The organism is Herpetosiphon sp., assembly GCF_003512625.1.
GTDB classification, from domain to species: domain Bacteria; phylum Chloroflexota; class Chloroflexia; order Chloroflexales; family Herpetosiphonaceae; genus Herpetosiphon; species Herpetosiphon aurantiacus.
The window spans coordinates 39443-97113 of the sequence record NZ_DOPT01000059.1 but is presented as its reverse complement, the minus strand read 5'-3'; the positions used below and the strand labels follow the sequence as shown (position 1 = coordinate 97113).

53 protein-coding genes and 3 tRNA genes (1 of these 56 cut by a window edge) are annotated in these 57671 nt (G+C 50.3%); 28 read left to right on the top strand and 28 right to left on the bottom strand.

Going from position 1 to position 57671, the window contains the following annotated elements:
- The 3 genes from DEF47_RS12905 to DEF47_RS12895 all read left to right on the top strand — a co-directional run.
- Positions 1-835, top strand: partial view of a hypothetical protein gene (locus DEF47_RS12905; RefSeq protein ID WP_012188023.1) — the 3' portion only. Its footprint begins 35 nt before the window's first position; the window shows 835 of its 870 coding nt (coding positions 36-870); its start codon lies beyond the left edge, outside the window; it ends in the stop codon at positions 833-835.
- Between the two features lie 42 nt (positions 836-877).
- Entirely contained in the window at positions 878-1777 is a 900-nt protein-coding gene (gene lgt / locus DEF47_RS12900) for a prolipoprotein diacylglyceryl transferase (RefSeq protein ID WP_012188024.1), read from the top strand.
- A gap of 136 nt (positions 1778-1913) precedes the next feature.
- Entirely contained in the window at positions 1914-3338 is a 1425-nt protein-coding gene (locus DEF47_RS12895) for a DUF5685 family protein (RefSeq protein ID WP_012188025.1), read from the top strand.
- Between the two features lie 62 nt (positions 3339-3400).
- Here the strand turns inward: DEF47_RS12895 and DEF47_RS12890 are convergent, their stop codons facing one another.
- The 3 genes from DEF47_RS12890 to DEF47_RS12880 form a co-directional block, all read right to left on the bottom strand.
- Positions 3401-3847, bottom strand: coding sequence for a DoxX family protein (locus DEF47_RS12890; protein WP_012188026.1), 447 nt, complete (start codon positions 3845-3847; stop codon positions 3401-3403).
- A 300-nt stretch (positions 3848-4147) separates the two neighbouring features.
- The gene (locus DEF47_RS12885; protein ID WP_041303882.1) at positions 4148-6478 is read right to left on the bottom strand and encodes an FTR1 family iron permease; all 2331 of its coding nucleotides are present in this window, start codon (positions 6476-6478) and stop codon (positions 4148-4150) included.
- Between the two features lie 270 nt (positions 6479-6748).
- Positions 6749-7825 (bottom strand): EfeM/EfeO family lipoprotein, encoded by a 1077-nt coding sequence (locus DEF47_RS12880; protein WP_012188028.1) that lies wholly within the window; start codon positions 7823-7825, stop codon positions 6749-6751.
- A 398-nt stretch (positions 7826-8223) separates the two neighbouring features.
- Between DEF47_RS12880 and DEF47_RS12875 the strand changes: the two genes are divergently transcribed.
- From DEF47_RS12875 to truB, 9 genes are all read left to right on the top strand, one after another.
- Positions 8224-9522 (top strand): hemolysin family protein, encoded by a 1299-nt coding sequence (locus tag DEF47_RS12875; protein WP_012188029.1) that lies wholly within the window; start codon positions 8224-8226, stop codon positions 9520-9522.
- Positions 9523-9603: 81 nt separating this feature from the next.
- A complete protein-coding gene (locus tag DEF47_RS12870) occupies positions 9604-10194 on the top strand; it encodes a GNAT family N-acetyltransferase (protein ID WP_012188030.1) in 591 nt (196 codons plus the stop codon).
- Between the two features lie 82 nt (positions 10195-10276).
- Complete coding sequence (locus DEF47_RS12865; RefSeq protein ID WP_012188031.1) at positions 10277-10507, top strand: hypothetical protein; 231 nt, start codon at positions 10277-10279, stop codon at positions 10505-10507.
- Between the two features lie 175 nt (positions 10508-10682).
- Positions 10683-12017, top strand: a complete 1335-nt coding sequence (gene nusA / locus DEF47_RS12860; RefSeq protein WP_012188032.1) for a transcription termination factor NusA — start codon at positions 10683-10685, stop codon at positions 12015-12017.
- Positions 12018-12020: 3 nt separating this feature from the next.
- The gene (gene rnpM / locus DEF47_RS12855; protein WP_012188033.1) at positions 12021-12344 is read left to right on the top strand and encodes an RNase P modulator RnpM; all 324 of its coding nucleotides are present in this window, start codon (positions 12021-12023) and stop codon (positions 12342-12344) included.
- Between the two features lie 81 nt (positions 12345-12425).
- On the top strand, positions 12426-14672 hold the full coding sequence (gene infB, locus DEF47_RS12850; protein ID WP_041303892.1) for a translation initiation factor IF-2: 2247 nt from the start codon (positions 12426-12428) through the stop codon (positions 14670-14672).
- 98 nt (positions 14673-14770) lie between these two features.
- Positions 14771-15151: a 30S ribosome-binding factor RbfA gene (gene rbfA / locus DEF47_RS12845; RefSeq protein WP_012188036.1), complete on the top strand. Its 381-nt coding sequence runs from the start codon at positions 14771-14773 to the stop codon at positions 15149-15151.
- A 10-nt stretch (positions 15152-15161) separates the two neighbouring features.
- Complete coding sequence (locus tag DEF47_RS12840) at positions 15162-16154, top strand: DHH family phosphoesterase (protein WP_012188037.1); 993 nt, start codon at positions 15162-15164, stop codon at positions 16152-16154.
- Positions 16155-16202: 48 nt separating this feature from the next.
- A complete protein-coding gene (gene truB / locus DEF47_RS12835) occupies positions 16203-17078 on the top strand; it encodes a tRNA pseudouridine(55) synthase TruB (protein WP_012188038.1) in 876 nt (291 codons plus the stop codon).
- Between the two features lie 124 nt (positions 17079-17202).
- Here the strand turns inward: truB and DEF47_RS12830 are convergent, their stop codons facing one another.
- Entirely contained in the window at positions 17203-17697 is a 495-nt protein-coding gene (locus tag DEF47_RS12830; RefSeq protein WP_012188039.1) for a hypothetical protein, read from the bottom strand.
- 311 nt (positions 17698-18008) lie between these two features.
- Here DEF47_RS12830 and DEF47_RS12825 point away from each other — a divergent pair, with 311 nt between their 5' ends.
- Genes DEF47_RS12825 through DEF47_RS12810 form a run of 4 tightly spaced genes read left to right on the top strand, consistent with a single transcriptional unit; the run spans position 18009 to position 22206 of the window.
- Positions 18009-18833 carry a hypothetical protein gene (locus tag DEF47_RS12825; RefSeq protein ID WP_287045171.1) on the top strand — a complete coding sequence of 275 codons (825 nt, stop codon included), beginning with the start codon at positions 18009-18011 and terminating at the stop codon, positions 18831-18833.
- Between the two features lie 10 nt (positions 18834-18843).
- The gene (locus DEF47_RS12820; RefSeq protein WP_012188041.1) at positions 18844-19512 is read left to right on the top strand and encodes a vWA domain-containing protein; all 669 of its coding nucleotides are present in this window, start codon (positions 18844-18846) and stop codon (positions 19510-19512) included.
- Between the two features lie 56 nt (positions 19513-19568).
- Positions 19569-20984 carry a PP2C family serine/threonine-protein phosphatase gene (locus tag DEF47_RS12815; RefSeq protein ID WP_012188042.1) on the top strand — a complete coding sequence of 472 codons (1416 nt, stop codon included), beginning with the start codon at positions 19569-19571 and terminating at the stop codon, positions 20982-20984.
- A gap of 19 nt (positions 20985-21003) precedes the next feature.
- Positions 21004-22206: a protein kinase domain-containing protein gene (locus DEF47_RS12810; RefSeq protein ID WP_012188043.1), complete on the top strand. Its 1203-nt coding sequence runs from the start codon at positions 21004-21006 to the stop codon at positions 22204-22206.
- Here the strand turns inward: DEF47_RS12810 and DEF47_RS12805 are convergent.
- Both DEF47_RS12805 and DEF47_RS12800 read right to left on the bottom strand, forming a co-directional pair.
- Positions 22203-23108, bottom strand: a complete 906-nt coding sequence (locus tag DEF47_RS12805; RefSeq protein ID WP_012188044.1) for a DUF58 domain-containing protein — start codon at positions 23106-23108, stop codon at positions 22203-22205. The genes DEF47_RS12810 and DEF47_RS12805 overlap by 4 nt on opposite strands.
- The gene (locus DEF47_RS12800; RefSeq protein WP_012188045.1) at positions 23080-24414 is read right to left on the bottom strand and encodes a hypothetical protein; all 1335 of its coding nucleotides are present in this window, start codon (positions 24412-24414) and stop codon (positions 23080-23082) included. The genes DEF47_RS12805 and DEF47_RS12800 overlap by 29 nt, the downstream gene beginning before the upstream one ends.
- A 160-nt stretch (positions 24415-24574) precedes the next feature.
- Between DEF47_RS12800 and tkt the strand changes: the two genes are divergently transcribed.
- Complete coding sequence (gene tkt, locus DEF47_RS12795; protein WP_012188046.1) at positions 24575-26578, top strand: transketolase; 2004 nt, start codon at positions 24575-24577, stop codon at positions 26576-26578.
- A 78-nt stretch (positions 26579-26656) separates the two neighbouring features.
- Complete coding sequence (gene rpiB, locus DEF47_RS12790) at positions 26657-27100, top strand: ribose 5-phosphate isomerase B (RefSeq protein ID WP_041305225.1); 444 nt, start codon at positions 26657-26659, stop codon at positions 27098-27100.
- Positions 27101-27165: 65 nt separating this feature from the next.
- Here the strand turns inward: rpiB and DEF47_RS12785 are convergent, their stop codons facing one another.
- The 3 genes from DEF47_RS12785 to DEF47_RS12775 all read right to left on the bottom strand — a co-directional run bounded on the left by DEF47_RS12785 (position 27166) and on the right by DEF47_RS12775 (position 32270).
- Complete coding sequence (locus DEF47_RS12785; protein WP_012188048.1) at positions 27166-29772, bottom strand: choice-of-anchor J domain-containing protein; 2607 nt, start codon at positions 29770-29772, stop codon at positions 27166-27168.
- A 292-nt stretch (positions 29773-30064) separates the two neighbouring features.
- Positions 30065-30934, bottom strand: a complete 870-nt coding sequence (locus DEF47_RS12780; RefSeq protein ID WP_012188049.1) for a fumarylacetoacetate hydrolase family protein — start codon at positions 30932-30934, stop codon at positions 30065-30067.
- A 94-nt stretch (positions 30935-31028) separates the two neighbouring features.
- Entirely contained in the window at positions 31029-32270 is a 1242-nt protein-coding gene (locus DEF47_RS12775) for a PP2C family protein-serine/threonine phosphatase (RefSeq protein WP_041303899.1), read from the bottom strand.
- 143 nt (positions 32271-32413) lie between these two features.
- Between DEF47_RS12775 and DEF47_RS12770 the strand changes: the two genes are divergently transcribed.
- Positions 32414-33544 (top strand): M20 family metallopeptidase, encoded by a 1131-nt coding sequence (locus DEF47_RS12770; RefSeq protein ID WP_012188051.1) that lies wholly within the window; start codon positions 32414-32416, stop codon positions 33542-33544.
- 360 nt (positions 33545-33904) lie between these two features.
- Here DEF47_RS12770 and DEF47_RS12765 read toward each other — a convergent pair whose 3' ends face one another.
- From DEF47_RS12765 to DEF47_RS12720, 10 genes are all read right to left on the bottom strand, one after another.
- Entirely contained in the window at positions 33905-35011 is a 1107-nt protein-coding gene (locus DEF47_RS12765) for an NADH-dependent flavin oxidoreductase (RefSeq protein WP_012188052.1), read from the bottom strand.
- A gap of 129 nt (positions 35012-35140) precedes the next feature.
- Positions 35141-35368 (bottom strand): hypothetical protein, encoded by a 228-nt coding sequence (locus tag DEF47_RS12760; protein WP_012188053.1) that lies wholly within the window; start codon positions 35366-35368, stop codon positions 35141-35143.
- A gap of 12 nt (positions 35369-35380) precedes the next feature.
- Entirely contained in the window at positions 35381-35608 is a 228-nt protein-coding gene (locus DEF47_RS12755) for a DUF6504 family protein (protein WP_041303903.1), read from the bottom strand.
- Between the two features lie 213 nt (positions 35609-35821).
- Positions 35822-36175, bottom strand: coding sequence for a DUF309 domain-containing protein (locus tag DEF47_RS12750; RefSeq protein ID WP_012188054.1), 354 nt, complete (start codon positions 36173-36175; stop codon positions 35822-35824).
- Positions 36168-36464: a hypothetical protein gene (locus tag DEF47_RS12745; protein ID WP_012188055.1), complete on the bottom strand. Its 297-nt coding sequence runs from the start codon at positions 36462-36464 to the stop codon at positions 36168-36170. Before DEF47_RS12745 ends, DEF47_RS12750 begins: the two co-directional genes overlap by 8 nt.
- On the bottom strand, positions 36442-36936 hold the full coding sequence (locus tag DEF47_RS12740) for a zinc ribbon domain-containing protein (protein WP_012188056.1): 495 nt from the start codon (positions 36934-36936) through the stop codon (positions 36442-36444). Before DEF47_RS12740 ends, DEF47_RS12745 begins: the two co-directional genes overlap by 23 nt.
- A gap of 165 nt (positions 36937-37101) precedes the next feature.
- The gene (gene tmk, locus DEF47_RS12735; protein ID WP_012188057.1) at positions 37102-37812 is read right to left on the bottom strand and encodes a dTMP kinase; all 711 of its coding nucleotides are present in this window, start codon (positions 37810-37812) and stop codon (positions 37102-37104) included.
- A gap of 42 nt (positions 37813-37854) precedes the next feature.
- A complete protein-coding gene (locus DEF47_RS12730) occupies positions 37855-39552 on the bottom strand; it encodes a R3H domain-containing nucleic acid-binding protein (protein ID WP_012188058.1) in 1698 nt (565 codons plus the stop codon).
- A gap of 34 nt (positions 39553-39586) precedes the next feature.
- On the bottom strand, positions 39587-40594 hold the full coding sequence (locus tag DEF47_RS12725) for a hypothetical protein (RefSeq protein ID WP_287045170.1): 1008 nt from the start codon (positions 40592-40594) through the stop codon (positions 39587-39589).
- Positions 40595-41046: 452 nt separating this feature from the next.
- The gene (locus DEF47_RS12720; protein WP_012188060.1) at positions 41047-41415 is read right to left on the bottom strand and encodes an Imm10 family immunity protein; all 369 of its coding nucleotides are present in this window, start codon (positions 41413-41415) and stop codon (positions 41047-41049) included.
- Positions 41416-41779: 364 nt separating this feature from the next.
- Between DEF47_RS12720 and rpsA the strand changes: the two genes are divergently transcribed.
- Both rpsA and DEF47_RS12710 read left to right on the top strand, forming a co-directional pair.
- Complete coding sequence (gene rpsA / locus DEF47_RS12715) at positions 41780-43027, top strand: 30S ribosomal protein S1 (protein ID WP_012188061.1); 1248 nt, start codon at positions 41780-41782, stop codon at positions 43025-43027.
- A gap of 321 nt (positions 43028-43348) precedes the next feature.
- Positions 43349-45862: an ATP-dependent Clp protease ATP-binding subunit gene (locus DEF47_RS12710; RefSeq protein ID WP_012188062.1), complete on the top strand. Its 2514-nt coding sequence runs from the start codon at positions 43349-43351 to the stop codon at positions 45860-45862.
- Positions 45863-45925: 63 nt separating this feature from the next.
- Here the strand turns inward: DEF47_RS12710 and DEF47_RS12705 are convergent, their stop codons facing one another.
- Positions 45926-46729: a YceI family protein gene (locus DEF47_RS12705; protein WP_012188063.1), complete on the bottom strand. Its 804-nt coding sequence runs from the start codon at positions 46727-46729 to the stop codon at positions 45926-45928.
- Between the two features lie 25 nt (positions 46730-46754).
- Here DEF47_RS12705 and DEF47_RS12700 point away from each other — a divergent pair, with 25 nt between their 5' ends.
- The 4 genes from DEF47_RS12700 to DEF47_RS12685 all read left to right on the top strand — a co-directional run bounded on the left by DEF47_RS12700 (position 46755) and on the right by DEF47_RS12685 (position 52084).
- A complete protein-coding gene (locus DEF47_RS12700) occupies positions 46755-47735 on the top strand; it encodes a phosphotransferase enzyme family protein (RefSeq protein WP_041303906.1) in 981 nt (326 codons plus the stop codon).
- Positions 47736-47933: 198 nt separating this feature from the next.
- The gene (locus tag DEF47_RS12695; RefSeq protein WP_012188065.1) at positions 47934-49067 is read left to right on the top strand and encodes a cystathionine gamma-synthase; all 1134 of its coding nucleotides are present in this window, start codon (positions 47934-47936) and stop codon (positions 49065-49067) included.
- 96 nt (positions 49068-49163) lie between these two features.
- Positions 49164-50210: a TPM domain-containing protein gene (locus DEF47_RS12690; protein WP_041303910.1), complete on the top strand. Its 1047-nt coding sequence runs from the start codon at positions 49164-49166 to the stop codon at positions 50208-50210.
- Entirely contained in the window at positions 50204-52084 is a 1881-nt protein-coding gene (locus tag DEF47_RS12685) for a coiled-coil domain-containing protein (protein ID WP_041303912.1), read from the top strand. Before DEF47_RS12690 ends, DEF47_RS12685 begins: the two co-directional genes overlap by 7 nt.
- A gap of 46 nt (positions 52085-52130) precedes the next feature.
- Here the strand turns inward: DEF47_RS12685 and DEF47_RS12680 are convergent, their stop codons facing one another.
- The 4 genes from DEF47_RS12680 to DEF47_RS12665 form a co-directional block, all read right to left on the bottom strand.
- Complete coding sequence (locus tag DEF47_RS12680) at positions 52131-52466, bottom strand: hypothetical protein (protein ID WP_012188066.1); 336 nt, start codon at positions 52464-52466, stop codon at positions 52131-52133.
- Between the two features lie 34 nt (positions 52467-52500).
- Complete coding sequence (locus DEF47_RS12675) at positions 52501-52815, bottom strand: hypothetical protein (RefSeq protein WP_012188067.1); 315 nt, start codon at positions 52813-52815, stop codon at positions 52501-52503.
- Positions 52816-52906: 91 nt separating this feature from the next.
- On the bottom strand, positions 52907-53401 hold the full coding sequence (locus DEF47_RS12670) for a hypothetical protein (protein WP_012188068.1): 495 nt from the start codon (positions 53399-53401) through the stop codon (positions 52907-52909).
- An 84-nt stretch (positions 53402-53485) separates the two neighbouring features.
- Complete coding sequence (locus tag DEF47_RS12665) at positions 53486-53959, bottom strand: hypothetical protein (RefSeq protein WP_012188069.1); 474 nt, start codon at positions 53957-53959, stop codon at positions 53486-53488.
- Positions 53960-54129: 170 nt separating this feature from the next.
- On the opposite strand from DEF47_RS12665, the gene DEF47_RS12660 reads away from it, so the two are divergent.
- The 3 genes from DEF47_RS12660 to DEF47_RS12650 all read left to right on the top strand — a co-directional run bounded on the left by DEF47_RS12660 (position 54130) and on the right by DEF47_RS12650 (position 54458).
- Positions 54130-54205, top strand: a tRNA-Arg gene (locus tag DEF47_RS12660).
- A gap of 25 nt (positions 54206-54230) precedes the next feature.
- Positions 54231-54322, top strand: a tRNA-Ser gene (locus DEF47_RS12655).
- 60 nt (positions 54323-54382) lie between these two features.
- A tRNA-Arg gene (locus DEF47_RS12650) sits at positions 54383-54458 on the top strand.
- A gap of 34 nt (positions 54459-54492) precedes the next feature.
- On the opposite strand, the gene pnuC is transcribed toward DEF47_RS12650, so the two are convergent.
- The 4 genes from pnuC to DEF47_RS12630 form a co-directional block, all read right to left on the bottom strand.
- Positions 54493-55125: a nicotinamide riboside transporter PnuC gene (gene pnuC, locus DEF47_RS12645; protein ID WP_012188070.1), complete on the bottom strand. Its 633-nt coding sequence runs from the start codon at positions 55123-55125 to the stop codon at positions 54493-54495.
- Between the two features lie 8 nt (positions 55126-55133).
- Positions 55134-56138 carry an AAA family ATPase gene (locus DEF47_RS12640; RefSeq protein WP_012188071.1) on the bottom strand — a complete coding sequence of 335 codons (1005 nt, stop codon included), beginning with the start codon at positions 56136-56138 and terminating at the stop codon, positions 55134-55136.
- Between the two features lie 8 nt (positions 56139-56146).
- On the bottom strand, positions 56147-56917 hold the full coding sequence (locus DEF47_RS12635; RefSeq protein WP_012188072.1) for a slipin family protein: 771 nt from the start codon (positions 56915-56917) through the stop codon (positions 56147-56149).
- Between the two features lie 292 nt (positions 56918-57209).
- A partial coding sequence (locus DEF47_RS12630; protein WP_287045168.1) for a choice-of-anchor J domain-containing protein occupies positions 57210-57671 on the bottom strand: 462 nt, incomplete at its 5' end.

The window sequence follows — 57671 nt, the reverse complement described above, 5'->3', positions numbered from 1 at the left end:
TGGGCCAATTGCGGTGCTGTTGGGCTTGTTATTGTTGATTGTGAATCAGCTTAATCAACCCAAAAATCAGTATGCTCCGTTGAGTGCCTATTTTAATGATGCTGCGGCGAGTGTGCCGCAAAGCCAACTTACCCCCTTGCCGCCCACAACGTTACAAGCGATTGAGCAAAGCAACGCCGCTGGCAGCTCCAACCAAATCGATTTGGTACTCGAAGCTGAGCTGTATCAAGACCAAAGTAACGAGTTAGCCAGCGAATTGCAAATTGCCCTCGATTATGTTCAAGAACGTACCAATATCCGTTTGGCCGAACGGGTTACGGTGGTGATCAGCCAAGATGCCCAATGTGGCTTCCATGGCGTAACCTACTCCGATGTGCGAGTGATTTATATCTATAGTTGTGCTGGGGTGGCACGCAGCCGTGTGGTGAATATTGCTGCTCATGAATTTGTCCATCAATTAGAGCAGGATCGCTATGGCGCTGCCCATTTGAGCACCGACTTGGTGCTTTCTGAGGGTTTTGCAACTTGGGGCGCTGGCCGTTATTGGCTGGGCAGTGCCAGCGATTTTACGAGCTTTGCCCGCGATTATCAGGCCAACGGGCAAGCCTTACCCTTGGCAACCCACTATGCTGGCGTTGGCATCGATGGTATGAACGTGCTCTATTATCAATGGGCGAGTTTTGTCGATTATTTGATTAATAACTATGGCCGTGAAGCCTTCGATCAATTGTATATTTCGGGTGGCGAACGTCAACCTGGCGCAGCCAATTACGCAGCAATCTACAATCGCTCGTTTGGTTTGCTTGAGGCTGAATGGCGGCAAACGCTGGATTAGGCCGTGCTACAATGGCCCAAGCAATTGTGCAAAGGAGAGTCTATGCATCCGCCGTTTGGTCCGAATTTGCTTGAGTTAGGCCCGATTGTAATTCGTATGTATGCGATTGCAATTTTGAGTGGCGCTATGCTGGGGGGCTGGCTCGGCGCTCATCGTGCCCGCGCCCGTGGCTATAATCCCAATATCGTTTGGGATTGGTTGATCGTTGGCTTGATTTTGGGCGTTGCCGGCGGGCGAATTTGGTATGTGGCTTCATCGTGGCCGCAATATCGTGATGGCCCATTTATCGATATGATCAACACTACAAAGGGCGGCTTGGCCATTCACGGAGCGATCGTTGGCGCAGTATTGACGGTGATCATCGCCGCCTGGCGCACCAAAACCAATGCTTTGACCTGGATGGATGTCTTGGCTCCATGTTTGAGTGTTGGTCAAGCGATTGGGCGCTGGGGCAACTTTTTCAATAACGAAGCCTACGGCGGCCCAGTTAGCAACGGTTTGCCCTGGAATTTGGATATTCCAGCTCAATATCGGATTCGTGGCACTGAACAATATGATGCCTCAACCCGTTTTCATCCCACCTTTTTATACGAATCGCTTTGGAATTTAGGCGTGTTGTTTTCGATTGTCTTTATCGAACGCCGCTTTCGTGGGCGCTTACGCAACGGCGATTCATTGCTGATTTATGGTGTGCTCTATTCGATTGGCCGCTTTTGGATCGAAGATCTGCGGGTTGATAAGCTCTGTACTGGCGGCGTTGGTGGCGCGATTTGTAACGATAGCCTCTCGACCGCCCGTTTGACCAGCATTGTGTTGATTGTTGGTTGTAGCGCCTTGTTTGTGTTGCGCCGAGTGTTGCAGCGCAATCCACCAGCCAGCAGCTACCAACAATGGGATGAACCATGGCAACCAGAGCCTGAAACCGCCAAAGCCGCCGCTTAATCACGATCAGGAGCTTGGGGAATTGACCTCAAGCTCTTTTTTCGCAACAATCCAGCTCTAACCCACGTATGTTTTGCAAGATTTTTAATCCCCATTGGCCGTTTCCTGCGATGTTCTTTTTGAGAAAGGGTCTGCTATGTTTGGAGTTCTGCGTGGGTGCTCGCCGCACCTCGATCAACCGACCCATGCCGCGTGGTGGAGCCACATTTGTGGTATGTGCCTAACCTTGCGCGACCAGCATGGCCAAGTTGCTCGCATTACCACCAATTACGATGCTGCTTTGCTTTCGGCGTTGTACGAAGCTCAACGCGCTGAGCAAGGCTCCCGCCGCACGAGTGTTTGCGCGTTACGTGGTTTTCGGGCGCTCGATGTGGTCGCTGCTGATAATCATGGTTCACGCTATGCTGCCGCCGTAAGTTTGCTGATGGCCGCAATTCGGCTGCGCGATAATGTGGCCGATCGCGATGGTTGGGCTGGTAAAGTGCCCTTGGTTGCTAACACGGTTGCTAAACGTTGGGATAAAAAAGCTGAGCAAACCGCCCGTGAGTTGGGCTTCGAGCCAGCTTTATTGCGCCAACAAGCCGTCGCTCAGGCTGAAGTCGAGGCCTTGGTCAATGCCGATTTTTGCACCTATTCGGCTCCGACTGAAGCTGCGGTGGGTGCGGCGTTTCGGCATACGGCGATTTTGGCCAACCAACCGAGCAATGCCGAGCCACTTGAGCAAATGGGCCGTATGTATGGCCGCATGATGTTGCTGCTCGATAGCTACAACGATGTGGCTGAAGATCAAGCCCGTGGCCATTTCAATGCCTTGTGTGCCACGCCCCAAGCCGAATTGCGCACGGTTGCCCATAAAATCTTCAACGATGCTTTTGCCAATTTGCGCCAACAATGGCAACGTTTGAGCTTGCTGCAAGCACATTTGGTTGAAGTGTTGTTGCTGAATATGTTGCCAGCAATTGGCTCGAAAGCCTTTGGCGCATGCAAACGCCATAGTTTGGCTTGTGCCACGGTCTTGCCAGTTGCGGCGGCTTTATTACCAGCCATGGCCAGCGATTACGATGACGATCCTTCACGGCGCGACCCCAACCGCGCTTATACTGGGCCAACCCGCGCCCTCAAGCCCCACGAAAACCCTGAATATCAAGGTCAATATCCACAACAGCCGCCCTATCAAGGCCAATATCCGCAACAACCATATCAAGGCTATCCACCACAATCCAATCCAAATGATCCCTCGATGTTGCCGCCTGGCTCGTTGCCGCCAGCTAGTTCACACCCGGTTCCGCCGCCAGGCCATTATCAAGATCGTAAGCGCGATGTAGCGATGGGCGCAGCCTTATGCTGTTGTCAGAGTCGTAGCCGTCGTCACCACCACTCGCATCGTTCACGTATCGTGTGTTGTGACGATGATTGCTGCGATTGTTGCCAATGCACCTGCTGCTGTTGCGATGCCACCGATGCCTGCGAAGGCGATGGTTGTAGTTGCTGCGAATGTGGGGGCTGTGGTGAATGTGGCAGTTGCTGCGAATGTGGCGATTGCTGTAGCTGTGATTGTTAACATAAGCAACCCCGCCAAGCAGCCTAGTCGCTTGGCGGGGTTGCATTGTTTATCTGTAGTTTTTAGGCGCGGGCAGTGATTTGGCGGCCAGTCAAGCGTGGGCTGAGCAAGTTGTCAAGCGCCAATGAGCCTGAGCCAAGCAGCACCAAAGCCACGCTAGCAGCGATCAACGCCAACACATATTCGTAGCCACCTTCGCGTGATGAGAAGCCAGCATCCAAGTGCACGGTAACCAAAGCCACAACCATAGCGATTGCTTCAGCCACTGCAACATAACGAGTAAACAAGCCGAGCATCAACATAATCCCGCCGATCAATTCCGTTGCAATCAACAAAATTGCCATAAAGGTTGGCGCTGGAATTCCAAGGCTAGTCAAGAAGCCAGCGGTTCCCTCAATCCCGCCATTGAATTTATCCAAACCGTGCATAAAGAAAATAAAACCAACGACAATCCGCAAAATGGCGATGCCAAAACCTGGCTTATCGAGTAATTTATTGATGCTTGCCATGACCGTTTGCTCCTTTCAAGCAGTGGTTGATTAGACTGCGCTCACTATAAAGCTAGATAGTCCGAAACAACGTCCTTGCTCACGTCCCAAAGGTCAATAAAAGATTAATAAACGATGAAGTAGCGATGAAGATTGGGCAAAATGGTTAATTTTTTGCAGGTTAAATGCTAGTTTGAGCAGCTAAAATTCGCACGGCTTTAAATCAAAGCCCCTCGCCTGCCGCAGCGGGAGAGGGGTTGGGGTGAGGGGGCGTTAAAACCTACTCTTGCGAGAGGGGTTGGGGTGAGGGCATTTCATTATTTATTTGGCGGTTGCACTTTGGCGTTTGACGGCAACCTCAGTTTTGCGATGCTGCAAGTGCTCGGCAATCACATAAGAGCCAATCACAAATGCGCCAGCTGCAACTTGGGCCGCAATGCCTTCCCACGTCGCATAGAAACCCAGCCACATATTGGCCCAGTAGGGGATTTCGAGGCTACGAATTGGGTGCAGCGGCATCCAGCCAACCAACTGCATAATGTGCATGGTGTTGCCAACCATAATCAACAAGACCGCGCCAATCATCACCCCAGTCACGATCAGCATCTTCTTATGGGGCAATTTGGCTTGCAGTCCAAAGACCAGCACACCAACCAAGGCTGTGCCACCAAGCCCCATAGCCACGCCGGCTAACACCACTTGGGTGCTGGCTTCAAGCACGAGCGCTTGCAAAAAGAGCACAGTTTCAACGCCTTCACGGTAGATGCTGGTAAAGCCCAAGGTGATCAAACCGAGCCAAAGCCCAGCCTTGCCACCAATAATTCGGCGCTTTTGGGCATGAAAATTGGCCATCCAGCCAGTCCAGTAGACTTTGTGGAAAAACCAGTTGGTGATTAACAACAGCACGGCGATGGCAATTAATGAAACAATCGCTTCGATCTTTTCTTGATCGCCACGCCGAATCAGTTCGGTGATCAAGCCCCGCGCCAGCACCCACGTCAATACCGTTGCTAACATGGCGAGGGTTGCACCGATCCAAATTGGTTTGCGATAGCCACGTTGTTCGCCAATTTTGAGGCTTGCCAACAACGAAGCCAAAATTAACACCGCCTCTAAGCCTTCGCGAAACACAATCACGGCGGCGCTAGTTGCTACCGCTTCGGGCGTGCTAGAGCCGCCAAGCGCATCTTGGGCTAAATCCAATTGTTTATCCAAGGCTTGGCGGCTAGCGCGAATATCGCTGAGCGAAGCTTTTTGGCGAATCAACTCAGCTAGGCCAGTAAATTCATCTTTGCCATACCAAAACAGGTTTTCAATTGGCGCTTTATATTCAGGAGCAAACACAATCAAACGCGCTTCTGGGCCAGATTCCAACACAGCGTAGGCTTCCAAACGGGCCGATTCGGCGAGATCATATTGGTCGCCAGCCACCGCATTTTCCATCTGATCAAGCATTGAAGCGATTACATCGAAATCGCCTTCGAGGCTGGATTTCTGCCACTCGGCGGGCATAATTTCGGCCAAGGTTGTGGTGATATGATCGACTTTGGCTTGAACCGCATCTGGCTCGGCCACACTCGTCCGTTGAGCTGCAGCGGTCAGCATCGTTTCCAGCTCGCGTAGATCGCTGGCGACTTGTTGAGTTTTGGTCGAATCAATTGCGATCAAAAGGCTTTCGAGGTCGCTAAAGGCAGCGGCTGCGCCATTGCGAAAGGTCGTTGCTTCTTGAATTTCGAGATCCAGCGTAACTTGGCCGTTGCGCACGCCTCGTTCATATTCTACTGGCACTAAGCTTAAGAAACGGCGCATCTGGCCAGCGCGGCGTACTTGCTCCGATGGGCTAAGGGGAGCCGCCCGAAAACCGCTCAGCGAGCCTTCAAAGCTGCCGATTGCCGCTTCAAGCTGGTTGTTGCTGAGTGCTGCTTGACGTAAGTTTTCAGCATTAACCAAAGCTGCATCGACCTTCTCAGGGTGCTGGCTACGATAGGCTGGCTCTAAAATAGCAAAATAGCCTTGAATCGCCGCACCAGCCTCAGCTTGTTGAATTAAATTGCCTTTTTGGGCAGCGCTGCGTAGAGTGCGCAAACTCTCGTTAAGCTTGGCCTGATAGGTATCCAACAAATCGGCATCAAGGGCAGTTCGCGCATCGGCGGCGCTGTAGGCTGCTTGTTTCCATTGCTCGATTGCCCGAGCAGCATCGCCGTTGGGGCGCGAAAAACGGGTGGCATTGCGAAATTCGCGAACGGGCAGCCATTGCAGTGCTTGCTCAGGTTTGCCAGTATCGATCGCTTGACCAACAATTCCATAACTGGCCTTGAGCAAATGCGTCCAGAGCAAAGCCCGTTGTTGGGCAAATCCGGCCACATCTTGTTTTTCCAAGGCTTGGGCTAAATCGGTCCAACGTGTGGCGATTTCCGCTGCTTGTTGGGGCGCTAAATTGGTCAAATCTTTAGCCAAGGCCTGATCGTACAAGGCTTGGGCTTGGTTAAGCAGGCTTTGGGCTTGAGCAGGATCATTGGTGAGAATTAATTGGGCTTGCACCAGCAGCGAACGCACCGATTCGCTGGCTTGGGCTGGTGATGGTTCGGCTGCCATGGCCGACCATGGCAATAAAGAGACGACCAACGCCAGCAAAAAACGACGCAACCACATACAAGCTCCTAAAAATGTGATTTGCTGCTGCTCACGTTGGGCAACAGCATAGTAAACCGACAAAGGACGTGACCTGCATGCCAACAGTTCACGCCCTTTGCTCCTTAAGTTGCTTGATGGAGGGACGCACACCCAGCTCCATCAACCTTGCTCTGTCGCAACTTCTTGCTCATTGATAGCATAGATATACCTGTGGTGTAGCCAGCATATCTATTGTACGAGGATTTGTTAATCCGTTCGCGAACCTATTTTATACTGAGAATAAGCAGCTTATTCGCTGATTTTAATATTCAAACGAGCAGCAATTTGGCTGACTTGACCTGTAATTGCATCAGCACGATTTTGGGCTTCAGCACCAAGCAAATCGGATTCTTCAGCCGTAAAGTGTTGGCCAGCTTGTTCTTTTTTATAGACATCGGCCACAAAATCGCGTAATGCTTGCAAATTGGTTTTGATTTGGCGATCTTGGTCGGCATCGAGCGCGGCAACTTTAGGGCTGAGGCTATCGTACACCACCTGCAAACTGCCCAAAATATCGCCAATATCGGCCAATCGTGAGATAGCCACAAAATCGCGTTGGGTGCTGCTATCGCCAGCCACAAAGCGTGAGTTCTTCCATGAATCGAAATATTCGTTCATGGTTGGCACCATCACGACCAAGGCGCTAAATGCATCGGTGTCGGTTGGTTCCCAAGCCTTGGCAGCGGTATCAAGCTCGGTTGCAGTGGCTTTGAGCTTTTGGGCAGCGGCCAACAGCACATTGGCTTCGGGCAACGATTCGCCAAATTCTACCGTGCCGTTGCCATTGATATCAGCTTCAACATCGGTAACGCGGAAGGCATCGTAAGTGCCCCAGAGCGTGCTTTCGGTTACGCCAAACAAATTACCAGGTTTGGCAATCGTGCGGCCATCAGCTAACGTCAAATCATAATTGACCACGCTATCGCCGCCTTCTTCTGCCGAAGCACCAGCATCAAGCGTCACATCGAAATCGGCCAAACTGCTTACGCCTGCAACGATCCCTTCCATTTGCTCGTAGGTAGGGCTGGATTTCAACCAAGCGGCTTTGGCATCGTTTAATGCAGTGCCAACCTCGGCTTGTTTGCTACTCCAGAGGGTCGCATAATCAAAATTGGCAGCTTTCGCCAAATCATAATAACGCTGACTTGCGGTCTCCAAAGCGGTGCTGCTATTGATCAAATCGCCAGTTTTGCCCAAAAGATAGGTCTTGATTGCCCCAAGTTCGCCAGCAGCAGGTGCTTGGGTCGGTTGAGTGGTAGGAGCAGTTTCAGCGCCACAGCCAGCGAGAACTGCCACAAGGGTTAATGCACAAAGCCAACGATACATGAGCCAGAAACCTCCAAATGCCAAAGCTTGTAGTTAAATCGGTTAATACTGAAAAAACAGTTTTTATTGCGATTGGCAGAGTATACGTCGCGCTAATACTTCTGTCAAACGAGAATGATTCTTAGATTTAGCTGATTAAATGGGGTTAAATACGCTTCAAGCTATCGGCTAGACAATGGTACAATTTGTGATAATACAGCGCTGTTAACAATAGTATAGATGCCCTCACCCCCTAGCCCCCTAGCCCGCCGAGCGAGCGAGGGGGAACCACTAAGTGAAACGCCCCTCGCCCGCCGCAGTGGGAGAGGGGTTGGGGTGAGGGCAGGCACTACATTGCAAACCGAATAAACTATTATCCATACGCTGTAGCTATTCTAGTTTGAGAAAGGAACAATTGAATGCTAAGTGACATAGCCAGCGAGCTAGGAATTGTCTTGGTATTGCTGGTTGCCAACGGGGTTTTTGCTGCATCGGAGCTAGCCATGGTTTCGGCGCGGCGTTCTCGCTTAGAACAACAAGCCGCCGATGGCGATCTTCGGGCAAAGAAAGCCCTGCAACTCGCCGACCAACCTGATCGTTTATTAGCCACGGTTCAAGTTGGCATCACATTAATTGGTACGTTTGCAGCAGCTTTTGGGGGTGCTAACATTAGCAAGCCCTTTGCCGAATACCTAAAAACGGTTCCTGCGCTCGCTCCCTATGCCGATTCAATTGCATTTACGGTGGTTGTATTGCTCATCACCTATCTTTCGTTGATTATTGGTGAGCTTGTGCCCAAACGCTTAGCATTGCTGCATGCCGATGCGATTGCCCGTAATTTAGCGCCGCTGCTGGCTTGGCTTTCGTGGCTAACCCGGCCAATTGTCTGGGTCTTGACCACCTCATCGACAGTGATTCTGACGTTAATTGGCCAAAACAAAAAACCCGATTCTAGCGTAACCGAAGATGATATTTTGTATATGACTCGCGAAGGTCGGGCTGGCGGCACGGTCGCCTTGCACGAAGAGGCCTTGATCTCACGGGTATTTGATTTTTCGGATCGTACAGCCCGCATGTTGATGACCCCACGGCCTGATGTTGTAGCGGTCAGTGCTAACACTCCCTTGGACGAAATTACGCGGATTGCGGTTGAACATGGCTATTCACGCATGCCAGTTTACGAAGGTGATTCGCTAGATCGAGCAATTGGGACGATCTATATTAAAGATGTGTTGCCTTCAATGTTGGGCAACGATCAACGCCAATTGCGTGAATTGGTGCGCCCGCCAACGTATGTATTGGAGCACGAACCAGTTTCCAAGATGTTGACCCTGTTTCGGCGCACTGGCTCACACATGGCCTTGGTTGTCGATGAATATGGCCAAATTGCTGGAATTTTAACCCTCGAAGATGTGCTTGAAGAATTGGTTGGCGATATTCGCGATGAATATGACTCCAACGAAGAACAAACCATGGTCAAACGTGATGATGGCTCATGGCTGATCGACGGCTCGGAATCATACGAAGTGATTGCAACCCGCTTGAGTATTCCAATTAATGATGATAACGACTTTGTGACGATTGCTGGCTATGTGTTGAACGAACTGCATCGGTTGCCCAACGTTGGCGATCATGTAACTTGGGATGAATACGATGTCGAAGTGATCGATATGGATGGTCGGCGGATTGATAAGGTGTTGATCAAAAAACGCGCCTAAACTGCTGAATCGACAATCGAGCAATGACGAAGCTCCTTGGAGTTTCGTCATTGTTGTTAATCGGCCTAGATTTGAGGTGTTATGCTTGATTTAGCCAGTGCTTTAGCCCAATTTCCCATATTAGAAACCGAGCGTTTAGTATTACGCCAGCCAGTGCAGGCTGATCGGGACGCAGTTTTTGCGATTATGGCTGATCCGCAGGTGTTGCGCTATTTTGGCCAATTGCCAATGGAATCACCAGAGCAAGCTGAACGGCGTTTGCACAACATCAGCCAATCATTTGAGCAAAAAATTGGCGTGCGCTGGGCGATAACCCTGCGTGAAACTGGTGAATGGCTTGGCTCGGGTGGTTTTTGGCGTTTTATGAACGAGCATGCCCGAGCCGAAATTGGCTACGAATTGGCCGCAGCGTGGTGGGGCAAAGGTATTATGGTCGAGGCGTTGCAAGCCATGCTGCAATTTGGCTTTACAACCCTCAAATTGCATAGCATCGAGGCGCAGATTCATCCACTTAATCATGGTTCGCGGCGGGTGCTCGAAAAACTTGGCTTTCACCAAGAAGGGCTGCTGCGCGAAAACTACTTCGATTTAGTTGAGCAACGCTTTACCGATACCGCAGTGTTTGGCTTGCTAGGGGCTGATTGGCGCTTACAGCATGGTTTAAAAGATTAAGCTCAGTTAAACCAAAGCTTTGACTTTTTATCTCCGCTACGGTAGCATAACCTGCGATTGAAACCCATGGAGGTTCTTACAGATGCGCAAACAAATTTTGGCTAGTCTCTTAGTTTTGGCAATCTTGGCTGGTTGTTCAACCACAGGTTCGGCTCCAACCACCGCTCCGGTGGTCAGCCAACCAACCAGTGCTGCTCCAGCGGCAACTCCAGCAACCTACCCAACCCCAGCCGAGGGCAATGTGGTCGTCGAACCAACCTTGGAGCCAGCCCAATACCCAGTGCCACAAGCCTATCCGGCTCCAACTCCCTAGGTTGCACGGGCTTGGTGGTAGTGATATACTGTAACCAGAATGAAGTACACAGACCGAAACGTGGGTGTCCCCCACGTTTCTTCTTGTCAGCAATGTTAACCAACGCAGGGTGGCTCGATCAAAGCAGGTATTATGCTGATGCCTGACCCACTGCACCCCCTAAGCGAGGCTAGATATGAAAAGTGATTTTTACGCAGCTATTTCACAGATTGCCGCTGAACGTGGCATTCCCCGCGAGTCGGTGCAGGATGTTGTCGAACAAGCCTTAATTTCTGCCTATCGGCGCTATTTGGGCAGTAATCCACCACCAGTTGACGTTAAGATTGAATTAGAGCCAAATACTGGGCGGATTCGGGTTTACGCTGAAAAGCAAGTCGTCGATGAAGTGATGGATGATCGCTTCGAAATCGATATTGAAGATGCCCGTAACGTTCGCGCCGATGTTGAAATTGGCGAAACGGTTTATGTGGAAAGCACGCCCGACGATTTTGGGCGGATTGCCGCCCAAACCGCCAAACAGGTGGTATTGCAACGGATCAAAGAAGTTGAACGCGACCATATCTATGGCGAATACTTTGATCGCGAAGGCGAAATTGTCACTGCCACCGTGCAGCGCACCGCCAAAGGCAACGTAATTTTAGAAGTTGGGCGAGCCGAAGCGATTTTGCCCCAAAAAGAGCAAATTAGCCACGACAACTATCGCCATGGCCAACGCCTCAAAGTCTATTTGATGGAAGCTCGCCGTGATGATCCGCGTGGCCCGCGCTTGGTCGCCTCGCGCACCCACAAAGATTTGATCAAACGCTTATTTGAAATGGAAGTGCCCGAAATCTACAACGGCACGGTTGAAATTAAATCGATCGCCCGTGAACCAGGTTTACGCTCGAAAGTCGCCGTCCATGCCCGTCAAGAAGGCATCGATCCGGTTGGCTCGTGCGTGGGGATGCGCGGGATTCGGATTCAAAATATTGTGAATGAACTGAACGGCGAGAAAATCGACGTGGTGCAATGGGGTGCTGATATGCGGGTATTTATTGCCAACGCCCTCAGCCCAGCCCAAGTCGTCGAAGTTCATCTTGATGAAGGCGAAAAAACGGCCACGGTGGTCGTGCCAGATAAACAATTGTCGTTGGCAATTGGCAAGGAGGGCCAAAACGTTCGTTTGGCAGCCAAACTGGTTGGCTGGCGCATCGACATCAAGAGCGCATCTTCACTCTTAGAGGAAGAACGGGCTGCTGCTGAAGCGCGTGAGGCTGCCGCGTCGGAACAAATGCTGCAAGAAGCAGCGCTCTCAACCGCCAAAGTTGAAACCCGCAAGGTGCGGGTCGATTCCTTGGTCACCTATCAAGGGCGACAATATGGCCCCTTGCCAGTTGAACTAATTGGCGAAGAAGTAGCGTTGCGAGCCGCCGCCCAAAAACTCAATATTTATTTCAATGACAAGCTGATTGCTAGCTATATCATCGATGATGAGGCTGGTGACAGCGACGAGACGGATACCGAGGCATAGCCTATGGCTGCTCAAAAGCAGTCGCCGCGCCCACGCCATGTGCCACAGCGCATGTGTGTTGCTTGTCGGCGTACCGAGAGTAAACGTCAGTTGGTACGTCTTGTGCGCTTGGCCGACCAAAGTGTTGTGGTCGATCCAAGCGGCAAGCAAGCGGGCCGTGGTGCATATCTCTGTGCTGAACGCCCATGTTGGACGAATGCGCTGAAACGCGGGGCTTTAGAACGAGCCTTGCGCGTTGAATTGAGCGCGATTGATCAGCAGGCACTCCAAACGATTGCTGATCAATTTCCCGATGCTGAACCAGCGGTGGAGGCTGCGATGAACTAAGCCGCATCACTGCCTTCGCCTCTGGCTTCGGCTTCCCAAACCTCAACACCCCCTTGGTGTTGGGTATTAGGAGGACCATAGATGCCAGTTTCTCAAAAAAATACTCGCGATGGCGTAAGTGATCGCGCAAACAATCGCAAATCTGGCCGTGAAGGCTTCTCCGCTAGTAGCGGCGGCAGCGGTGGTAACCGTGGCGGCGGCGGTGGTGGCGGTGGCAACCGTGGCGGTGGTGGCGGTAGCGGTGGTAACCGCAATCGGCCTCAATCGCCTGGTGGTGCTCGTCCTGCCCGTAGCGGCGAAGACGATCGTAACCGCTCTGGTGGCGGCGGCGGTGGCGGTGGTGGCAACCGCAATAATAACCAAAGCCGTGGTGGCGGCGGCCCAGGTGGCAATCGTGGTGGCGGCGGTGGCGGCGGTGGCGTTCCACCTCGTGGTAGCGGTGGCGTTCCACCCCGGGGCAGCGGTGGCCGTGGCCAAAACAACAATCAGCAAGGCGGTCGTGGCCGTGGTACGCCAATTATGGCTCGCCCAGTTGCTCCCGCCCGCCCACGTGGCCCAGTTGAGCTTGGGCCGGTCATGACGGTGCGTGAGTTATCCGAAGCACTCAGTGTTGGCGCAGCCGATATTATCAAAGAAATGCTCAAGCAAGGCATTTTGGCGAATATTAATCAGCAGCTTGATTATGAAACTGCCGCCGTGATTGCCGCCGAGTTTGATATCGAAACCTCTGAGCATGTGCCAGAACGGATGGCTGGCTTGGTTGATGATATTGGCGATGCGTTGCGGGCTGAAACAGCTGAAAATCTCAAAACCCGCCCACCAGTCGTCACGATCATGGGTCACGTTGACCACGGTAAGACCAAATTGCTCGATGCTGTGCGCTCAACCCGCGTGGCGGAAGGCGAAGCTGGCGGGATTACCCAGCACATTGGCGCGTATCAGGTTGAAATCCATGGCCGCAAAATTTCGTTCTTGGATACGCCTGGTCACGAAGCGTTTACCGCAATGCGGGCACGGGGAGCCACGGTTACCGATATTGTTATTTTGGTGGTAGCTGCCGACGACGGTGTGATGCCGCAAACGGCTGAGGCAATTGCCCACGTCAAAGCGGCTGGTGTGCCAATGATCGTGGCAATCAACAAAATCGATGTGCCTGGAGCCAATCCCGACCGCGTGCGCCAACAACTTGCTGGCGAAGGTGTAACTACCGAATCGTGGGGCGGCGATGTGCCCGATGTCGAAATTTCGGCCAAGCACAAGAAAAATATCGATGGCCTGTTGGATATGGTCTTGTTGGTCGCCGATTTGCAAGAATTGAAGGCCAACCCAGACAAACCAGCAATCGGTACAATCGTTGAAGCTGAGCTTGATAAAGGCCGTGGCCCAGTCGCAACCGTGCTGATTCAAAACGGCACGCTGCGCCAAGATGATATTGTGGTGGTCGGGGCAACCCACGGCAAGATTCGCGCAATGTTTACCGACATTGGCCGCCGGATTCGCATCGCTGAGCCAGCCACACCAGTCTCGATCATTGGGCTTTCAGAAGTGCCACAGGCTGGCGATATTTTGCAAGTGCTCGATGATCCACGGATTGCCCGCGAGGTCGCAACGGTACGCCAACGCCAACGCCAAATGGAGCATATGGCCAATCAGCTTGGCAAAGCTACCACGCTTGATGAAGTGTACAAACAAATTCAAGCAGGCAAAATCAAAGATCTCAATATTATTCTCAAGGCTGACGTGCAAGGCTCAATTGGGGCAATCGAACACTCATTGGCTCAGTTGAACGAGAAACAAAGCGAGATCCAAATCAAGATTTTGCACCGTGGTACTGGCACAATCAGCGAATCGGACGTGAGCTTGGCCGTGGCTTCGCACGCGATTATCATTGGCTTTAATGCTCGGCCCGATGCTGCTGCACGCCGCAGCGCTGAAGCCAACGGGATTGATATTCGCTTCTACAACATCATTTACCAATTGATCGAAGACCTCAACAAGGCCATGATCGGGATGCTCGATCCTGAGATCAAAGAAGTAACCGATGGCTTTGCTGAAGTGCGCAATACCTTCCGCTTGCCATCACGCGAAGTTGTGGCTGGCTTGATGATGATCGACGGTAAAGTTACCCGTAACTCATTGGTACGGGTCTTGCGCTCAGGGGTCGTGCTGCACGATGGCCGAATTGGCTCGCTGCGCCGTTTCAAAGACGATGTGCGCGAAGTGCTTTCAGGCTATGAATGTGGGATTCAGATCGATGGCTTCAACGACATCGAAACTGGCGATACCATGGAATTCTATCGCAAGGAAAAGATTATTCGTACCTCGTAAGCTGAATTAAATTCTAGCGTGGAGACAAATAGATCTGTTGGCGACAGCAGATATATTTGTCTCCATTCTGCATTATCACTACCGTGGGAGTGACTGTTATGGCAAAAAACAAACGAGTTGAACAAGTTGCTGAAGAAATCAAAACGATTTTGAGCAACGCGATTCAATTTGAAATTCAAGATCCGCGCTTGGGGTTTGTAACCCTCACCAGCGTCAATGTTAGCCCAGATTTGTATCATGCCAATATTAATGTGAGCGTGATGGGCGATGATACAGCCCGTAAAGATTCGCTAGCAACGCTTGATCGAGCCAAGGGCTTTTTACGGCGTGAGCTTGGTCAACAAATGAAACTGCGAGCCGTGCCTGAGCTACATTTCCATCTTGACGTGACGATTGATACCCGTCAATATATGGACACGCTGTTTAACCAAGTCGATGAGGAACGGCGGGTTAATCCACCCAAACTAGACGACGAATAAGGATACCACGATGCTGTATACCACTATTCAACAAGCGGCTCCAGCCTTGCGTGAAGCCATGACCGCCGCACGCCACATTTTGGTTACCTCGCATATCAATCCTGATGGCGATGCAGTTGGTTCGAGCATCGGGATCACCCGTATCCTACGGGCGATGGGCTGTCGGGTAACCATGGTTTTGCCAACCGATCTGCCAAGTTTGGCGGTGGTGTTGCCCGATGCTCCCGAAGTTGGGGTCTATAGCCAGGGCGCAAGCTTGCCCGACGATGTTGATTTAGTGGTGTTAGTCGATACTGGCAGCATCTCGCGAATTGAACCGATTTTCAGTGCTGAACGCGCTTATTTGGCCCAGCGCCCGTTATTGGTGATCGATCATCATGCTACGAACAGCGGCGAAGGTTTTTTAAATTTAGTCATGACCGAAGCAGCGGCAACCTGCGAAATTTTGGGGTTGCTGGCCCATGCTTGGAATCAAGCGATTGATGCTGAAACTGCCACCGCGCTGTTGATGGGCTTGGTGACTGATACCCAAAGTTTCCAGACAGCGCATACTAGCCCGCGCACGTTGCGGGTGGCTGCCGATTTGTTGGCAGTTGGTGGGCGCTTGAATGATGTGATGCGTTCGATGATGTATGGCAAGCCATTTGCCCATGCCAAAGCGTTGGGCTTAGCGATGGAGCGCATGCACGACGAAGGCGATATCATCTGGACTGAATTTACCCAAGCCATGCAACAAGGTACCGGGGCTGACGATGAGGCAGGCGATGAAATTACCGCTTATCTTAGCCGTGTGGCCACCGCCAAAGCCTATGTATTATTTAAAGAGCGGCGTGATGGCACGGTCAAAATCAGCTTGCGCTCCAAACCTGGCATCGATGTTGGCAGCGTGGCCCATGCCTTGGGTGGTGGTGGCCATCGCGAGGCAGCTGGCGCAACCTTGCAAATGGGCTTGGCCGAGGCTCGCGATTTGGTGTTAGGTGAATTACGGGCTGCCTTAGCCTAAATCAATAGAAAGGTTGTTGGCTCGTTAATCAACGGGGCATTGTTAGCTATGCTGCATGGATTTTTAAACATTGATAAACCTCAAGGCATAACCTCGACCGATGTGGTGCGGGTGGTCAAACGTAATGCGCGTCAAAAACGCGTTGGTCATGGCGGCACGCTTGATCCCATGGCAACGGGCGTGCTGCCGATTGCTTTGGGCAACGCCACGCGCTTGCTCGAATATCTGCTTGAGGAAGAGCGAAAAGCCTATACTGCAACCCTTCGACTGGGCATTACCACTGATAGCGATGATGTTGAGGGCGCAGTGATCGCCGAAGCACCGATTCCGCCACTTGATCCAGCCTTGATTGAAAGCGTGCTCAGCCAATTTCGCGGCGCGATCAACCAAGTTCCGCCGCAATATGCAGCAATTCGCGTCGATGGTAAGCGCATGTATGAATATGCCCGCGAAGGCAAGCATATCGAGTTGCCCGCCCGCCCAATCACCATTGAGCAACTTGATCTCTTGGCATGGGATGCCCAGCAATTAACGATTGCCGTTGATTGCAGCAAAGGCACCTATATTCGAGCGATTGCCCGTGATATTGGGGCATTGCTCGGTTGTGGTGCGCATTTAACTGCCTTACGCCGTACCCGCGCTGGAGCCTTTGATCTGAGCAACAGCATTGGCTTGGCCGAGCTTGATCAACAACCTGAGGTTTTTGCCGCAGCTTTATTGCCACCGCAGGCAGCAATTGCCAACTGGCCATTAATTAATTTGGCTGATGCGATTGTGGCGGATGTGCGCATGGGTCGAGTTGTGCAGGTTGATAGCCAAGCCGAACGGGTTGGGTTGCTCGATCAAGCAGGCCAATTGGTAGCGATTGCCGTATTGCGTGAAGCTGGCTATCAGCCAATCAAGGTCTTTGCCGCCGAGGAATAAAAGCTGAGGCTATGGGCTTTTGGCGCTAGGGATTTATGGTCTATCCCAAACAAACTTCCGCTTGCCCAGAGCCTTCAGCCTAGAGCCTTATGCTCTGCTTTGTTAATAACGAACCCTTGAACTTCTAATGCGTCGCGTATGGTAAATAAACGAAATTGGCAGGCACGACTTTGAATGTGCGGGTGACACTTTGGCCTTGAAACGAACCACAATCATACTCAACATGCCAATTCCAAGCTTCTAAGGCATCGGCGGGGAGTGCTTGGGTTTGGGTATAGCTATAGGTAAATGACGATGGTGGTGGGCCAGAACCCATAGTGCCATTGAAAATATAGTTGCGATCGCCTGGGCCATTGAGGTAGATTTTGTGACCACAACGTGGGCCTTGCCAATTAAACGTCCATGAATTTGGGGCAATAGGTTGTGCCAAAACGGCATTATCGGCTGGTGATTGTAAAACTGATTCTGGCGGCGGAGTTGCAGTTGGCCCACCGCTGGCTTGCACAAGCTTGGTTGATGTTGCTGAATTAGCATTACCAGGATCAACCACAATACCGACGACGAACAGTCCGATCAGCCCTATCAAAAGCATAGAACCTAAGCGTTTGATCCAATCCATACCATCCTCCTAAACCATAGCCTCAGCTGTATCAATAACAGCTAATATGCTATAGATTGATGGTAGTTTTTTCGGGTGCAATACACAATAGCCGATCATGGCTAGATTTACGCAGGATATGAGGATTATCAAGCTGAAATTTAAATCTGACCTCTGATTCACTAGAACCTGACCCCTCGTACCTCTGTGTCTTTGGCTTAAAATCCAAATCTTCGCCCCCAACCCTTGAATGATCTTCAAATAGTGAAAAAAAAAGTGTTGTGTGTATCTAAATCTAGTGAAGCATATTCATCCTAGATTTGGAGGCTTTTATGCCGGTTGTTGGAACTGCTCCCGTAAAGCCGTGCCCTCAATGTCAATTTCGTAATAAGTCTAGCGCAACATGTTGCCAAAAGTGTGGGCAAAATTTGGCTGCTGCACAAGCGCCTCAATCATATCAGCCAATCGCTCGCCCTACGGTTATCCCATCCGTTAATACAAGCATGGCAACTCCAACAACCAAGCCAATTGCCCCAACATCAATCCAGCTTTCGCCAAACTCGGCTAGGAGTATGCTTCAGCCAAATCGCCAGCAATTATTGGCACAGCTGCAAATGTTTGCTTATGGCCTGATTGGCTTAGGAGCAGTCATTCTGGTTGGGTTAATCTTTGGTCTCTTTGTTAAAGGAGGCCTGAGCGGCGATTTAGGGGGTATTTTAGGTGGTGGGGTTGAGATTGGAGGCAGTGCTATCCATCTTTTGCTGTTATTACTTGCAACTTTATTTGAGGCGGGATTATCCAATGGAGGGATTATCGCCTTCGTTGTAATTATTATCATCCTGCTATTGCCTGCATATGCAATTTTTGCTATTACAACTGGCTCAAAAATCGCTAAGGCAATTATATTAAATCAAATGCCCTATTCTATAAAAAATCTTCAAATATTTAGCGGAATAATGATCGGATTTTTTGGATTGATCTATGCATTAACTAATATTCAATTTAAGATGAATAGTAATGGGTTAGGAGGCTTTGGCGCGGAGGCTGGAATTGGTTTAGGATGGGGATTTACATTAAGTCTTTTCATAATGTTAGGAATATTTATTGGCTGTATTTGGTATAAAAATATAGCATTAAAACTTTTAGTTAACCCATAAAGGAGCAATTATGGAATACGGATTAGAAAGCCCAATCAACTACGAACAAAAATGTCTGTGCATTCTAGTTGTTGATACATCAGGATCGATGCAAGGCAGGCCTATTGATGAATTGAATCAAGGTTTACAAGTATTTCATCAAGATATTAGCAATAGTTTTTCAACTGCCCAACGACTAGAAATCTGCCTTGTTGAATTCAATAGTCAAGCTGATTGTATTGTTGAGCCTAGCTTAGTCGATCAATTTCATATGCCGATTTTGGCTGTTGCTGGCACAACCAAGTTGGTTGATGGGGTTAGGCTAGCGATTCATAAAGTCCAGGAACGCAAAAGCTGGTATCGTTCAACCGGACAACCCTATTATCGGCCTTGGATTATTTTAATGACTGATGGTGAGCCAGATAGCGATCAAGATGTGGCTGGCTTGGCGCGTGAGATTCAGCATGGGGTCAACAATAAACAATTTGTCTTTTTTCCAATTGGGGTACAAGGGGCTGATATGCGTATGTTGCAACAGATTAGCACCCCTGATCGTCCTCCGATGCTGTTGCAAGGTTTACGCTTTGAAGCATTTTTTGACTGGTTAAGTGCAAGCCTATCAATGGTTGCCAGTTCAACTGATGGTCAAGTTATTCAGTTACCATCAACAAGCGGTTGGGGAATTCTTCCCGTATCCTAAAATTGGTTGAGGTTAGTCGGCCAAAACTGACTAACCTCTTTTTTAAGGATGATCTGATGAAACAGAATCAACGACCGCTTATTTTTGGGTTATTTACGCTGCTCCTGCTGAGTAGTATGCTGATTGGCTTGCTCTTGATTCGGTTATCTACAACGAAGCAGCAAGCAACTGTGCCGAACCAGCAAGCAGCTACAACGAAACAGCAAGCAACCGCAACAAAGCAGCAACCAATTGCCAATTCACGTTCAATGACCATCACTCAATCAATCCTGCTTGCTACGCTTGAAGCGATCCCAGCCCCGATACCGACAATCGCGCCAATCTCTAATTCTGACCTAGCTAAGCTCGACCTTGCCAAACCAACACCTGTTCTTCGAGCCGCAAATAATACTAAGAATGACCTAATCACAGGCTTTTTATGGTTGAGTGTGCTCATACTTGGCGGATATTTTTTATGGTCACGGTGGTTGGGTTCGCTTCAACTCTTGCCACAAGATCATCCTCGGCCTACGCAGTCTAGGCCGAAATCATTGGCCACGCCGCCAATTAATCCTGTCCAGCCAAAGCCCAGCCCAGCTATTGTTCCTATGCCTGCCAGCAGCCCTAGACCAACAGCTGAGCCTAGGAGACGTAATGCTAACTATCAATTACATATATTTCAAGATTCGGTCATCGGGCTGAGCCATACTCAACACGGCTTGCCATGTCAAGATAGCTCAGCTCATAGAGCGCTGGATAATGGCTGGGGAGTTGCAGTAGTGGCTGATGGGTTGGGCAGTCGTAAATTATCAGATCGTGGCTCGCAATTTGTGGTTAAACACACCTGTGAAAAACTATTTGATCTATTGCACCACTATGCTTGGCATAAAACCAACCAATTACCCACAGAGCAGCAATGGCAGGGCTATGTGAAGGCTGCTTTTTATGATGTTTATAAGGAATTACTCCAGGAAGCTAAAGTAAACGATCAATCGATTCATGAGTATGCCTGCACATTAATCAGTGTTATTTATAGCCCAATTGGCATTTTGGTGGCTCATGTAGGTGATGGTCGGGCTGGTTATAGCGATCGGTATGGTCAATGGCATTCGATGATTACGCCCCATAAGGGTGAAGAAGCCAATGAGGTGATGCCGTTTACTGCCGATCAAGTCTGGAAAAATCCTCAAGAGCTGATCGAATGTCGGGTGATTCAAGAACCTATTTGTGGGTTTGTCTTGATGTCTGATGGATGCGAGAAACATACCTTCCAGTGTAGTCAATTTGATCAAGCGAATGAGCGTTGGCACGACCCAAATCAACCACATCAACAATTTTTTGATCGGTTACAACAACTATTTCGTGAACAAAAACAAAAAGGTTGTAAAGCTGAAGAATTAAAAAAGATGTTTAAAGATATTCTATTGCGAGGGACTACAGGTTTTGCAAATGAGTCAGATGATAAAACCATGATTCTTGGTTTGTGGATCTAGGCATGATATAAGGATTTTAATGATGACTTTTAGCTATCGAACCAAACAGCATATCCATGTTCAACTTGATCAGCTGAATCCGCTTGGTAAGGGTGGCGAAGGTAGTGTCTATTCTGTTATCAATACGCCGAACTACCCTAATCACTGTGCAAAAATTTTTCATCCTAACCGATTAACTGCTGATTTAGAGCGAAAAATTAACTTTATGGTCGATAATCAACCTTCAACTCTCATAAGTACAAATTATCGGATTGCTTGGCCGATTGCTTCGTTATATCACAATAAAAAATTCTATGGTTTTATTATGCCAAAAGCATTTGATAAAAGTATTGGCCTTGAGCGTGTAACTCAACCTCAGATTAGCCTCAAAGGTATTGATACTCAATGGATTAAATATCAGCGCAATGATAAACAAGGGATGATTAATTGTTTTAAAGTTTGTGTAAATATTGCCTTCATTGTTAACCTTATTCATCAAATGAAAAAATATACCTTTGTTGATCTAAAACCTCAAAATATTTTAGTTAACCTCAATGGTTTTGTATCGATTACCGATATTGATTCGATGCAAGTGTATGATCCTCAGAAAAATCTGTATTATAAATCTGTAGTTTCTACTGCTGAATACTCGCCACCTGAATATCAAAGCTACTTGAAAAAAGGAGGAAATATCACACAAGAATGGGATAATTTTTCGATGGCAGTAATTTTTTATCAATTAATGACCGGGGTTCACCCGTTTGCCGCAACATTTGGTGGTAAATTTAGTAATTCAACAACAATTGATGATCATATTAGCCAAAGCTTATTTGTATTTGGAGATAATCGGCAGACAATAACGAAATTGCCACCATTACATACATATTATCAGCAAATTCCATTGAATATTCAACAATTATTTTTACGAGCATTTGATAAACCAGTCAGCCAGCGCCCAACTGCCGAAGAGTGGGGGCAGAATCTATTTGAGTTAGTTTCTAAGGATTCGCATTTGATCGCATCGAACACAGCAGTTGCGGCGCTGGCATTACCAGTAAAATCAGCCTTGAAGCCGGCTGCTCAATCAACAACTGGCCATGTTCAGATGTTCCAATTAACGAAGGCTTCCACTCATAGTCAGGGGTCTCAATCAACGAAAGCTCCACATAAGAGTTATGCTTGGGTTGGTTGGCTGATTGTGCTCGTTTGTATTATTGTGGTGATTGCTGTTGCCAACGCCTAAAGGCCAATAATGCCGCGCCGACGCAAAAAGGGCAAGATACTTTGTTCAAGTGGGCGATCGGTGCGGATGCCAGCATAGGTTGCGCCATAGCGTTGACATACTTGTTCGTGCATGCGTACCCAACGAACTAATTTTTCGCGATAGGCTTTGTGCGTTTGTTGATCAAGCTCAAGCGCCAGTACTTGGCCAGTTTCGCTATCCTCGAATTCGACTGGGCCAGTCAGGGTCGGCTTAATTTCTTCGGGGTGCAGTAGATGCAAGACGACAACTTGCCAAACTGGTGGAGCGGCAGCCCGCAGCAATGGCTCTAAATCGCTTGTCCATAAATCTGAAATAATTAAAAGCATGCCGCCAGCACTGCGCCGAACTGCTTGAATAACTGGGGTGAATGAGGTTTGTTCAGCCCAGTTCAAATTGCTTAAATAACGCAGCATATCAGGGCCACGCGCCCGACTGACCATCGGCCCAAATGGCTTGATTAATTTGCTGGTGAAGGGCCAAATTGTGGTTTGATCGTTTGAGGTTAGGCCGAGGTAGCCCAGCATTGCCGCTAATCGCAAGGCATAACGGCCTTTGTGCAACTCACCATGGCCCCAATCCAACGAGGCTGAGCAATCCAAGGCGATGGTTACATTAATATCTTGCTCGGTTTCGCCCAGTTTGAGATGCAAATCTTCGTGACGGGCATAGGCAAACCAATCAACGTGGCGCAGATCATCGCCTGGGCTATAGGCGCGATGGTCGCTAAATGTTGGTGCGGGCAAGCGGCGGCGTGAGGCATGTTCGCCACTCAAACCACCACGCAAGTTACGGCGCGAACGCAAGGCCAAGCGCTCGATCCGCGCTAAAAATTCTGGGTTGAATAGATCGCCGCTAGCGCCCGAAGTAGTCTTGAATCGCATCGCGTAGCTCCGCTGGAATATTGGCTGGATCGTTAATATTGTCAGGAACGCTGCCACCACTGCTCTCAGGATTTCCGCCGCCAGTACCTTCACCACCTGGCAGAGTGATTGAGATATCGCCGCCAGTGCCAGCGGTGGTTTCGCCAGTTGGTGGGGCTTCAGGCAAATCGAGATCAGGGCCAAGTGGATCAGCGGGGGGCGATGAACGACTGCCAGTAGCTGAATTATTGCCAGCACCATTATTATTGGGCTGGCCAGTTTCAGGTTGTCCAGTCTGGCCTTGTTGCTGGTCGCTGCCTGCCTGAGGATCGTTGCTGGTTTGGCCTTGTTGCTGGTCTCCATTGCCAAAATCGGCTTGAGCATTATCAAGTTGATCAGTTAGTTGGGCCAAATCTTCGAGTGCATCGGCAGCATTTTGAGGATTCCCACGCAATTGGTCGGCATTGTTGCGCAAACGCTCGGCCACTTCAGGCTGATCTTGCAACTGCTCGGCAGCTTGCTCAAGCCCATCGGCTATTTCGTTGCGGGTTTGGGGCGATAACTGATCGGCTTGATCGGCTAGCTTGGCCAGCTCCTCGCTGGCTTGTTGCACATCGCCACGGCGTAGCGCATCGGCGGCAGCGCGGGTTGCGCCATTATCGCTCAAGCCATCGGCTAAAGCATCGGCTATTTCTTGGCCTTCGGGGCCAAGCTCGGGCTGTTGATCAGGTTGGCTGCCAACTGGCTGATTGGGATCGGCAGCTGGATCTTGCTCGGCGGCAGGCTGCTGGGGTGGCTCGGTGGTCGCCAAACTTGCCAATTCGCTCAATGGCTCGGTGGTGGCAGCGGGCAAACCGGCGTTGATTTGACCAAGCACAAACAGTCCAGTTGCCAACAGCGCGGCTAAGCCTAAACTTTGCCATTCAAGCGCAATTGGGGCAAGCACACGGCTGGTTGCATCGCGGGCGACACTGGGCAAACGTCGATTCGCCCGTTCAAGATTGACAGCATGAAAACCATCACGCTGATTTTGAAACTCGCTGGCAGTGCTCAGTTGGGCATTTAATTGATATTGTTGATCAAGTAATTGTGCTAAGTGAGCAGGTGAGAGAATCGACTTCCAAGCATAAACCACGCCCAACGCTGCAACGAGAATCACGATTAAACTTAGAATTGGCCATGAAAGCGGCCAAGCTAGCCAGTTTCGGCCAATTAAGCCAAGGCACAGCACGCCAAGCGTCATCCATGCGGCGCGAATCAGCAGGCGCTGGCGGTGATAGCGCTGGAGTTCTGTATGTAATTCAGTCAGTTGTTGATTAATATTCATTGTGTGCTCCTAGCCTTGGCACGCTGGTGAATAGCTGCATGCGCTGAAGCGTGGGAAGTGCAACCAATCAATTGCTTTTAGGAGTGTACCATAGAATGACAATGGATCGGCCTCTGCTATAATTGACAGTTGGAACTGATACACCACCGCAGGAGGATTTGTGACTCAAGCACATACACTCGATGAACGGGCCATCAATACAATCCGCATGTTGTCGGTTGATGGTGTGCAAGCGGCTAATTCGGGCCACCCAGGTTTACCAATGGGGGCAGCGGCCATGGCTTATGTGCTCTGGACGCGCCACCTCAAACATAATCCGGCTAATCCAGATTGGGCTGATCGCGACCGCTTTGTGCTGTCGGCGGGCCATGGCTCAATGCTGTTGTATAGTTTGTTGCATCTCACGGGCTATGATCTTTCGCTCGATGATTTGAAGAATTTCCGCCAATGGCATAGTAAAACCGCTGGTCACCCAGAATATGGTTATGCCGCCGGCATCGAAACCACAACTGGGCCACTTGGCCAAGGATTTGCCACGGGCGTGGGTATGGCGATTGCTGCCCGTCACTTAGCAGGCACGTTCAATCAGCCTGAACTCGAAATCGTCAAGCATCATATTTATGCGATTGTCTCCGATGGCGATTTGGAAGAGGGGATTAGCGCCGAAGCTGCTTCGTTGGCAGGTCACCTCAAATTGGGCGAACTTATCTATCTGTATGATGATAACGAAATTTCGATTGAAGGCGATACCTCAATTGCCTTTACCGAAGATGTGCCAGCCCGTTTCCGCGCCTATGGCTGGCATGTCCAAGAGATCGACGGGCTTGATCCTGAGCAAGTTGATGCAGCCTTGCATGCTGCCAAAGCGGTGACCGATCAGCCATCGTTGATTGTGGCTCACACCGTGATTGGCTTTGGCTCGCCCAATCGGGCTGGCACGGCCAAAGCTCACGGCTCGCCGCTCGGCCCCGATGAAGTTAAATTGACCAAGGAAGCGCTTGGTTGGCCGCTCGAACCAACCTTCTACATTCCTGAAGAAGTCTTGGCCCACTTCCGCCAAGCCTTGGATCATGGTGCGGCGGCAGAGCAAGCCTGGAACGAATTGCTCGAACGCTACACGGCGGCGCATCCTGAAAAAGCTGCTGATTTCAAGCAACGCATGTCGGGTGAATTGCCAGCAGGTTGGGATAGTACCTTGCCAGTTTGGCCAGCTGATGCCAAAGGCGTGGCAACCCGCAAATCATCAGAAACTGCCTTGAATGCCTTGGCCGAGCAAATTCCAGCGCTCATTGGCGGCTCAGCTGATTTGGCCGAATCGACCTTTACCTTGATCGAGCATGCTCAATCGTTCCAAGCCGATACGCCGCAAGGCCGCAATATGCACTGGGGGATTCGTGAGCATGCTATGGTTGCTGCCGTCAACGGGATGGCGTTGCATGGCGGCACGATTCCTTACGGCGCAACCTTCTTGGTTTTCAGCGATTATTGCCGTGCCTCGATTCGCTTGGCAGCCTTGATGGGCATTCGCACGATTCAAGTCTTTACTCACGATAGCATTGGGGTTGGCGAAGACGGCCCAACCCACCAACCAATCGAACACATTCCATCGTTGCGGATTATCCCCAATTTGAATGTGATGCGGCCTGGTGATGCCAACGAAACCAGCCAAGCTTGGCGCGTAGCAGTCAGCCATAAAGGCCCAACCTTGCTGGCCTTGACCCGCCAAAACTTACCAACGCTTGATCGCACCCGCTATGCCTCGGCTGAGGGTGTGGCTCAAGGTGGCTATGTCTTGGCTGATAGCGCTGGTCAACCAGAATTAATCATCATTGCAACTGGCTCGGAATTGCAACATGCCGTGGCGGCCTACGAGCAATTGAGTGGCGAAGGAGTCAAGGTACGGGTGGTCAGTATGCCATCAACCTTGCTGTTCGACGCTCAGTCAGTGGAATATCGCGAGAGCGTACTGCCCAAGGCTGTGACCAAACGGATTGCGATTGAAGCTGCGCATCCCGTGACCTGGTATAAATATGTTGGGACTGAGGGCGATATTATTGGGATTGATCACTTCGGTGCTTCAGCGCCAATTAATATTTTGATGAAGGAATTTGGCTTTACCGCCGAAAACCTGATTGCTCGTGCCAAGGCCTTGTTGGCCAAATAATTAATCGATCGATCAAACGGATAACGCGAAGGACGAGTTGCTCGTGCTTCGCGTTATGCTGTGGAAAGGCAAATGATTATGAAAATTGCGGTCGGAACCGATCATGGTGGTTTGATTTTGAAGCAAGCAGTAATTGAAGAAGTGCAACGGCTGGGCCATGAAGTGCTCGATTTTGGCACCGATTCGCCTGCTTCGGTCGATTATCCCGATTTTGCTGCGGCTGTGGGTAATGCTGTAGTAAGTGGCCAAGCTGAACGTGGCATTGCGATTTGCGGTAGTGGCGTTGGCGTGACGGTCGCCGCCAATAAAATTAAAGGGGTGCGAGCCTGTTTGTGCCACGACACCTATTCGGCGCATCAAGGGGTTGAGCACGACGATCTGAATGTATTGTGTTTGGGCGGGCGGGTGATTGGCCCAGCCTTGGCTGGCGAAATTGTCCAAGCATTTTTGAGCGCAACGTTTCACAATGAAGCTCGCTTTACTCGGCGCTTGGATAAAGTGATTGCCTTAGAAAACCAATAAATTACGGCTAAAACAAAGCCCCGTGCTTATTACAAGCACGGGGCTTTTGAATTTAGGTGATTAGTTTAGTTCTTGGTGATTGCTGGCAAGAAGACCAACGATGGGCCTTCTGGCTCAGCTTCGGCAACACAAGCCTTAACACTGACGTTATCGATCTTCCAGCCATCAGGGCGGCCAACCGAATCGTCGGATGCAAGGCGGAAGCGGAACATCACGCTTTGGCCGTTGTAAGCATTCAAATCAACCACGCTCTTCAACCAATCTTGGGGGTCTCCACACCAAGCTTGGCTACCATTGAGTGGGTTGGTTGATGCATTAATTGCACCGTTATACGGGTCGGTTAACAAGGCTGAGTTTGGAATTTGGTTCCAAGCTGAGCCACCATCAGTTGAAACTTCAACCAATGCACCGTCATAACAGCCACCAGCATTGCGATCTTCGATGGTTTGCGAGTTCCAGAATTGCAACGTTGGAGTCAACCCTTCGGTCAAGCTGATAGCTGGAGTCGTAATCCATTGATCAGATGTCGAGTCAGGGTCAATTGCCTTGATGCCGTTGCCACCGTTATAGCCGAACGCGCCATGGGCCCAGGTATCACCAGTGCCGCCGTGAGTCCAGCTTGGGTCGCTATCAAAGGTTTCGTTGAAGGCAACCACAGTTTCGGTGCCAATTGGACAATCGCCTGGCGCAGCTTCGGTGGTGAAACTGAAGATGCTGCTATTGGCGCTGACTCCACAAGCATTGGCAGCACGGACGCGCCAGTAGTGCTTGGTGTTGGTGCTCAATGGAGCGCTGGTCAAGCTGGTCAACTCAGTGGTTGCGGTGTAAACCAAGTTGCTGAAGCTGGCATCGCTAGCAACTTCCAGCACGTAGTTGGTTGCACCAGCAGCGCTTGACCAACTGAATGCAGGGGTTTCGCTAACGTTGGTCGCATTATTAGCAGGAGCCGTCAAGCTTGGGGCAGCACTTGGCAAACCGCCTGAGATACTAAGATCGAGGTCGGTGGTGCGGCTAATCGTCGTGCTATCGCCACGGATAACCACGCTATAATCGCCTGCCATTGCTGTGCTGAGGTTGCCAATCGTGAGTTGGCTACTTAAGGTTGGCGAAATAACTGGATTTGGCGTAAAGCTGGCAGTTGCCCCAGCAGGCAAGTTGCTGGCCGAGAGGGTTACTGGCTCGCTGAAGCCTTGAACCCAACCGAGGTTAACCGTTGTTTGGGCTGAAACAGGCGCACAAACTGCCACGCTCGCAGGGTTGACGTTCATAGTGAAGGCTGGCGTTCCACCTGTGCCATCAAGCACTAATGAGCCTGAGTTAGTTGGATCAAGCCAATCTTTCAAGCGACTTGTGCTTGAGCCGCCACCGTTCCACGAAACCGAAATCCGGCCATACCAGTCGTCGCGGTCGTTACCACAGGCGGCATAACCACCATGGAGCTGACCAACGATCCGGTGATTGGGATCATACAATGGTGAGCCTGATGAACCACCTTCAGTTGTCCCCAGATCCCAGTCGATGACCCGAATGTGGGTGCCGCCGCCTGGGACGGTTGTGCCAAGGTAATCGGTGGTTTGGGTTGCTTGGTTTTCGAAGCTGATGCGTTTTTCTTCAACGCCAGGGTGGTGAATCGCCACAACACTGGGGAAGTCGCCACTTTGGGCATTCCAACCAGACCAGAATGGGGCATATTCGGTTGGAACTTCGTCATCAAGTTCAATCAAGGCAAAGTCGGATGCGGCATAGTTGGCCAGTAAAGTTGCCCCAGTCATCGTGGTGTTGGGCTTGGGCAATGGCGTGCCGTTCTCGGCTGAGCCAACCGTGCGACACAGGGTTGATTCGTAATTCCAATAGGTTACGACCGTTGCTGCGTTTTCTGCGGTGATGCCACAGTGATTCGCGGTTAGGAAGTAGGGTTTTTGGTCGTTGGCCGTGGTGTTGATCAATGCACCACTACACATATCCAAGCCATTGCGGGTATAAGCGGCAACTGAGTTAATTTCGGCCCGCCAGTCATCACCCTCAGGACAGACCACATCGACGTTACACGAGCCAGATTTATCGACCAACAGATCGCGGGGAATACCGAAGCCACTGAAGCCACGGTTAATTGCGCTCAAGGTCAAATCGGCAAGGGCAAACTCGCCACTATCGGCGCTGTATTCGATAACCATTTGATCGCCAGCGACGATTGGAGTCCATAATTGGCCGTGCTCTTCGTTATCAGCAGCACTGTATGGCCCAAGAATTGAGCGATAATCAGGGCTATAGAGAAACAATTGGCCACTCTTGGGGAGGTTGTAGCTGGTAAAGCCTACGTTGATCGACAAGGCCTTTGGTGCGTCGATGCGTAAACGAGCGACGGTACGATTGCCAACAATTTCGATTGAAGCCACTTGCTTGATGTCAAGCGTGGTTTGGTAATCTTTGGCGAAACGCGTTGGCAAATTACTTGGGCGCTTAGCGGCATCAGCACGTTCTTTGGCAAGGTCAAGTTCTGGCACAGCAATCTGGGCTACTGTGTTCAAATCCTTCAAGCCTTGCGCCAATGCTAATGGACGGTCGGAAGTGCTGGCTTGATTTTGCGCAGCGGTGAACGGCACCTTAGCCCCGATGACCGATAATAAAACGGTAATCGCAAGTAAGGCAAATACCCAACGGGATCGAACCATGCCATAACCTCCTGAGGCGTGTTCCACACAACATTGAGGGGAATTTGGAGAGGATTTTGTGAATGAGTCTACTATAAAAATAATTAGATGATTTGTCAAATTTATTAACTATTGTCTTATCGCGATAAGTCGATATATGTTTGGATGACATGAAGTAGGCGTAATGTCCGATATTAGCTAGCTAGATGGGGATTTATTATGGCGATAGAATGATTAAATATCTGATTTAGGCCACAAAAAAACAGCATTCTGGAAATAATGTAGTTTTGTCAGAATGCTGTTTTTATAAACATTAGCCTGCCACGACAGGGTTACGAAGAATACCAATGCCCTCAACTTCGGTTTCGAGCAAATCGCCTGGGCGTAAAAATTCTTGGGGAGTACGCGCAAAACCTACGCCAGCCGGTGTGCCAGTTGCAATAATATCGCCTGGCTCAAGGGTCATGCCTTGGGAAAGCACATGAATTAATGTAGGAATATTAAAAATAAGATCGTTGGTATTAGACTCCTGTTTGATCTCGCCGTTGACGCGTAGCCGAACCACCAAATTATGCGGGTCGGTCAACTCATCGCTGGTGATGATCCACGGCCCCATTGGGCATGAGCCATCGAGCGCTTTGCCTTTGAAAAATTGCTGATGGCGCATTTGTAAATCTCGCGCCGAAACATCGTTAATCACCGTATAGCCCCAAACATGCTCCATGGCTTGCTCGTGGCTGATGTTTTTGCCAGCTTTGCCGATCACCACACCCAATTCAACTTCCCAATCAATCCGTTCGGAAACTGCTGGATCAATCACAATTTCGCCAGTTGGGCTGTTGATGGCGGTTGGTGGTTTGGTGAAAAATACCGGATGCTCGGGCATTTTGACTTCTAGCCCTTTGGCTTGCAACGATTCACGAGCGTGGGCTGCATAATTAAGGCCCACACAAAACACATTTTTCAATGGGCGGGGCAAGGGAGCCAACAATTGATCCATATTTAATTGGATGCCTGCACGGCTTTGATAGTCGGGCAAGGCCGCCTTGATTGTGTCCAAGCCAGCATCGCCTGCTTCGATTAAGGCTTGGAGCGATTGATAGCCATCGAGCAACATCACCCGATCGCCAAGCACAATGCCTGGACGTGGCCCAACCGCAGTTTTGAGGGTTACAAATCGCATGGTTTCTCCGCAACATCGCCATGATAACGGTTTCACATTATCGTTTGGCAAAAAAACTATAGTTGCATTATAACGATATTCGTTTCTGGTGATGCTACGCTTCAGGATTGAACTTAACGACCAGCAAGGTTAAATCGTCGATTGGTGGTGTGCCGCTTTGAAAAGCGCGAACATCACCAAGGATGGCATCGGCCAACCCATGGGCAGGCAGGCGACCATAGGCTTGCACCGCTGAAATCAAGCGTTCACGGCCATAGGTATCGCCAGCGAAGTTGCGGGCATCGCACAAGCCATCGGTATAAAACACCAAGGCATCACCTGGCTCTAAATCGGTATGCATCTCTTCGAAAAAAGCTTCTTCAGTGATGCCAACTGGCATGCCGCCGCCCTCAAGCATGGTCACGCGGCCTTGTTTGGAGCGATAATGTAATGGCCAATCGTGGCCAGCCCGTACATAGGTAAAGCGCCGTCGTGCAATATCCAAATGCGAATAAACCATGGTAATCACGGCAGCATCAAGGTTTGTTGCCCGAATCAGTTGGTTGAAACGCTCAACCAAAGCCAACGGATGGCGCTGATCCATCCCCAGCAACAAACCTTTGGCCATGGCCATAACCAAAGCAGCTCCAGCGCCCTTATCGCAAACATCGGCCATCACAATCGAGAGCATATGCTCGCTCAGTTGGCGCACCTCATAGAAATCACCGCTCATCTCATAGGCAGGAAAGGTGGCGGCAGCAATCACCACGCCATGCAGATTAGGAAAGATGGTCGGCACAAGTCGGCGCTGTAATTCGCGGCCTAACTCCAATTCGCGGGCGGCGCGAGCACGGCGTAGAGCTTCAGCTTGGGCTTGCTCCAACGCGGTGTAAGCATCAGTCAGTAGCCGATTTTTATGGCGTAAATCTTCTAAGCGCCGTTCATCGGAGCGCCGTACATGAGCCGCGACCCGCCGCAACATATTGTAGGCAATGGCGGGGTAAGTGTGTAATAAGGTTTCAAAGGCGGCAATTGGGATCTCTAAAACTTCACTTTGCACCACCGCGATTGCCCCAGCGGCGCGGGTTCCATCAGGCTCCAATAAACTTAGCTCGCCAAAAAATGCCCCAACCCCCAACAACCCAAGGGTCGTTTCCTCAGAACTACCTTGCTCAAGCACCAGCCGCAAGGTTCCGCTGACTACCACATAACAAGCATCGCCACGATCACGCTGGTGAAACAACCAGGCATCGGCTGGCAACGCACGAATTCGCGCCTGACTATCGAGCATTTGCAAGCCTTCGAGCGAAAGATCGGCAAATAGTGGGACTCGACGTAGGAACTCCATTTGGGACATACCCACCTCCTAGCAACGACCAAAATGCAGCATAGCACGCTCGCTATGCTGATGCAAGATAGGCCTGATTGCGGCGATTAAGTTGGTATAGGCGCTGGCTGCGGTACAATACAGCTACGACTGCTTAGTGATGGAGGAAGCCCATGCCTCGTCAGCTTTTAACCTATGTTGATGCTTGCCTACCCGATCTGCTGGATGAAATGCGTCAATGGATCGAAATTGAATCGTTTACCCGTGATATTACGGCGGTTTCTTGGATGGTCAACGTGGTTGGCGAGCGTTTGAGTAAGCTTGGTGCAAGTGTGCGCAAATATAATGGCAAGCCCCAAGCCGACCATTTGTTGGCAAGTTGGCCAGGCGAGGGCGAACCATTGCTAATTGTGGGCCATGTTGATACCGTTTATCCGCCAGGCACGATTGATCAATTTCCGTTCCGCATCGATGGCGATGTGGTGCGTGGGCCTGGAGTCAGCGATATGAAGGGCTGTATTTTGCTGACTTGCGCCGCCTTGCAAGCCTTACGCCACTTTAGCCGCTGGACCAGCCGCCCCTTGAAATTTTTAATTACGACCGATGAAGAGATTGGTAGCCCAACCTCCCGACGGTATATTGAAGAACAGGCTCGCGGTTGTCGCGCAGCCTTGATTATCGAATCAGCAGAAGAGGGTGGTTGGCTCAAAACATGGCGCAAAAGTGTCAGTATGTATGACTTAACAATTACTGGCAAGCCCTCGCATGCGGGGGTAGCCCCGGAGCTTGGCATTAGCGCGATTCACGAATTAAGCTACCAAATTGGCCAGATTTTGCCCTTGGCGCGGCCTGAAATTGGCACAACGATCAATATTGGCAAAATTAATGGTGGTACTGCCACCAATGTTGTAGCCGCCGAGGCCCATTGCACGATCGATGTGCGGGCATTAAAAGTTGGCGAGGCGGAACGGGTTGATCAAGCGCTGCATCAATTAGTGCCCCATTTGGCTGGCGCAAAATTAACTTTAGAAGGTGGCGTAAATCGCCCAGCCATGGAACAAACGCCTGCCACAATGGCATTATATGCTGCTGCCGAGCAAATTGCCAATCAATTGGATTTGCCGATTAAAGCTAGTGGCACTGGCGGCGGTTCGGATGGCAATTTCACGTCGGCGATCGGTGTGCCAACCCTCGATGGGCTTGGTGGCTGGGGCAGTGATTCGCATAGCTTCGATGAATGGCTTTCGATCAGCCAATTTGCCCCACGGGCTGCCTTGCTGGCTCGTTTGATTGAGACATTGTAGGCATTGGGGATCGGTTACTGGGGGTTGGGGATCGGAGCGAGGGATCTGGATTCAGGGAGTTCCAGCGTTGATTCCCCCTCGCCCGCCCAGCGGGCGAGGGGGCTAGCTTACAAGGGTAGGTTTTACGACCCCTCACCCCCAACCCCTCTCCCACTGCGGCGGGAGAGGGGCGATCAAATAATCATGGTGGTGCGATTCCCCCTCGCCTCGCGGGCGGGAGAGGGGGTTAGGGGGTGAGGGCATGCCAATTGACGATCCATCCCACTCAAGCATTGTTAACAACCTACCCTTGTAAGGAGGGGGCGAGGGGGTGAGGGAAAGAAATGATCCACTCTGCGCCTCTGCGTTAAAGCTTGCTCCTTACTCAGCGGCGACTTTGACCCAGCCAGTGCGTTGGATTAACAGCTCATACAATGGCTTTGGTAAGCTACAAATCACATCGCCATCTTTGGCGGGCAAGGCTTGGCGTAAATCACTGCGGCCTGCTTTAACCTTATTTGGCCAGTCTGGCTCCCACAAAGCGACCCGTCCAAGTGCCACGAGTTCGGCTCCATCGTGCAAGGGTAATTCGGCTTGTTCAGGCGTTTCGATGCTGCCGACTGCCATTAAGGGAACCCGCCCAGCCAATTTTTCAATGACTAAAGGGCTCAGTCGTTGGGTTGATTCGGGGTTGCGCATCGAGCCAGCCGCATAATTCCATAAAGAAATGTGCAAGTAATCCAAGCGGCAATCGGCTAAACGATCAACCAAAACTAAGGTATCTTCAATCGTAATGCCTGGATTTTCGATCTCCTCTGGCGAGAAGCGATAGCCCACAATAAACTGATCGCCAACGGCTTCGCGCACCGCTTTGGCTAAAGTAATTGGGTAGCGCAAGCGTCGTTCCAAGTCGCCACCCCATTCGTCGTCGCGGCGGTTGGAATGCGGCGAGAAAAATTGTTGAATCAAATAGGTATTTGCGCCGTGAATTTCAACGCCATCGAAGCCTGCGACTGCTGCCCGTTTGGCGGCTGCCACAAAATCGGCGATGCTTTTTTCGACTTCAGCAGCGCTCATTGCCCGAGGTTCGAGGGAGCCTTGGCGTTCGGCGGCAACGGCTGAGGCTGAGCGTGGCGCTGGCTCGATCAACACCTTGGGGTCGGCCATGCGCCCGCCATCGTGAATTTGCAGAATGGCGATTGCGCCTTCGGCCTTGATGGCGCTAGCTGCTTGACGTAATGAATCGAGCTTGTCGTCATTATCGCAGCCCCATTGATTGATAAAGGCTTGGCCAGCCCTATCAACGTAACAAGCAGCGGTGATAACGGTTCCAAAGCCGCCAGCGGCACGGCGTTGCAATAAAGCCACTTCACCTGGGCTAATTTGGCCTTCAGGCGTGCCCGAATAGGTGGTCATGGGGGCGAGAACGAGACGATTGGGCAGGGTAACACCGCTAACAGGCAGCGTATATGGCTCGAACAATGACATAAATTCCTCGTAACACAATATATTGAATTACGCAGATATGCGTATCCCAATATATTGTGCCACAAGTCGATTTTGAAAACGGGCAGACTAGAGAAGAATTAACACAAATCTTATAGAAGGGCCATGGGGTTACGAGCTAGCAACGAGACCTTCGATGCCAACCCAAAAGTTATCTTTGCGAACATAAGGCCGTGAAACCACCCGCACCCCTTCAACATCTTCGTTGAAAATTTGGGTAGCATTGACCAGCACGACATTTGGACGTTCGCCGAAACGATCTTCATAGGCAAAAATCGCTTCGGCAATTTTGAAGCGCAATTCTTTACGCGGATGATCATCAAACCAAGCTAAATACACGGTCGGCCTCCTCTAGCGTTCAACGCACCACGCATTTAAGCGTACATCTTGGAAAATGTTGTAAACCTGATCGTTGGTGCAACGCACCCGAAAATAGTGGCGTGGTGGTCGTGCCCAACGCGCCTCTTTGCTCCAAACTCGTTCAATCTTAGCGACCTGATGGCTGATACCCCGCCATAAAAAGGCCATCGGCAAATAATTATGGCGTTTATGGGTTAATTGAATTGGCTCAATCTGCATCTCGGTTACCCTTCGTGTTGTACTCAATCGTTGCAAGGCTCCAAGCATGGCGGCTGGTAAAAGTCTAGAATCAAGCTTGAATCAAGCTTTTAAGCAATGGTGCGCACCGTGGATTACAAGCAGCAACTTGGAGAATTTGTGCTTCGAGTATACACGAACATATGTTCTATGTCAATTAAATTGAGCCTGACTAGGGAAATGTAGCGGGAATTTCTAGAGCTGAATTCGTGGAACCAAATCCCAATCGATACGGCCTTGACCAGTTCGTAGATCAGCCGGAATCAAGCTGGCGCAGTCTTGAATGTATTCGCGAATACGGCGAATATCGAGGTTGTGCTGGTTGGTTTCAAAGGGAGCTAGCATATCGTAGGCGCTGGCCAGCAATTGGCGTGGGCTATCGACAATTCCCAAACGCAATTGGTTGAGCGCTACTGACAGCCGAATCAGGCCACGATAAAGATCGTTGCGGCTGGGAAACCACAATTCTTCCAATTGCAAAACCCCATCAACAAAACGCTCCTCGTTGAAGGCGGTGATAAAGCCTTGCCAATGCTCCTGCTCATTCATGGGCTGCTACCTCAATCACAATCCCGCCGAAACGCGCTTCTCGGGCGGTGCAGCGCTGTCCGTTGATCCAACACTGATCAGAAGGATAGTCCGATTGATCATCACGATAGCTACCAGCGCAGCCAGTGCCTAAGAAACCCGTGTTGAAAAACTCAACCTGACGGCCATGCTGATCAACCGCCAATGCCCGACAATCGACGCAAACATAGCGCGGATAGCGGGGCATTGGCTGAACGGGCTGATTACAAATTGGGCAAATTTGCGAACTAGCGGGCGTATTGTTGTTCATATTCTGGCTGGCGCAATGGTTGGCTGTTGATGCGGGTGTTGGCTGGAGCTGCGCAGTAAGGGCAAACCTGCCAGGTCATATCGATCACCCGATCGCAGTTGCCACAGTTGCGACGCAAATGGGTTTGGCAATGTGGGCACAGAATAAAATCGGCCTGAATGCTGCGTTGGCAATTTGGGCAAACATGCTCATCCTCAATATCGCGACGCATAAAGGTTTCTTCTAATTCGCGCTCGTATTTTTGGCTGAGCGTTTCGCGAGGGCGCACCAACATATATAACAACAACCCAGCAAATGGCAAAAAGAAGGCCATTGAGGTTGAAAGCACTTGCACCAAAATATCGTTGGAGCGGCTAGCAATATCGCGGTAGCTCCATACCAGCGAGGCAACCCATAAGAGCACCAAATAGCCCCCAACAATCATGCCAACAATTGGCAAGATGCTTTTAAGTTCTGCAATAATTTCTGTCATGTTCCTATGCTTTCCTGAAGAAGGCCTCGGCTGTTTGAGGCGATTGCATGGGTTTAGAATACTGGCAATTAATTTGCCACGATTGGGATATTGTACCATATCAAACCAACGCCTAAGCGCATCTCAGCCTGATGCTCGACTGAGATGCAGCTTATACGGCGGGTTTTAGCTCAAGGTTTTAATCGTGGTGAGATGTGGCTGGACTGCCAAAAGCAGTTGCTCGGTGAGGCTTTCGCGCTCAATTCCTGCATCAAACACCTGCCAACGTTGTGGATCAGCGGCGATCATCTCAAGGTAGCCACTGCGCACTCGTTCATGGTAGGCAATTTCGCGGGCATCAAGCCGATTCCAATGTTCGTTTTGGCTGGGGCTTGGTTGGGGCAGGTGGGGCAAGGGCAAGGCTAATTGGCTTGATTCACGAAAATCGTCGCGCTGTTTACGTTTGCGCTGCAAGCCTTGCTCAACGGGCAAATCCAAAAAGAAGGTCAGATCAGGTTGTAAGCCGCCCGTTGCAAAGCGGGTGATTTCGCGTAGCTCGGTTAAGTTACGGCCCAAGCCATAGCCTTGGTGGGCAAAGGTCGAATCGGCGTAGCGATCGCACAAAACAATGCCGCCCAGTTTCAGATAGGGCAAGATCACCTCGCCAACTAACTGAGCTCGAGCGGCAGCAAACAAAAGCGTTTCAGTTGTCGGCTCCATCGCCGTCCATTGACCATCGAGCACAAGCCGCCGCACAGCATCGCTAATTGGCGTTCCGCCTGGCTCACGAGTTAAGATGACTGGATAGCCAGCCTGTTGTAGATAATCCTTGAGGTAGCGGGCTTGGGTGCTCTTCCCGCTACCTTCTGGGCCTTCAAAGGTAATGAACAAGCTCATGGTTCCCCTACAGTCCAACAAGTTGAGGCCACGTTGCCGATTTTAGCGAAAGATCCGAATGCGGCGACGTGGTTCTTTGCCAGTACTTTCTGATTGTAGATTGTACCGCTCAACAATCTGATGTTGCAACCTACGCACATAGGAACTTTGCGGACTCAGTTCGATACTTTCGGTTGAGCCATCCATGACTTGACTGATTGCTTCTTCAACCTCTTCCATGGCCTCGCTCAGCGGGTCGCTAGGACTGATGCTGATTTCGAAGGCCGAGCCGAGGCATTCTTCCATTTGGGTTTGGGTATTCGAGCGTAGCACATACACTGGAATTCCACGTTCTTCGGCATCACGCAGCCGAGTTGGGTGCTGACGATAGTAATTTTTCAGCGTAATCACCATCGTGGCTTGTTCCATTTCGCGCACCAAACTAGCAGTAATGCCCAAACGATCTAAGGCTTTTTCCAAGCGATTGCGGCTAACCCCAAAGGCAAAAATCTTGGCTGGCGCATTTTTACCAGGCTTTTTAACCAGCACGCTTGGTTCTTCGGTTTTTGGGCTAGTGCTGCCATTCAGTGCCAAGCTATAGCGTTCGCGCTCTTCGCGTTGGGCTTCACGCCGTTCGCTTTTACGCCGCCAGTCGCGTTCGCCATGGTCACGATCACGGTCGCGTTCACGGCTGCGATAGCCGCCACGCCGCGTGAGCATGGTGCTAGCTTCGCTATCAAGCCGTTCTGGGCGGCCTTCGTGCACCACAATTTCGCCTTGCTCGTCCTTGGTGCGTTGTTCGGCGGTTGGCTCATTGCCCTGCAAAATCGAATCGACGGCTGAAGCGACTTCTTGATAAATCGTTACATCGTCCCAGCTTTGAATTTCGACCAACACATCGAAGGTTGGCGGCGCTTTGCGTTCGAGCACGGTTTTTTGGGTTCCCCGCCGTCGAGCTTCTTCATCGCCCAAGGTTACTGCCTGAATCCCGCCGATCAGATCGGAGAGAGTTGGGTTGAGCATCAGGTTTTCCAAGGTATTCCCGTGAGCCGTACCAACCAATTGCACCCCACGTTCGGCGATGGTGCGAGCAGCTTGAGCTTCCAACTCCGTCCCAATTTCATCGATCACAATGACTTGGGGCATGTGGTTTTCGACCGCTTCGATCATCACATTGTGCTGTTCGGCTGGCCGAGCTACTTGCATTCGCCGAGCGCGACCAATCCCTGGGTGAGGAATATCGCCATCGCCAGCGATTTCGTTCGAGGTATCGACGATCACCACCCGCTTGAGAAAGTCGTCGGCCAAGACGCGGGCGACTTCGCGCAGCATGGTGGTTTTACCTGTCCCAGGCTTGCCCAGAATCAAGATCGATTTACCAGCCTCGACCAAATCGCGCACGATTTCGATTGTGCCATAAACGGCGCGGCCAACCCGACAGGTCAGACCGATCACCACCCCAGAGCGGTTGCGAATGGCTGAAATGCGGTGCAGCGTGCGCTGAATCCCAGCGCGATTATCTTCACCAAATTGACCAATCCGCTCGGTCACATAATCGAGATCTTCGCGCGAGACCTCAGTTTCGCTAAGGAAACTTGATTGGTCGTGGCGAAAACGCGCCTCGGGCAAGCGCCCCAAATCCATGACAATTTCTATAACTTGATCTTTCTGTTCATGGGTTGCCAACGGCTCGGCCAAACGTGGCGGCAAGGTTGACAGCAACAGATCGATATTATGGGTAATTTCGCGACGATCTAACATAGTTGCATCCCTCTCAAACACACGCCGGGGTGTGTTAGATACACGGTTCGGATTGAACCGACGATGACAGCGACGGATTGACGACGCTTTCTCGCGTTCCTTCGATCACAGGCCGCAACAATGGATTGCGTAGTGGCACTGTGAGTTCCTTGACCGTCAGGCGTTGATCTCCAATATGTTCAAAGCCGATTTCCTCCAAGTTGTGATGCAACTCGCCATGATATTCTGGCAAAAGGAGATAGACGACACCTTGATGGGCATTGGCCAATTGGCTCATTCCAAATCGAATAACCGACGAGGCTAAGCGTTGCTCAGCAGGATCGATCAGAAGGCTCATAACTGCGGCGTGTGGGCCAAGCCACACATGCAAGGCCGCCCGTAAAATATCATCTCGGCCATCGCGCCCAAGCACCCATGAGCGCTGACGAACCCCATGACGGGCAACGACCGGCAATTGCCACGATCGTGATGTTCGTCCTTCATATCGTACAACAGTTGCTGGGGTGATCGCCTCATACAATCGTTGGATTGCATGCGGGTCGCGACGCTGTTGTGGGCGTAACACAATAATTGAGCTACCTTCGGCAACATCGGGAGTTAAAGTCCGCCAAACCTGCCGCGTCGCATAACTTTGAAAGCCAAGTTGGCGAAAAACTTCTAAATGTGGTGAGTTCGAGGCCAACGGTGCGAAGATACGCTCGATATTGCGCGAACCCATGCGCACCACAAATGCTTCTAACAAACGATACCAAACATCGGGGTCGGTTGGTTGGCGCATGCCACGCCGAAACGGTTGCGATGCCAGATACACCAAATCGGCATCAGCACTATTTAAACGATACCAGCCTTGGACATAGCCACGCAGGCCACGCTCATGATAAACCAAGGTATGGCGATCCTGGGCAAAAGGCATTAAACAGCGTAACGCAAAGCCCAACGGTCGATGGTTGCCCGCCAGCACATGCTCGCTGCCCAACAACATATAGGTGTACGGCGTGCGCCGCAACTCAAGACTATCTACCAAGCGAACAGGTCGAATCAAGCCAGATTCTCCATTGCATGAGCTGTATGCCCGATTCCGCTGTGCCACATTGCACACTGGTATCATCGCACAATTTAGGCCAGAAAAAAACTAGCAGAGTATTAATAAGTGTGAAGGATGAAGGATGAAATCAAAAGGCAATAGGCAATAGCCAACGACTTGATGAAGAACTATAGGATGAAGGCTCTGGGCTATCGGAACATGATAGTGGAATTGTAATGATGGCAATAGCCAATAGCTGTAATGGTTATTCGGTTGGCAACCATGACCTCATGCCCTCACCCCCAGCCCCTCGCACACTGCGGCGGGCGAGGGGTGCACTCCTAGAGCGGTTCCCCCTCGCCTCGTGTGCGGGAGAGGGGGTGAGGGAACACTGGCGGTTATTAATGCTATAAACCATTACAAATAGCCAATAAGCCTTACCCTTCGTAGATGAAACTATCAATACTCTTTCAAGTCAACAATTGGTTTAATGTTTGCTGGAGTTGCTGATGTTGTTGATCATCAATGATTAAGCTCAGATCAACGCCTGCAAGTTGGAAAACCGCTTGCGCTGGTTGATTAAAATGAATGTGCAGATGGCCTAATTCAAGTTCCCAGCGTTCGATACAGCGATAATCAGTTGCGCCGTTGGGCAAGCACACACAATACCCATCCAAATCACTAGCTTCGGCTTCGAAGTCATCTTGATCAAAACTACGCTGGATCGTTAGATATTCAGCTGGCTGATCAGTCTTATCGGCCAATCCCAAAATCAATAAATTCTCATCGGCGAGCTGCTCAATTGCTATAACCCTTGCGGTAAAATGCCACATTTCCATGCCAAAACTCCACTATGTTGTTAGGGTAACTATAAGGGATGAAATCAAAAGGCAACAATATGAGTTAACACGGAGGAAATATGGCTACAGGCTGAAGGCTCTGGACTATCGGAACATGGCGTGGAATTACAATGCTGCCAAAAGCCAAAAGCCAATAGCCATTCTTCCTTCGTGCCCTTTGTGGATCAAATTGTCAACGTTTTATGCTGTTTGTACGCTTGCCGATCCCCGATCCCCAACAACCGAAGCCCAAGGCCCGAAAAAAACCTTGCCTTTTGCATGCTGCTTCTGTATAATTTTCATATCGGTTTCACGCTGTCCGCCCTTCCTCGGGAATCCTCTTTTGGCAAAAGGACGACTCATTATGGACGAGCAAACACAACCGGGCATGGATCAATCTGATGTGCTTCCCAGCACAGGATTGAACGCGACCCCACAGGCCGATTATTCTGGCGATGATGATCGTGCCCTGCTGGAGGAGTATCTCCGTGATCCAGCCCACGATTATCGCAATCTCAAGTATGGTGATTCGGTCGATGGCACGATTGTTCGCGTTGATCGCGACGAGGTGTTGGTCGATATTGGCTCCAAGTCGGAAGGCGTGGTGCCAGGCCGCGAGATGACCAGTCTGTCGTCGGAAGAACGCGCCGAACTCAAGGTTGGCGATGTCTTGCTTGTTACAGTCGTTCAAACCGAAGACGCTGAAGGGCGTATCGTGTTGTCGATAGATAAAGCACGCCAAGAAAAGAGTTGGCGAGCCTTGCAAGTCAACCATGAGGCTGGCGATGTGATTCACGCCGCCGTGACCAACTATAACAAGGGTGGTCTGTTGGTTAATTTAAGTGGGGTGCGTGGCTTTGTGCCATCATCACAGGTCAGCAGCGTCAGCCGTGGCTCCGATGTCCAAAAACAATCGGATATGGCAAAACTGGTCGGCCAAACCTTGCCACTGAAAATTATCGAAATCAATCGTTCGCGCAATCGGCTGATTCTATCCGAGCGCCAAGCCGTCCAAGAGGTTCGCGATTCGCGCAAGGATCAACTGCTTGAAAAACTGGAACCAGGCGCAGTTCGCACTGGCCGCGTAACCAGTTTGTGCGATTTCGGCGCGTTTGTCGATATTGGCGGAGCAGACGGTTTGGTTCACCTTTCCGAGCTTTCTTGGAGCCGCGTCAAACATCCCGAGGAAGTGCTGAAAGTTGGCGATGCAGTCAGCGTCTATATTTTAAGCGTCGATGAAGATAAAAAACGCATCGCGCTGAGTATCAAGCGCACCCAAGCTGAGCCTTGGACAACCGTTACCGACCGCTACCAAATTGGCCAAAGCGTTTCAGGGGTTGTTACTCAATTGACCGCCTTTGGCGCGTTTGTCCGGCTTGAAGATGGCATCGAAGGTCTGATCCACATCTCAGAAATGAGTGATGAACGGATTCAGCACCCACGCGATGTGATTAATGAAGGCGATAGCGTTTCAGCCCGCATTATTCGGATCGACCCAACGCGCAAGCGGATTGGCTTGAGTACCCGCAGTGGCAGCGCTGAAGCAACCGCTGAAGCAACTGCTGAAACAGCAACCGAAGAACCAAGCGCTGCAGCCGAAGACGAAGAATAACGGAATGGGAGCGGAGAAGGTGCTGGGTCTGTGAAAACCCTGCTGGTTCCCCTGCTGCAACGGTCATGTCCGTTTCAAGCAAAACGCTAACTCAAACGGGCATGACTGATCTGAAGATAGTGATACAATTAATGCACGACGCTTCCGATGCGGCACACCCATTGCCAAAGAATGAAGCCGAGATGCTGCCCCAGTTTCGAGAGCATTTCCGACCAGCAATGTCCGCCTATCGGCACTCAGCAGCATCGACTATTTGTCATAGATAACACGCCGAGGCCCAATCTTACTCATCCTAAGGTTGCCTCGCTTTGGAGCAAACATATGGGTGCATACGACAAAATGAGCCGCCGCGCTAAGCAAGTGATGAGCTTTGCCCAAGAAGAGGCGCGAGCGTTTAATCATCCTTACATCGGCACCGAGCATTTATTGCTGGGCTTGATTTTGGAAGGTGAAGGGGTCGCCGCTCGTGTGTTGGCTGAACTTGGTGTGACCATCACAAAAGCCCGCAATGCTGTTGAATTTATTGTTGGCCACGGCGATGGTCCACGCTCGACTGCCGAGATTGATTTAACCGCCCGCGCCAAAAAAGTTTTTGAGTATGCAATCGATGAAGCTCGCAAACTCAACCATACCTATATCAGCACCGAACATATTTTGCTGGGTTTGGTGCGCAATGCCGAAGGTGTTGCAACGGGTGTGCTCGAAATTATGAATGTTGGGCTGGATCAGGTTCGCACCCAAGTGATGCGCATGATGCGTCAAGGGGTTGGCGGCAGCAGCACGCCTAGCCCAAGCGCTGGGGGCGAACGCCAAGCCAAACAAAGCAAAACGCCCTATCTCGATGCGCTTTCAACCGATTTGACCGAGTTGGCCGAAGCTGGCCGACTTGATCCAGTGGTTGGTCGCAAAGATGAAATTGAGCGCGTGATTCAGATTTTGTCACGCCGCACCAAAAATAATCCGGCCCTGATTGGCGAGCCTGGGGTTGGTAAAACTGCGATCGCTGAGGGTTTGGCGCAACGAATTGTCGCTGATGATGTTCCAGATTCACTCAAAGGCAAGCGTTTGGTAACGCTTGATATGGGGGCTTTGGTGGCTGGAACCAAATATCGCGGCCAATTCGAGGAACGCCTCAAACGGGTCGTTGACGAAATTAAAGAAAGCCGTTGTATTTTATTTATCGATGAATTCCACACGATTATTGGCGCTGGTGGAGCCGAAGGCACACTCGATGCCGCCAATATTTTGAAACCAGCCCTTTCACGCGGCGAATTGCAATGTATTGGCGCAACGACGCTTGATGAGTTCCGCAAATATATCGAAAAAGATGCAGCACTCGAACGGCGTTTTCAACCAGTGATGGTCGATGAACCAACCATTGAAGAAACGATCGAGATTTTGCGCGGCATCAAAACTCGCTACGAAGATTTCCATCAATTGCAAATTGAGGACGAAGCGATTACTGCCGCTGCCGTGCTAAGTGCTCGCTATGTGCCCGATCGTTTCTTGCCTGATAAAGCGATTGACTTGATCGACGAAGCCTCCTCGCGGGTGCGCATGTATCGCTCAGCCACGCCATCGGCCTTACGCGATGCCTTGCGTGGGCTTGATGCGATTCGCAAAGAAAAAGATGCAGCCTTGGAAGAAGGCCAATTCGAAGTCGTGCAAGATCTACGGGTTCGCGAAGAGCGTATGCTCCAGCGCATCACCGATCTTGAAGACGAAGAAGAAAAGACCCGTGGCTCGGAGCAACGCAAAGGCAAGCCGTATGTAACCCAAGAAGATATTGCCGAAGTTGTGGCAATGTGGACAGGGATTCCCGTCATGCGCTTGGCCAGCGAAGAAACCGAACGACTCATGAAGATGGAAGACTATTTGCATGAGCGGGTAATCGGCCAAGAGGAACCAATTTCGACGATTGCTCGGGCTGTGCGGCGTGCCCGCGCTGGCCTGAAAGATCCTAAGCGCCCAATTGGCTCGTTCATTTTCTTGGGCCCAACTGGGGTTGGTAAAACCTTGCTGGCCAAGGCCTTGGCTGAGTTTATGTTTGGCTCAGAAGATGCCTTGATCAAAATCGATATGTCGGAGTTCCAAGAGCGTTTCAATACCTCGCGCTTGGTTGGCTCGCCTCCAGGTTATGTTGGCTATGGTGAGGGCGGTCAATTGACTGACGCTGTACGCCGTCGCCCCTATAGCGTGGTGCTGTTCGACGAAATCGAAAAAGCTCACCCCGATACCTTCAACTTGTTGTTGCAAGTGTTGGAAGATGGCAACTTGACCGATGGCAAGGGCCGACGCGTCGATTTCCGCAATACCGTGATTATCATGACTTCGAATGTTGGCACCGAACAAATTCGGCGTGGTTCGCGGATTGGCTTCGGTGGCAATCGCAACACGATCGATGTTGAGGATACCCGCAAGAAGGTTGATGATGAACTGAAGCGCATGTTCCGACCAGAGTTTCTCAACCGGATCGATGGAACAATCATTTTCCATCCATTGACCGATATCGAGATTCGCAACATTGCCCGCTTGGAAGTCAATCGCGTGCGCAAGCAATTGGTCGATCATCAAATTGATCTGTTGGTAACTGATGAAACCCTTGATCTGTTGGCCAAACGTGGTTACGATCCAACCTACGGCGCTCGTCCATTGCGCCGCGTCATCACCAATATGATCGAAGATGGCTTGGCTGAAGGCTTGCTACAAGGTCGCTTCAAAGACGGCGATAAGATTCATATCGAGCTTGAGGATAACGAAGTGGTGTTACGTTCAGAGCGTGAAGCTGCCGAGTTGGAAAATCCCAGTGTCGAGCCTGAAGCCGAATTAGTCTAAACCTCAAAAAAACGCCCTGATCGCAATGATCAGGGCGTTTTTGCATTTCCTCGCCAATTGTTGTTATTGGGCGACTGCGGTAGCAACCAAATCCAAGGTCAACAAAACTTCATCTTCGGCCTTGAGCATGCCACCGATGTCAGGAGCATCAACGTTAAAGCTGCTCATATTGAATTTGGTGGTAGCCTTGCCGGTCAAGGTATCGCCATTCAAGGTTGCAGTGACATCGAAGGTCAATGGGTTGGTTGTATCGTGAATCGTCATATCGCCAGTGATTTGGAAACTGAATTCAACGCCTTCTTTGAGATCGCTGGGCAAATTGCTAATGACCCCGTTCTTGAAAACAGCATTAGGATATTTCGACGATTCGAGCCATTCGCGGCGAATCGCATTATCACGGCGTTCGCTATCTGATTGCAATTGGCTGATATCAACCACAATTTCGCCAACTTGTGAGTTGGCTGGAGTTGCAGTATCGATCAACAGCTCGCCAGCGATCGCTTTGGTCACGCCAACTGCATCAACGATTTTGTTATCTTGCAAGAAGGTTTCGCGCACTTGGTAGCTAGCACTTGATTGACTGGCATCAATGCGATAGATTTTTGCACCAGCAGCGGCTGGTTGTGAAGCATCTGTAGTTGGTTCGGTGCCAGTCGTGGCAGTAGCAGCAGCAGTGTTATCACTGGCGGTGGTGGCAGTGGCTGGAGCAGCCGCAGTCGTCGGAGCCGTCGTTGGCAAGACCAAGGTTGCAGCCACTGGCGTGCTCGTAGATACTTCTACATCTGATGTGAGCCATAAGGTATAGGCAATTGCGCCAATCACAGCGATGGCGATAACACCACCAATAATTAAACCAAATTTCTTCATTGAACAATCCTTTCATGAGTTTAAAATGATGCAACAACTCGATCTTTTGTGGGAAACTGGCGATGCAGCCCAAGCCTTACAACAACGTTTTGGCTGGGATGCGGCCAGTGCCAGCGCGTGGGTGTCCGCACTGCTCCACGAGCACTATGGCCTCGACGATATCCAAATTGTGCGTTGGAGCATTAGTGCTGGCAATGCAATAATTTGGCTCAAGCACGATCAGGAGTGTTGGATTTTCAAAATAAGTGCTGATCGTGACCGCCATAGGCAAATCGAACAAAGTGTTGAGCTTCAACACTGGCTTTCAGTACAACAAATGTCTGTCCCGTTGATCGTCCCAACCACGGCTGAGCAACGGGTGCTTAAGATTAACGAACGATGTGTATATCTCCAACGGTGGCTTGATGGAACACCTCCTAACCCTGATTCTAGCCAGCAGTTATGGAGAATTGGTGAAGAAACTGCCAAGCTTCAGCGAATATTGAGTGCTTACCCACAGGCTGGGCAACTTCCACAGGTGCTTTTGCCGCTCGAACAGGTGTGTATGGGCTTGGCAGCATGGCTTGGCAATACTGCGGATGCTGCGCCGTTGCAACAAGAATTGGCGCAACTTGCCCAACAAGGGCTAGAGCATCTGCCAAGTGGTGTTTGCCATAACGATATTCGAGCCGCCAATCTACTTTTCAATGGCGATCAATTGCAAGCTGTACTGGATTTTGAAGAAGTTGGTTGGCGCTGCTTGGTGCTTGAGTTGGCCTGGACGGCAGTTCATGGCCTGACCATGTATCGTAATTGGCAACCCTGCACGGCATCCCAACAACAGGCGATTATCGCTGGCTATCAATCAATTCGGCCATTGACCGAAGCCGAGTTGGCGATTTTACCAAGTTTGTGCCGTTTACAAAGCCTTTACTTGTTATGTTCGCAGGGGGCAACGGCGGCGGATGCAATACAACGGTTAAAGGAAATTAACTTTCATTCAATATCCCCCCTAAATCACCCCTAAAACCCCAGTATGTGGGATGGTGTTTTATAGTACTTGATGTATACTAAAGTCAAACCTTCTCCTCTCTCTTCTCTCCCACAAGCGGCTCCATTATGCGAGCCGTTTGTGGTTTTAGGCATTTTCTTCACTCTGTAAAATCAGCGTGCTATAATCGCATAGAGGCAATGTCGCCTTTTTGCAATACGAAGGAGCACACTTGTGGATTATGGCTTTGCAACCCGCGCGATTCATGCAGGGCAAGACCCTGAATCAGTAACTGGCGCTGTGATTGTGCCAATTTATCAAACTTCGACCTATGCCCAACGCGGAGTTGGCGATCATACTGGCTATGAATATTCACGTACCGATAATCCAACCCGCACTGCCTTGCAAACGTGTTTAGCCGCTCTGGAAGAGGCCAAACATGCCTTGGTGTTTGCTTCGGGATTGGGGGCTTCAACCACCTTGATGCTTATGCTTAAGGCTGGCGATCATGTGATTTGTGGCGATGATGTTTATGGTGGCACCTATCGGCTGTTCCAACGGGTGATGACTGAGCATGGCCTGAGCTTTGATTTTGTCGATATGGCTGATCCTGAGGCGGTTCGAGCGGCAATCAAGCCTAATACTCGCTTGATTTGGCTGGAAACCCCAACCAACCCGCTATTAAAGCTCGCGCCGATTGCTGCTATTACCAAAGTTGCCCGTGAACATGGCATTTGGACGATTGTTGATAACACCTTTGCTTCGCCCTACAACCAACGCCCAATTACCTTAGGTGCGGATATGGTGCTGCACAGCACAACCAAATATATCGGCGGCCATAGCGATGTGGTTGGCGGGGCGATTATGACCTCGAACGATGAGCTGTATGAAAAATTGAAGTTCTTGCAAAATGCCGCTGGCGCTGTACCAGGCCCATTCGATTGCTGGTTGGTCTTGCGCGGAGTCAAAACTCTGAGCATTCGCATGCGCGAGCACGAACGCAACGCTTTGGCAATTGCTCAATTCCTAACCGAGCATCCAGCAGTTGAAAAAGTGATTTATCCAGGCTTGCCGTCGCATCCTCAGCACAACTTGGCGCGTGAGCAAATGCGCGGCTTTGGCGGGATGATCTCAATCTTGCTGAAGGGCGGGGCGGAAGTTGCTAACGCCATGGTCAGCAAAACCAAGCTCTTTACCTTAGCTGAAAGCTTGGGCGGGATTGAATCGCTGATTGAAGTGCCAGCTGGCATGACCCATATGAGCGTTGCTGGCTCGAAACTTGAAGTACCCGCCAATTTAGTGCGGCTTTCGGTTGGAATCGAAGATATTAATGATTTATTGCGCGACCTTGAGCAAGCACTTGCGTAGTACTTATGGTTAAGCCGCTATAGCCATGGCTTGGATTAGGCTATGGCTGTCTCGCTCGCTAATCCAAGCTCGGTTCTTTCTTGTTGGAGGTTGGCTATGAAACAACGTCGCTGGGGCATACTTATGCTCTGGGTGCTCAGTTTAATGCTGTTTGCTGCGCCTAGTTTTGCCCAAGATGCGCGGGTGGTGATCGATAATAATGGGGTTGATGTTGATGAAAGTCGGATCAATACGGCGGCTCGTCAATTAACCGATAAAGGCGCGTTGGTGGTGGTGGTACTCACTGATAGCACCAATGGTCAAACTGAAACTGCCTATTTGGATAGCCGCCTGAAATCGCTTGGGATTGGCAATAGCTCAAAAGCTGGCGATCGCCCAAGCAATGTCTTGATCTATTATGTTTCATTCGACCCACGCTATAGCTCGATTTTGCCAGGTATCGACTACAATCAAGCTTTGACCACTGGCAATCAATCGGATTCGATTCGTAATAATCAACTGAATGCTGGACTAAAGGTCAACGACCCCACTCGTGGTTTGGTTGATGCCATGACTGCAACTGCGCGAGTGATTAATGATCCAGCTGGAGCCGCTTCGAGCAGCTCACAAAGCAGCAGTAGCAGCAGCGGGCTTGGCTCAAGCTTAGTTTGGGTGATTGTGATTATCGCCTTAGTCGCGATTGGCTTTTTTGTGGTGCCTGGCCTGCTCAAGCGCCGTTCTAACCAAGCCGCCGATTTAGGTGCACAAGCCAATACTCGTGCTCGCTTTGACCAAGCCAAACGCAATGCTGGGGTTGGAATTGCCGACCTTGGTCAGGCAATGCGCGATGCTGCTGAAAAACAGCGTTTCGATAAAATTAGCTATCCATCAACCCAAGCCAACGAATTAGAACGACGGCATCGGGCGGTTGAAAGTAGCTTTACCCAGCTCAAAGTGCAGTTTGACGATATTAACGATCGAATCGGCGATTTGCCAAGTCCATCGGTGACCGATTTAGAGGGCGCGGCTGGTGGCTACGATGGCATTACCAACCAAGTACGCCAAATTACCAGCGAATTGCAAGCAATGGATGCTTTGCGCAAGGAGCTTGATACGATCAATGCTCAAGCGCCAGGCGAGGTTGACCGCGCAAAAAAATGGTAACCGACGCTGCCGACTTGTTGCAACGAATCGGTGGACAACAGGCGCAAGCCCAAGTTGCCACAATTCAACAACAAGTGGCGCAGGCCGCCGCAGCCTTAGCATCACAACATGCTAACGATGCGCGGCAATCTGCAAGTGCAGCGTCGGAACAATTGATCAAACTTCAGCCATTGCTTGATCGGCTAAAAAGCGCCGAAGCCCAACTCAATGCCGCCGAAGACAGTTTGGCTGGGTTAAGCGGCAAACGCGCTAGTGGCGTGAAACAGTTGGTTGCCGAAGGTCAGCAAGTTTTGCAAAATGCTGCGGTTCAAATTAACGAAACTGATGCCAGTGATTTGGTCGATGAGGCTGAGCGAATTGCCCAACGCGCCTATAAACTTGGCCCAGATTTCGCTAACACTCAGCAATCGTTCAACCAACGCCTCGAAGCGGTTAATGCCCGTGGCTTGGAATTGAACAATCGCCTCGAAGCTAGCCGCAACGAGTTTAGCGAAGTCAATCAATATGCTCCCGAATCGTGGAGTGATATTCGCGGCAATGGCAGCGAGGCAGCTTCAGCTGTGGCTCAAGCCCACCAACTTTGGCAAACTGCCCAAGCCAAAATTGCCCCCGATCAAGATGATTGGGCTGGTGGTTTGGAAGATTTGGAAACTGCCGAAGGTCGCTTGGTCTATGCAGATACCTTGTTGAGCGCGATTAGCCAGCGCTTGGCCGATTTACGCGAAGCCCAAAAAAGCGCAACCCATCAAATTGAAGATGCCAAGCGCGATATTAAGCTTGGTTGGGGCTATGTGCGTAACAACGATGCCGATGTTGGCAAAGTGCCCGAAAAAGCCTTGAATCAAGCCGAAGCCTTGATTCAAAACGTTGAAAGCCAATTGGCGCGTGAAAAACCCAATTGGATCAGCGTCTTGCAACAGGTTACTCAAGCTCGCCAATATGCCGACCAAGCTTTGGCTGGCGCTCGTTCTGAAGTTGAAACAATGAACGCCAAGCGTGCTCAAGCCAAAGATTTGGCCAAAGCAGCCCAAGCTGAGCTAGGCAAGTTGCAAAATTTTGCTCAATTGCACCCAGTTGAGGCCACGCCTGAGCATCGTAAAAAAATCGATAGCTTGGGTCGCACGCTGAGCGAAGCCGATACCTCGTTGCTTTCTGCCGATCGCAATGAAGAAGAAGCCCGCGCTGGAGCGTTGGATGCGGCAATTGCTGGCTATAACACGGTTATTAGCCAAGCAGCTCCGTTGTATAGCGCCATGTACGAAACCTTCCAATCGCTGGAAGTCTTGCGGCGCGAAGCTTCAGAGGCGTTTCAAGTTGCCCAACAATCACTCAACAATGCCAATCAGTGGTATAACCAATATGGTCATGTGCTGCCAGCTAACTCGAATGGGCGCAGTTTGCTGACCCAAGCCCAACAAACGCTGCGGCAATATAACCCCAATGCCAATGCTGAGGAACTTAAAAAGATTGCGGCAAGTGCCCGTGAAGCCAATGGTTATGCCCATCAAGCAGCCCAAATTATTCAAGGTGCTGCCCAAACCTACCAACAAAGCCATCCCCAACAGTATGGCGGCCAATATCCAAGTGGCCAATATTCGGGCCAGCGCCGCGATCGCGATAACGATTTTGGCGATTTGCTGACGGGGATGTTTATCGGCTCTATGATGAATAGTGGCGGTAATCATCACCATGGTGGCGGTTGGGGCAGTGGTGGCGGTGGCGGCTGGAGCGGCGGCGGTAGCTCCAATAGCTCTAGCAGCGACTCCGGTGATTCTGGTGGCGGCTGGGGCGGCATGTTCAGCGGCGGTTCCGGCGATTCCGGCGGCGATTGGGGCGGCGATAGCAGCTCCGGCGATTCCGGTGGTAGCTGGTAGATACTTCAAGAGTGCTGCACTCAATTATTGAGTGCAGCGCTTTTTGCTATGAGAATAAGGCTCGCAGATATACAAAAGCCACAAAAAGGATTGGTATGAGCGGTAGCCCGATGGTAAACCAGCGCATAAATGCTAAAGTGCGGGTAAAGTTCATTAAGCTATACAACAATAAGAGCGCCGCCAACCAACTGCTCCCCGAGAGCGCCATCCATGAAATACCACGACAGATTGCTTCGCGATCAACTCCACAGGCTCCACCAAAAATCAACACTACCAGCATGATAGAGAAACTGGTATTCAGTATATTGAGAATAACCGAAAATCTCCATTCAAATTTGGGCTTTTTGGGGTTGTTTGGCACATGATAGTCAGGTTGGGCCATAAATATCCTTTTTAATTTCAATAATTAACTGCATTTATCCCAAAAATGGTGCAATATAAATCCCAAGCATTGGCAACAGTGGTAAGCCAAGCGTGATCCAGCGCAGTCGTTTCGGGGTTTGATTAAACCGATAAATTCCAATCAACAAGAGGATCATTGAGCTAAGCAAGCTGGGGATGAATAACCCCATAAAACTAAAAACATTGCATTCGCTGCGGCTACAGTTAAGCATCACAATAATCGCATAGCCAAATAGCCCAACACTGGCGAGATTGAAAAAGCACAACAGTTTTATGCCAAATGTACTACGTGGCTGGTTGTTGGGCACATGATAATTTGGCTCTTGCATCTTAAACGCTCAATTATAAAAAAATCAGCGTAAGTTTACCTTAAATTGGGCTTAGGGTAAGCCGAAAGCGTGGGTTGAAGCATACCCTCTCCTATTCGATCGAGTCGAGTTGATCTAAAAATAATGGTAAGAATAATAGCATCAATAAACTCATCAGCCAATTAGGGTAGCGAATAAAAATATAGAAGTAAAACAGCTGGGTTTCGCGACCGAAAAACAAGCCAATATATTCGCTCAGCGAGTAGTTAGCCGCGAAAAATGGATACCAACTGAGGCAGTGTAAACTACTTAATATGATTGGCGTTATCAGCCATAAGCCGAGATTGCCGATAAAATTTGCCGCAAACCATTTACGCCAATTGTAGATGATTATTGCCACAATTGGGCTGCCAATTAACCCCATGAAGAAACCATAAATGAGGCCAATGATTGCTGCCACCAAACCAACAAAAATATCAAATCCTACACCAAGCCCAAACCCATAGATACCGCCAATAATCGTGCCTAAGCGGATGCCATAGCCAAAACAATCATCGATCAATTGATCAAGGCTGGGTTTAGGAACATCACTCTGTTGACGATTCATCTGAGATACTCCCGATTAAAGCCGATGTTTCGCTTAAACGGAAGTATCTCGCGGCCATGTTACAGTGCTTTTACAAGCCATAGCTTATGGAGTTTGACTTTTTTCAAGGATGATTGGTAGCCCGATCACCAGCGTGACGATAATGATCAAACTAGGCCATGTTACAAACCGACTCAATTGATTGGATACAGTTACGTTTGCCAAAAGTTGATAGAAATATTCACTCAAGTTAGCTTGCTGAGAAAGTAGGCTATAGCCGACCAAGCTATAGATTGAAACAATACTCAAGGGGGCAAACCAATACAGATGGTATAAGCCTAGATTGTGGGTCTGAAACAATTGCTGCCAACAATAAATCACGATTGCTAAGATCATGCTCCCAACAACTCCAACGATGCCACCAATAATCCCAGCCACAAGCAGACCATAGATTGCGGTGAAATAATAGCCATAGATTGCACCAATCGAAACACCCAGCCCAGGCCCACGTTGAATACATGCATCAAAAATGCTTGCGAATGATGATTGAATGTTGGGGTTGTTGGGAACGTGATACATAGCTCAGACTCCTTAGTGAACTGAAAATCTTCGCTCGCAAGTAGTATCGCCAAGCCTTGTTACACCAGCGTTACAACAGTGATTTGTGCCGCTGGATGGCTAAATTTGCAAAATCAAAAGAGCTGTGCTATACTTTCAAACGTTGCTGAAACGCAACGCAAACTCAACGCGACTCCGTAGCTCAGTGGATAGAGCGTTTCCCTGCGGAGGAAAAGGTCGGGCGTTCGACTCGCCCCGGAGTCGCCACTTCTTTACAATCAAAACCCCACTAGGGAAGGTGGCAGAGTCCGGTTGAATGTACCGCCCTCGAAATGCGGCAAGGTGTAAAAACCTTCGTGGGTTCGAATCCCACCCTTCCCGCCACCAACATGGCAGCACTCGAAAGTGCTTTTTTTATTTAATGCAGGCTGTATTTCAAAATGCGACTCCGTAGCTCAGTGGATAGAGCGTTTCCCTGCGGAGGAAAAGGTCGGGCGTTCGACTCGCCCCGGAGTCGCCACACTTAAACAAAGCACCCTAGGGTGTTTTTTTGTTTAACTGGCTTTGCGCCATAAACGCCAACCATTGCTAGCCAATACCAAAAAGATTGCATATAGCAGCGCGACCAAGAGTGTGCCCTTAACGCTATACAGCCAAATCGCAATCACATCGACCGTAATCCAATAATACCAACATTCGATTCGGCGTTGGGCCATCAAAATCGTCGCCGTAAAGCTCATCACGGTGGTCAACGAATCGATCAAAACATAGGTTGCGGGTGCAGGAAAATAGGCAGGCAGCCATTGATCAAGATTGCCAATAATAAACGCTAAAATCAGCGTGCCAACCACAGTAATACCCAAGGCCAGCAGATTATAGTTGCGCGAACTGTAACGCGGTTTGGCGGCTTGCTCTTTCGGCTTCGACCAATGCCACCAGCCGTAAATGCCAGTAAAAAAGTAGTAAACTTGCTCAAACGTGTCGGCATAGAGTTGAATTTGGTAGAACAACACGAAGAAGAGCACTACGCCGATTAAGCCAATTGGCCAATTGCTGATGCGCCCACGCCCAACCAGCCACACCGACCACAAATTGAAGATCGTACCAGCTAATTCGAGATAGCTCATGGGGTAGCCAAAGAGCGTAAAGGCAATCGTATTAATATCGAAGAAACTCGCAAGATCCATAAAACACCTCAGGCTGGGTTGGCAAGCAGATTGTGATAAAGCTGATGGCGTTGTAATAAGCTTTGCACTTGGGCGATGCGCTGCTCAAGCGGGCCGCTAATTAAATAATAGGGTTGGCGACGTTGCTGCAATTGGGCGAAAAGTTGTTTTTGAAAGATCGTGCGCTGAACTTCGCCCGAGCGATCCCATGTATCGTCGTAGGGAATATCGCTATCGCAAACCAATACCAAATCGTAGCGCTGTTGGGCTTGGTCGGCCAGTTGGGCCAAACGTGGCTCCGCCCTGCCATGATAGCTCAGCGCAAAATGGTAGGTGGTTAAGGCATTGGTATCCACAAAAAGATAACGGTTGCTTTCCAGCAGGCGCTGTTCTTCGCGCTCACGATGGCCCTCGGCAATTTCGACCAATTGCTGGGGCGTGAGCCGCCGATTGCTCTGATGTTGCTCCCAATATTCACGGCCATATTCGGGCATCCATTGGGTGTTAAATGTTTCGGCCAGCGTGGCGGTGAGGGTGGTTTTGCCAGTTGAGGGCGCACCAAGCAGCACGATTTTCATAATCAAATCGCGGTAAACTCGGGGATGTAAAAACTCACGATAGCGATAGGGATCGCTGCGAATTTGGGTGGCCGAGATCGGCACTTGGTTGCGCGGTGGATCAACTTGGCGATTGATTGCGCCCAGCGCTTGGCTCATATGCTCACCATAAAATTCGCTCGAATAAAAATGGCTGATATTGCTAATGCCAAGCTGCTGGATTACATAATCTTCGTGGAGTTGCTGAATCTCGCGGGTATTGCCAATTACGCTTGGCCCATCCCACGCCTCAATCACTTGGGCTTGGGGGTAAAGCTCACGCAGCCAAGCGCTTCGAACTGGCAATGGCACGCTGGTTTGCTCGGGGCTATCGTAAATGATAATTTGCAACTCAGCCACTTCGCTGAGCGCTGTTTCAATCATCAGTTGATGGCCTTTGTGCAAGGGGGCAAATTTGCCGAGGGTCAAACCACGCATAGATGTTCCTAAACTTCAGGCTGAGTAAATTCGCTATCAATTGTTTGATCATTGTTTGATTGATGCACATGCAGCACGATTGTATTGCTCTTGTTGCTATCAAGTGCTTGCAATACCCGCAAATTCATCAAGGCTGGGTTGCGCTCAAGCATGCGAGCAGCATTGGCTAAACTGCGTAGAACTGCTTGCTCACCACGCGCTTGTTCAAGTGCAGCGGCAGTTTCGCGTTGGACTTTGGCTTGTTGCAAGGCAGCCCGTTTCAACTCGGCAGGCAAACTAAAATCTTTGATTTGAATTGTTTGAATGCTTGCGCCCAGTTCGTTGGCCTTGGGTTGTACCAGCGCCAAAATTTGCGGAGCAATCATGCTGCGATCAGCCAAGAGTTGATCGAGGGTATAGCCAGCGATCACCTCGCGCAAGGCCACCTGTAACTCATTATAAACAACTGTTTGGGCACTGATATGGCTATGCGTCCAACGATCAGGCTGGTCGATTTGGAAATTAGCCAGCAAATTGAGCTTAACACTGATCAAATCGGCGCTGAACATTTCTTGGCCGCTCAAACTAAGTGAACTTGGCCGCACATCGATCTTGGAGATCTGATAAGCATTACGTAGAAAGCGGTATTTGCCAGGCTCAAGCACCCGTTGAAACTTGCCATGTTTATAAAGCAAGCCACGTTCATGCTCATAAATTATGCTAGCTGGAAAGAAACGGATTGCAGTGATCGTGATAATAATTAATAGCAGAATGATTAAACCCAAAACATCATCACCCATACGATCTACCTCTCAAAAATGATGTTACACGCCGCCCCACATACCACAATCGGCGGAAAGCCCGTAGCTTTGCAGAGCCTTTTGCGGGTACAATAGTGGATAAGCGTGTAACGGGTCAGGAATCGAACCTGCTGTTCCAAAGTGATAAGCCAGAGTGGCAATTGCTTGGCTGCTACGCGACCAACAAGCCTAAGCTCATCAGCCTAAGCATAACAAAGAGTTGAGCATAAAAAAAGCCCCAATCTACCGAGGTAGACTAGGGCTTGCGATGGATTATTGGTCAGGCGTTGGCTTATTGCAGAGTTACATCGTCCACGAAGAACGAGGTGGTCAAGCTGCTATCGGTAGTGCCAACGAATTGGACACGCACGGTTTGGCCAGCGTAGGCTGAGAGGCTAATCGTGTCAAGCGTCCAAGTGTTCTTGGTGCTCGCGTTGCTCCAGGTGCGCAAGGTGGTGATCAAGCTGCCGCTGCTGTTGTAGAGGCGAACATACAAGCGGTCGTAGACAGTGCTGCCACTTTCTTGGGTGCTCATGTACCAGTAGTAGCGCAACACACCATTTGATGGAACCGTCACGCTTTGATAGATGTTATCGGTGCCGCTGTTGTAGCCACCCAAGAAGGCGCTATACGAGCCGCTGCGTGGGCGAGTGGTTGAGATGATATTGCTTGGTGATTGAACCCAGCTAGCGCTGCTTTCGAAGCCACCATTTTGCAAGCTACCACCTGGCACTGGCGTGCTGGTTGGCACTGG

Bases quoted from the DNA above. Each gene is read 5' to 3' on its own strand.
- lgt (WP_012188024.1), top strand. From the start codon at position 878: ATGCATCCGCCGTTTGGTCCGAATTTGCTTGAGTTAGGCCCGATTGTA.
- DEF47_RS12895 (WP_012188025.1), top strand. From the start codon at position 1,914: ATGTTTGGAGTTCTGCGTGGGTGCTCGCCGCACCTCGATCAACCGACC.
- DEF47_RS12890 (WP_012188026.1), bottom strand. From the start codon at position 3,847: ATGGCAAGCATCAATAAATTACTCGATAAGCCAGGTTTTGGCATCGCC.
- DEF47_RS12885 (WP_041303882.1), bottom strand. From the start codon at position 6,478: ATGTGGTTGCGTCGTTTTTTGCTGGCGTTGGTCGTCTCTTTATTGCCA.
- DEF47_RS12880 (WP_012188028.1), bottom strand. From the start codon at position 7,825: ATGTATCGTTGGCTTTGTGCATTAACCCTTGTGGCAGTTCTCGCTGGC.
- DEF47_RS12875 (WP_012188029.1), top strand. From the start codon at position 8,224: ATGCTAAGTGACATAGCCAGCGAGCTAGGAATTGTCTTGGTATTGCTG.
- DEF47_RS12870 (WP_012188030.1), top strand. From the start codon at position 9,604: ATGCTTGATTTAGCCAGTGCTTTAGCCCAATTTCCCATATTAGAAACC.
- DEF47_RS12865 (WP_012188031.1), top strand. From the start codon at position 10,277: ATGCGCAAACAAATTTTGGCTAGTCTCTTAGTTTTGGCAATCTTGGCT.
- nusA (WP_012188032.1), top strand. From the start codon at position 10,683: ATGAAAAGTGATTTTTACGCAGCTATTTCACAGATTGCCGCTGAACGT.
- rnpM (WP_012188033.1), top strand. From the start codon at position 12,021: ATGGCTGCTCAAAAGCAGTCGCCGCGCCCACGCCATGTGCCACAGCGC.
- infB (WP_041303892.1), top strand. From the start codon at position 12,426: ATGCCAGTTTCTCAAAAAAATACTCGCGATGGCGTAAGTGATCGCGCA.
- rbfA (WP_012188036.1), top strand. From the start codon at position 14,771: ATGGCAAAAAACAAACGAGTTGAACAAGTTGCTGAAGAAATCAAAACG.
- DEF47_RS12840 (WP_012188037.1), top strand. From the start codon at position 15,162: ATGCTGTATACCACTATTCAACAAGCGGCTCCAGCCTTGCGTGAAGCC.
- truB (WP_012188038.1), top strand. From the start codon at position 16,203: ATGCTGCATGGATTTTTAAACATTGATAAACCTCAAGGCATAACCTCG.
- DEF47_RS12830 (WP_012188039.1), bottom strand. From the start codon at position 17,697: ATGGATTGGATCAAACGCTTAGGTTCTATGCTTTTGATAGGGCTGATC.
- DEF47_RS12825 (WP_287045171.1), top strand. From the start codon at position 18,009: ATGCCGGTTGTTGGAACTGCTCCCGTAAAGCCGTGCCCTCAATGTCAA.
- DEF47_RS12820 (WP_012188041.1), top strand. From the start codon at position 18,844: ATGGAATACGGATTAGAAAGCCCAATCAACTACGAACAAAAATGTCTG.
- DEF47_RS12815 (WP_012188042.1), top strand. From the start codon at position 19,569: ATGAAACAGAATCAACGACCGCTTATTTTTGGGTTATTTACGCTGCTC.
- DEF47_RS12810 (WP_012188043.1), top strand. From the start codon at position 21,004: ATGATGACTTTTAGCTATCGAACCAAACAGCATATCCATGTTCAACTT.
- DEF47_RS12805 (WP_012188044.1), bottom strand. From the start codon at position 23,108: ATGCGATTCAAGACTACTTCGGGCGCTAGCGGCGATCTATTCAACCCA.
- DEF47_RS12800 (WP_012188045.1), bottom strand. From the start codon at position 24,414: ATGAATATTAATCAACAACTGACTGAATTACATACAGAACTCCAGCGC.
- rpiB (WP_041305225.1), top strand. From the start codon at position 26,657: ATGAAAATTGCGGTCGGAACCGATCATGGTGGTTTGATTTTGAAGCAA.
- DEF47_RS12785 (WP_012188048.1), bottom strand. From the start codon at position 29,772: ATGGTTCGATCCCGTTGGGTATTTGCCTTACTTGCGATTACCGTTTTA.
- DEF47_RS12780 (WP_012188049.1), bottom strand. From the start codon at position 30,934: ATGCGATTTGTAACCCTCAAAACTGCGGTTGGGCCACGTCCAGGCATT.
- DEF47_RS12775 (WP_041303899.1), bottom strand. From the start codon at position 32,270: ATGTCCCAAATGGAGTTCCTACGTCGAGTCCCACTATTTGCCGATCTT.
- DEF47_RS12770 (WP_012188051.1), top strand. From the start codon at position 32,414: ATGCCTCGTCAGCTTTTAACCTATGTTGATGCTTGCCTACCCGATCTG.
- DEF47_RS12765 (WP_012188052.1), bottom strand. From the start codon at position 35,011: ATGTCATTGTTCGAGCCATATACGCTGCCTGTTAGCGGTGTTACCCTG.
- DEF47_RS12755 (WP_041303903.1), bottom strand. From the start codon at position 35,608: ATGCAGATTGAGCCAATTCAATTAACCCATAAACGCCATAATTATTTG.
- DEF47_RS12750 (WP_012188054.1), bottom strand. From the start codon at position 36,175: ATGAATGAGCAGGAGCATTGGCAAGGCTTTATCACCGCCTTCAACGAG.
- DEF47_RS12745 (WP_012188055.1), bottom strand. From the start codon at position 36,464: ATGAACAACAATACGCCCGCTAGTTCGCAAATTTGCCCAATTTGTAAT.
- DEF47_RS12740 (WP_012188056.1), bottom strand. From the start codon at position 36,936: ATGACAGAAATTATTGCAGAACTTAAAAGCATCTTGCCAATTGTTGGC.
- tmk (WP_012188057.1), bottom strand. From the start codon at position 37,812: ATGAGCTTGTTCATTACCTTTGAAGGCCCAGAAGGTAGCGGGAAGAGC.
- DEF47_RS12730 (WP_012188058.1), bottom strand. From the start codon at position 39,552: ATGTTAGATCGTCGCGAAATTACCCATAATATCGATCTGTTGCTGTCA.
- DEF47_RS12720 (WP_012188060.1), bottom strand. From the start codon at position 41,415: ATGGAAATGTGGCATTTTACCGCAAGGGTTATAGCAATTGAGCAGCTC.
- rpsA (WP_012188061.1), top strand. From the start codon at position 41,780: ATGGACGAGCAAACACAACCGGGCATGGATCAATCTGATGTGCTTCCC.
- DEF47_RS12710 (WP_012188062.1), top strand. From the start codon at position 43,349: ATGGGTGCATACGACAAAATGAGCCGCCGCGCTAAGCAAGTGATGAGC.
- DEF47_RS12705 (WP_012188063.1), bottom strand. From the start codon at position 46,729: ATGAAGAAATTTGGTTTAATTATTGGTGGTGTTATCGCCATCGCTGTG.
- DEF47_RS12700 (WP_041303906.1), top strand. From the start codon at position 46,755: ATGATGCAACAACTCGATCTTTTGTGGGAAACTGGCGATGCAGCCCAA.
- DEF47_RS12690 (WP_041303910.1), top strand. From the start codon at position 49,164: ATGAAACAACGTCGCTGGGGCATACTTATGCTCTGGGTGCTCAGTTTA.
- DEF47_RS12685 (WP_041303912.1), top strand. From the start codon at position 50,204: ATGGTAACCGACGCTGCCGACTTGTTGCAACGAATCGGTGGACAACAG.
- DEF47_RS12680 (WP_012188066.1), bottom strand. From the start codon at position 52,466: ATGGCCCAACCTGACTATCATGTGCCAAACAACCCCAAAAAGCCCAAA.
- DEF47_RS12675 (WP_012188067.1), bottom strand. From the start codon at position 52,815: ATGCAAGAGCCAAATTATCATGTGCCCAACAACCAGCCACGTAGTACA.
- DEF47_RS12670 (WP_012188068.1), bottom strand. From the start codon at position 53,401: ATGAATCGTCAACAGAGTGATGTTCCTAAACCCAGCCTTGATCAATTG.
- DEF47_RS12665 (WP_012188069.1), bottom strand. From the start codon at position 53,959: ATGTATCACGTTCCCAACAACCCCAACATTCAATCATCATTCGCAAGC.
- pnuC (WP_012188070.1), bottom strand. From the start codon at position 55,125: ATGGATCTTGCGAGTTTCTTCGATATTAATACGATTGCCTTTACGCTC.
- DEF47_RS12640 (WP_012188071.1), bottom strand. From the start codon at position 56,138: ATGCGTGGTTTGACCCTCGGCAAATTTGCCCCCTTGCACAAAGGCCAT.
- DEF47_RS12635 (WP_012188072.1), bottom strand. From the start codon at position 56,917: ATGGGTGATGATGTTTTGGGTTTAATCATTCTGCTATTAATTATTATC.